Source organism: Plantactinospora sp. KLBMP9567, from assembly GCF_033446045.1.
Lineage (GTDB): Bacteria > Actinomycetota > Actinomycetes > Mycobacteriales > Micromonosporaceae > Plantactinospora.
The window spans coordinates 57,672-113,146 of sequence record NZ_JAWQRR010000053.1; the positions used below are offsets into that span (position 1 = coordinate 57,672).

Annotated in this window: 54 protein-coding genes, 1 tRNA gene and 1 pseudogene (2 of these 56 cut by a window edge); 29 read left to right on the forward strand and 27 right to left on the reverse strand. The window is 72.7% G+C overall.

What is annotated here, in order from left to right:
* Positions 1-714, forward strand: partial view of a DMT family transporter gene (locus R6Y94_RS38965; RefSeq protein WP_318401801.1) — the 3' portion only. 210 nt of this gene lie to the left of the window's left edge; only the last 714 of its 924 coding nucleotides appear in the window; its start codon lies off the left edge, out of view; it ends in the stop codon at positions 712-714.
* Positions 715-898: 184 nt separating this feature from the next.
* On the opposite strand, the gene R6Y94_RS38970 is transcribed toward R6Y94_RS38965, so the two are convergent.
* Together R6Y94_RS38970 and R6Y94_RS38975 are read right to left on the reverse strand one after the other, a co-directional pair.
* Entirely contained in the window at positions 899-1,855 is a 957-nt protein-coding gene (locus tag R6Y94_RS38970) for an NAD-dependent protein deacetylase (protein WP_318401803.1), read from the reverse strand.
* A 126-nt stretch (positions 1,856-1,981) separates the two neighbouring features.
* Positions 1,982-2,443 (reverse strand): fibronectin type III domain-containing protein, encoded by a 462-nt coding sequence (locus tag R6Y94_RS38975; protein WP_318401804.1) that lies wholly within the window; start codon positions 2,441-2,443, stop codon positions 1,982-1,984.
* A gap of 276 nt (positions 2,444-2,719) precedes the next feature.
* Between R6Y94_RS38975 and R6Y94_RS38980 the strand changes: the two genes are divergently transcribed.
* Together R6Y94_RS38980 and R6Y94_RS38985 are read left to right on the forward strand one after the other, a co-directional pair.
* A complete protein-coding gene (locus R6Y94_RS38980; protein WP_318401806.1) occupies positions 2,720-3,157 on the forward strand; it encodes a hypothetical protein in 438 nt (145 codons plus the stop codon).
* 531 nt (positions 3,158-3,688) lie between these two features.
* Entirely contained in the window at positions 3,689-4,081 is a 393-nt protein-coding gene (locus R6Y94_RS38985; protein WP_318401809.1) for a cupin domain-containing protein, read from the forward strand.
* A 16-nt stretch (positions 4,082-4,097) separates the two neighbouring features.
* Here the strand turns inward: R6Y94_RS38985 and R6Y94_RS38990 are convergent, their stop codons facing one another.
* The 3 genes from R6Y94_RS38990 to R6Y94_RS39000 form a co-directional block, all read right to left on the reverse strand.
* Positions 4,098-5,594: an MGH1-like glycoside hydrolase domain-containing protein gene (locus R6Y94_RS38990; RefSeq protein ID WP_318401810.1), complete on the reverse strand. Its 1,497-nt coding sequence runs from the start codon at positions 5,592-5,594 to the stop codon at positions 4,098-4,100.
* Positions 5,595-5,742: 148 nt separating this feature from the next.
* Entirely contained in the window at positions 5,743-6,945 is a 1,203-nt protein-coding gene (locus R6Y94_RS38995) for a threonine synthase (protein WP_318401812.1), read from the reverse strand.
* Positions 6,946-7,096: 151 nt separating this feature from the next.
* The gene (locus R6Y94_RS39000; RefSeq protein ID WP_318401814.1) at positions 7,097-8,179 is read right to left on the reverse strand and encodes a DNA polymerase ligase N-terminal domain-containing protein; all 1,083 of its coding nucleotides are present in this window, start codon (positions 8,177-8,179) and stop codon (positions 7,097-7,099) included.
* A 74-nt stretch (positions 8,180-8,253) separates the two neighbouring features.
* Between R6Y94_RS39000 and R6Y94_RS39005 the strand changes: the two genes are divergently transcribed.
* Together R6Y94_RS39005 and R6Y94_RS39010 are read left to right on the forward strand one after the other, a co-directional pair.
* On the forward strand, positions 8,254-9,042 hold the full coding sequence (locus R6Y94_RS39005) for an aldo/keto reductase (protein ID WP_318401815.1): 789 nt from the start codon (positions 8,254-8,256) through the stop codon (positions 9,040-9,042).
* Between the two features lie 187 nt (positions 9,043-9,229).
* Positions 9,230-10,240, forward strand: coding sequence for a hypothetical protein (locus R6Y94_RS39010; protein WP_318401817.1), 1,011 nt, complete (start codon positions 9,230-9,232; stop codon positions 10,238-10,240).
* Between the two features lie 107 nt (positions 10,241-10,347).
* Here the strand turns inward: R6Y94_RS39010 and R6Y94_RS39015 are convergent, their stop codons facing one another.
* Positions 10,348-11,496, reverse strand: coding sequence for a GH12 family glycosyl hydrolase domain-containing protein (locus R6Y94_RS39015; protein WP_318401819.1), 1,149 nt, complete (start codon positions 11,494-11,496; stop codon positions 10,348-10,350).
* 245 nt (positions 11,497-11,741) lie between these two features.
* The gene (locus tag R6Y94_RS39020; protein ID WP_318401821.1) at positions 11,742-12,662 is read right to left on the reverse strand and encodes an IclR family transcriptional regulator; all 921 of its coding nucleotides are present in this window, start codon (positions 12,660-12,662) and stop codon (positions 11,742-11,744) included.
* Positions 12,663-12,716: 54 nt separating this feature from the next.
* Here R6Y94_RS39020 and eda point away from each other — a divergent pair, with 54 nt between their 5' ends.
* The 4 genes from eda (at position 12,717) to ctaD (ending at position 17,927) form a co-directional block, all read left to right on the forward strand.
* Positions 12,717-13,376 (forward strand): bifunctional 4-hydroxy-2-oxoglutarate aldolase/2-dehydro-3-deoxy-phosphogluconate aldolase, encoded by a 660-nt coding sequence (gene eda / locus R6Y94_RS39025; protein WP_318401823.1) that lies wholly within the window; start codon positions 12,717-12,719, stop codon positions 13,374-13,376.
* An 89-nt stretch (positions 13,377-13,465) separates the two neighbouring features.
* Positions 13,466-14,563, forward strand: a complete 1,098-nt coding sequence (locus tag R6Y94_RS39030) for a sugar kinase (RefSeq protein WP_318401825.1) — start codon at positions 13,466-13,468, stop codon at positions 14,561-14,563.
* Positions 14,564-14,751: 188 nt separating this feature from the next.
* A complete protein-coding gene (locus tag R6Y94_RS39035; protein ID WP_318401827.1) occupies positions 14,752-15,858 on the forward strand; it encodes an FAD-dependent monooxygenase in 1,107 nt (368 codons plus the stop codon).
* Between the two features lie 308 nt (positions 15,859-16,166).
* Entirely contained in the window at positions 16,167-17,927 is a 1,761-nt protein-coding gene (ctaD, locus tag R6Y94_RS39040; protein ID WP_318401829.1) for a cytochrome c oxidase subunit I, read from the forward strand.
* Positions 17,928-18,101: 174 nt separating this feature from the next.
* Here ctaD and R6Y94_RS39045 read toward each other — a convergent pair whose 3' ends face one another.
* The 4 genes from R6Y94_RS39045 to R6Y94_RS39060 form a co-directional block, all read right to left on the reverse strand.
* On the reverse strand, positions 18,102-19,388 hold the full coding sequence (locus R6Y94_RS39045) for an MFS transporter (protein ID WP_318401831.1): 1,287 nt from the start codon (positions 19,386-19,388) through the stop codon (positions 18,102-18,104).
* A gap of 26 nt (positions 19,389-19,414) precedes the next feature.
* Entirely contained in the window at positions 19,415-19,999 is a 585-nt protein-coding gene (locus R6Y94_RS39050; RefSeq protein ID WP_318401833.1) for an isochorismatase family protein, read from the reverse strand.
* A gap of 2 nt (positions 20,000-20,001) precedes the next feature.
* A complete protein-coding gene (locus R6Y94_RS39055; RefSeq protein WP_318401835.1) occupies positions 20,002-21,300 on the reverse strand; it encodes a nicotinate phosphoribosyltransferase in 1,299 nt (432 codons plus the stop codon).
* A gap of 69 nt (positions 21,301-21,369) precedes the next feature.
* A complete protein-coding gene (locus tag R6Y94_RS39060) occupies positions 21,370-24,075 on the reverse strand; it encodes a LuxR C-terminal-related transcriptional regulator (protein WP_412102981.1) in 2,706 nt (901 codons plus the stop codon).
* A gap of 196 nt (positions 24,076-24,271) precedes the next feature.
* Between R6Y94_RS39060 and R6Y94_RS39065 the strand changes: the two genes are divergently transcribed.
* The 3 genes from R6Y94_RS39065 to R6Y94_RS39075 all read left to right on the forward strand — a co-directional run bounded on the left by R6Y94_RS39065 (position 24,272) and on the right by R6Y94_RS39075 (position 26,770).
* A complete protein-coding gene (locus tag R6Y94_RS39065; protein WP_318401839.1) occupies positions 24,272-25,897 on the forward strand; it encodes a hypothetical protein in 1,626 nt (541 codons plus the stop codon).
* A 70-nt stretch (positions 25,898-25,967) separates the two neighbouring features.
* Positions 25,968-26,258 carry an ATP-dependent Clp protease adapter ClpS gene (clpS, locus tag R6Y94_RS39070; RefSeq protein WP_318401841.1) on the forward strand — a complete coding sequence of 97 codons (291 nt, stop codon included), beginning with the start codon at positions 25,968-25,970 and terminating at the stop codon, positions 26,256-26,258.
* Entirely contained in the window at positions 26,234-26,770 is a 537-nt protein-coding gene (locus tag R6Y94_RS39075; RefSeq protein ID WP_318401843.1) for a DUF2017 domain-containing protein, read from the forward strand. The genes clpS and R6Y94_RS39075 overlap by 25 nt, the downstream gene beginning before the upstream one ends.
* Positions 26,771-26,845: 75 nt before the next feature.
* On the opposite strand, the gene R6Y94_RS39080 is transcribed toward R6Y94_RS39075, so the two are convergent.
* Positions 26,846-27,706: an aldo/keto reductase gene (locus R6Y94_RS39080; RefSeq protein WP_318401845.1), complete on the reverse strand. Its 861-nt coding sequence runs from the start codon at positions 27,704-27,706 to the stop codon at positions 26,846-26,848.
* Positions 27,707-27,886: 180 nt separating this feature from the next.
* On the opposite strand from R6Y94_RS39080, the gene R6Y94_RS39085 reads away from it, so the two are divergent.
* From R6Y94_RS39085 to rdgB, 6 genes are all read left to right on the forward strand, one after another.
* Positions 27,887-28,375 carry a M67 family metallopeptidase gene (locus R6Y94_RS39085; protein ID WP_318401847.1) on the forward strand — a complete coding sequence of 163 codons (489 nt, stop codon included), beginning with the start codon at positions 27,887-27,889 and terminating at the stop codon, positions 28,373-28,375.
* Positions 28,376-28,444: 69 nt separating this feature from the next.
* Positions 28,445-28,792, forward strand: a complete 348-nt coding sequence (locus R6Y94_RS39090) for a MoaD/ThiS family protein (RefSeq protein ID WP_318401849.1) — start codon at positions 28,445-28,447, stop codon at positions 28,790-28,792.
* Positions 28,793-28,802: 10 nt separating this feature from the next.
* The gene (locus R6Y94_RS39095) at positions 28,803-29,768 is read left to right on the forward strand and encodes a cysteine synthase (RefSeq protein WP_318401851.1); all 966 of its coding nucleotides are present in this window, start codon (positions 28,803-28,805) and stop codon (positions 29,766-29,768) included.
* Positions 29,769-30,167: 399 nt separating this feature from the next.
* Entirely contained in the window at positions 30,168-30,914 is a 747-nt protein-coding gene (locus R6Y94_RS39100) for an MBL fold metallo-hydrolase (protein ID WP_318401853.1), read from the forward strand.
* Between the two features lie 117 nt (positions 30,915-31,031).
* A complete protein-coding gene (gene rph / locus R6Y94_RS39105) occupies positions 31,032-31,760 on the forward strand; it encodes a ribonuclease PH (protein ID WP_318401855.1) in 729 nt (242 codons plus the stop codon).
* The gene (gene rdgB, locus R6Y94_RS39110; protein ID WP_318401857.1) at positions 31,757-32,380 is read left to right on the forward strand and encodes an RdgB/HAM1 family non-canonical purine NTP pyrophosphatase; all 624 of its coding nucleotides are present in this window, start codon (positions 31,757-31,759) and stop codon (positions 32,378-32,380) included. Before rph ends, rdgB begins: the two co-directional genes overlap by 4 nt.
* A 66-nt stretch (positions 32,381-32,446) precedes the next feature.
* On the opposite strand, the gene R6Y94_RS39115 is transcribed toward rdgB, so the two are convergent.
* Entirely contained in the window at positions 32,447-33,628 is a 1,182-nt protein-coding gene (locus R6Y94_RS39115) for a low temperature requirement protein A (protein WP_318401859.1), read from the reverse strand.
* A 215-nt stretch (positions 33,629-33,843) separates the two neighbouring features.
* On the opposite strand from R6Y94_RS39115, the gene R6Y94_RS39120 reads away from it, so the two are divergent.
* Positions 33,844-35,028 carry a low temperature requirement protein A gene (locus R6Y94_RS39120; protein ID WP_318401860.1) on the forward strand — a complete coding sequence of 395 codons (1,185 nt, stop codon included), beginning with the start codon at positions 33,844-33,846 and terminating at the stop codon, positions 35,026-35,028.
* A 65-nt stretch (positions 35,029-35,093) separates the two neighbouring features.
* Here the strand turns inward: R6Y94_RS39120 and R6Y94_RS39125 are convergent, their stop codons facing one another.
* A complete protein-coding gene (locus tag R6Y94_RS39125) occupies positions 35,094-35,597 on the reverse strand; it encodes a hypothetical protein (protein ID WP_318401862.1) in 504 nt (167 codons plus the stop codon).
* Positions 35,598-35,773: 176 nt separating this feature from the next.
* On the opposite strand from R6Y94_RS39125, the gene R6Y94_RS39130 reads away from it, so the two are divergent.
* Positions 35,774-36,745, forward strand: coding sequence for an NBR1-Ig-like domain-containing protein (locus R6Y94_RS39130; RefSeq protein ID WP_318401863.1), 972 nt, complete (start codon positions 35,774-35,776; stop codon positions 36,743-36,745).
* 93 nt (positions 36,746-36,838) lie between these two features.
* Here the strand turns inward: R6Y94_RS39130 and R6Y94_RS39135 are convergent, their stop codons facing one another.
* Positions 36,839-37,420, reverse strand: coding sequence for a TIGR03086 family metal-binding protein (locus tag R6Y94_RS39135; RefSeq protein ID WP_318401865.1), 582 nt, complete (start codon positions 37,418-37,420; stop codon positions 36,839-36,841).
* Positions 37,421-37,483: 63 nt separating this feature from the next.
* Here R6Y94_RS39135 and R6Y94_RS39140 point away from each other — a divergent pair, with 63 nt between their 5' ends.
* Complete coding sequence (locus tag R6Y94_RS39140) at positions 37,484-38,227, forward strand: helix-turn-helix domain-containing protein (RefSeq protein ID WP_318401866.1); 744 nt, start codon at positions 37,484-37,486, stop codon at positions 38,225-38,227.
* A 62-nt stretch (positions 38,228-38,289) separates the two neighbouring features.
* Here the strand turns inward: R6Y94_RS39140 and R6Y94_RS39145 are convergent, their stop codons facing one another.
* Positions 38,290-38,811, reverse strand: a complete 522-nt coding sequence (locus R6Y94_RS39145) for a CGNR zinc finger domain-containing protein (protein WP_318401868.1) — start codon at positions 38,809-38,811, stop codon at positions 38,290-38,292.
* A gap of 25 nt (positions 38,812-38,836) precedes the next feature.
* Between R6Y94_RS39145 and R6Y94_RS39150 the strand changes: the two genes are divergently transcribed.
* The gene (locus R6Y94_RS39150) at positions 38,837-39,052 is read left to right on the forward strand and encodes a hypothetical protein (RefSeq protein WP_318401869.1); all 216 of its coding nucleotides are present in this window, start codon (positions 38,837-38,839) and stop codon (positions 39,050-39,052) included.
* Between the two features lie 76 nt (positions 39,053-39,128).
* Here the strand turns inward: R6Y94_RS39150 and R6Y94_RS39155 are convergent, their stop codons facing one another.
* The 8 genes from R6Y94_RS39155 to R6Y94_RS39190 form a co-directional block, all read right to left on the reverse strand.
* A complete protein-coding gene (locus R6Y94_RS39155; RefSeq protein ID WP_318401871.1) occupies positions 39,129-39,404 on the reverse strand; it encodes a DUF4190 domain-containing protein in 276 nt (91 codons plus the stop codon).
* 105 nt (positions 39,405-39,509) lie between these two features.
* Positions 39,510-40,199: a hypothetical protein gene (locus R6Y94_RS39160; protein WP_318401873.1), complete on the reverse strand. Its 690-nt coding sequence runs from the start codon at positions 40,197-40,199 to the stop codon at positions 39,510-39,512.
* A gap of 10 nt (positions 40,200-40,209) precedes the next feature.
* A complete protein-coding gene (hutH, locus tag R6Y94_RS39165) occupies positions 40,210-41,763 on the reverse strand; it encodes a histidine ammonia-lyase (protein ID WP_318401874.1) in 1,554 nt (517 codons plus the stop codon).
* A complete protein-coding gene (gene hutI, locus R6Y94_RS39170; protein ID WP_318401876.1) occupies positions 41,751-42,923 on the reverse strand; it encodes an imidazolonepropionase in 1,173 nt (390 codons plus the stop codon). The genes hutH and hutI overlap by 13 nt, the downstream gene beginning before the upstream one ends.
* 55 nt (positions 42,924-42,978) lie before the next feature.
* Positions 42,979-44,322: a formimidoylglutamate deiminase gene (locus R6Y94_RS39175; RefSeq protein WP_318401878.1), complete on the reverse strand. Its 1,344-nt coding sequence runs from the start codon at positions 44,320-44,322 to the stop codon at positions 42,979-42,981.
* Positions 44,319-45,542 carry an allantoate amidohydrolase gene (locus R6Y94_RS39180; RefSeq protein ID WP_318401880.1) on the reverse strand — a complete coding sequence of 408 codons (1,224 nt, stop codon included), beginning with the start codon at positions 45,540-45,542 and terminating at the stop codon, positions 44,319-44,321. Before R6Y94_RS39180 ends, R6Y94_RS39175 begins: the two co-directional genes overlap by 4 nt.
* Before the next feature lie 7 nt (positions 45,543-45,549).
* Entirely contained in the window at positions 45,550-47,229 is a 1,680-nt protein-coding gene (hutU, locus tag R6Y94_RS39185; protein WP_318401882.1) for a urocanate hydratase, read from the reverse strand.
* An 81-nt stretch (positions 47,230-47,310) separates the two neighbouring features.
* Positions 47,311-48,177 (reverse strand): MurR/RpiR family transcriptional regulator, encoded by an 867-nt coding sequence (locus R6Y94_RS39190; protein WP_318401884.1) that lies wholly within the window; start codon positions 48,175-48,177, stop codon positions 47,311-47,313.
* Positions 48,178-48,245: 68 nt separating this feature from the next.
* Here R6Y94_RS39190 and R6Y94_RS39195 point away from each other — a divergent pair, with 68 nt between their 5' ends.
* From R6Y94_RS39195 to R6Y94_RS39205, 3 genes are all read left to right on the forward strand, one after another.
* Positions 48,246-49,079, forward strand: a complete 834-nt coding sequence (locus R6Y94_RS39195) for a class I SAM-dependent methyltransferase (RefSeq protein WP_318401885.1) — start codon at positions 48,246-48,248, stop codon at positions 49,077-49,079.
* A gap of 80 nt (positions 49,080-49,159) precedes the next feature.
* Positions 49,160-49,996 (forward strand): MOSC domain-containing protein, encoded by an 837-nt coding sequence (locus R6Y94_RS39200; protein ID WP_318401887.1) that lies wholly within the window; start codon positions 49,160-49,162, stop codon positions 49,994-49,996.
* A 164-nt stretch (positions 49,997-50,160) separates the two neighbouring features.
* A complete protein-coding gene (locus R6Y94_RS39205) occupies positions 50,161-51,201 on the forward strand; it encodes an expansin EXLX1 family cellulose-binding protein (protein ID WP_318401888.1) in 1,041 nt (346 codons plus the stop codon).
* 34 nt (positions 51,202-51,235) lie between these two features.
* On the opposite strand, the gene R6Y94_RS39210 is transcribed toward R6Y94_RS39205, so the two are convergent.
* The 3 genes from R6Y94_RS39210 to bcp all read right to left on the reverse strand — a co-directional run bounded on the left by R6Y94_RS39210 (position 51,236) and on the right by bcp (position 52,451).
* On the reverse strand, positions 51,236-51,754 hold the full coding sequence (locus R6Y94_RS39210; RefSeq protein WP_318401890.1) for a GNAT family N-acetyltransferase: 519 nt from the start codon (positions 51,752-51,754) through the stop codon (positions 51,236-51,238).
* Between the two features lie 109 nt (positions 51,755-51,863).
* Positions 51,864-51,944 (reverse strand) — tRNA-Leu (locus R6Y94_RS39215).
* 30 nt (positions 51,945-51,974) lie between these two features.
* Positions 51,975-52,451 carry a thioredoxin-dependent thiol peroxidase gene (bcp, locus tag R6Y94_RS39220; protein WP_318401891.1) on the reverse strand — a complete coding sequence of 159 codons (477 nt, stop codon included), beginning with the start codon at positions 52,449-52,451 and terminating at the stop codon, positions 51,975-51,977.
* Positions 52,452-52,589: 138 nt separating this feature from the next.
* On the opposite strand from bcp, the gene R6Y94_RS39225 reads away from it, so the two are divergent.
* From R6Y94_RS39225 to R6Y94_RS39240, 4 genes and pseudogenes are all read left to right on the forward strand, one after another.
* Entirely contained in the window at positions 52,590-53,309 is a 720-nt protein-coding gene (locus R6Y94_RS39225; RefSeq protein ID WP_318401893.1) for an energy-coupling factor ABC transporter permease, read from the forward strand.
* A gap of 17 nt (positions 53,310-53,326) precedes the next feature.
* Positions 53,327-53,719, forward strand: a pseudogene (locus R6Y94_RS39230) (PDGLE domain-containing protein); the annotation flags it as partial.
* A 191-nt stretch (positions 53,720-53,910) separates the two neighbouring features.
* Complete coding sequence (cbiQ, locus tag R6Y94_RS39235; protein ID WP_318401895.1) at positions 53,911-54,681, forward strand: cobalt ECF transporter T component CbiQ; 771 nt, start codon at positions 53,911-53,913, stop codon at positions 54,679-54,681.
* A protein-coding gene (locus tag R6Y94_RS39240; RefSeq protein ID WP_318401897.1) for an energy-coupling factor ABC transporter ATP-binding protein crosses the window boundary here: on the forward strand, positions 54,678-55,475 show its 5' portion. Its footprint extends 3 nt past the window's final position; the window shows 798 of its 801 coding nt (coding positions 1-798); its start codon is at positions 54,678-54,680; its stop codon lies beyond the right edge, outside the window. Before cbiQ ends, R6Y94_RS39240 begins: the two co-directional genes overlap by 4 nt.

Here is a 55,475-nt window from a genome sequence, read left to right on the forward strand (position 1 = left end):
CGCCGCCCGCCGTGCGGCCGGGCGGCCTGGACCCGGATCGCCGTCTTCGGCGCGCTGGCCGCGCTCTACCAGGTCTGTTACTTCGGCGCGGTGTCGCTGACCTCGGTCAGCCTCGCCACCCTGGTCACCATCGGTGCCGCGCCACTGCTGGTGCTCTCCGCCGAGGCCGTCACCGGCCGGCGCCGGGTGGACCGGCGTACCACCGGGACCTGCACGCTGGCGGTGGCCGGGCTGGTGCTGCTGGTCGGGCTGCCGGCCGGCGGCTTCGGGGCACTCGCGGTGCTCTCCAGCGCGCTGCTCGCGCTGGTCTCCGCCACCGGGTTCGCCGCGATCACCCTGGTCGGGGCCCGGCCGGTGCCGGGACTCGACGAACTCGCCGGCACCGGGTACGGCTTCACCCTCGGCGGGCTGCTGGTGGCACCACTGGCCGCCGGCACGGTGGGGCTCGGCTTCCCGCCCGGTCCCGCCGCCCTCGGGCTGCTGGTCGCGCTGGGCACCGGGCCGACCGCGGTGGCGTACCTGCTCTACTTCCGCGGGCTGCGTACCGTCCGGCCCGGCACCGCGGCGCTGTTGGCACTGCTGGAGCCGCTGGTCGGCGCGGTGCTCGCCGCGCTGCTGCTCGGTGACCGGCTCGGCCCGGTCGGCCTGCTCGGCGCGGCGCTGCTCGGTACCGCCGTGGTGCTCGCCGCCCGCTCACCGGCCGCGCCCGCATAGAGTCGCGGGCCGGATGTCCACCGCCCCCGTCTCCGGCCGGGACCGTGCCGGGCCGGGACGGGGGGGGAGGGAGACGACAGGACTCCGACGAGCGGGCCCGTCGCTTCCACACCCGCAACGGTTGGGTGGACGACGACTACCACCGGCCGGACGATCCGCGCATCGGGTCGTACCGGATGCGGGGTTACCGGCTCGCGGCGCCGGCGGCGCCCACCGGGGCCAGCCCGGTGCCACCCGGCTCGCTTCCGTCCGACGCCGCAGGACCGGCCGGGCGCGGCTGACCGGTGCGGTGAACGGCGCCCGCCGGGCCGGCGAGCCGGACCAGCTCGGGCAGCACCTGGCCGAGCGGCGCGTCGATGGTCAGCTCGGCGTAGTCGTCGCCCCGGGTCGGGCCCTGGTTGACGATCACCACCGGGATGTCGAGCTTCGCTGCCCGGATCACGAACCGGCGGCCGGACATCACCGTCAGGGACGAGCCGAGCACCAGTAGCAGCCGGGCCCGCTCGACCAGGTCGAAGCAGGTCCGGACCCGGTCCGGCGGTACGGACTCGCCGAAGAAGACCACGTCCGGCTTGAGCATGCCGCCTGGGCACGCCTGGCAGTCCACGGTCTGGAAGCCCTCGACCAACTCGTCCGGCAGCTCGACGTCGCCGTCCGGGTTGACCGTGTCGGAGTTGGCGGCGAACCGGGGATTGGCGTCCCGGAGCCGCCGATCCAGCGTCTCCCGGTCGGTGGTCTCGGCACAGCCCAGGCAGATCACCCGGGCCAGGCTGCCGTGCAGTTCGACCACGGACCGGGCGCCGCCCGCCTGGTGCAGGCCGTCCACGTTCTGGGTGAGGATGCCGGCCAGCAGCCCGCGCCGGTCGAGTTCGGCGACCGCCCGGTGCCCGGCGTTCGGAGCAGCCCGGGCGATGGTACGCCAGCCGAGGTGGCTGCGCGCCCAGTAGCGGCGCCGGGCCAGCGGGTCGCCGACGAACGCCTGGTACGTCATCGGGGTGTGCCGGCGCAGCGCCCCACTCGGTCCCCGGTAGTCGGGGATCCCGGAGTCGGTCGACAGGCCGGCACCGCTGAGCACCACCACGTCGCCACCGGTCAGCAGGTGCGCCAGCGAGGCGTAGCGTTCGGCGCTCGGGTTGTCCACCCGTCCATGCTGCCTCGCCGGACACCCCCGTGGCGAGTCGGCGATGCGCGGCGAGCACGGCGCCGGCCAGGGGTAACGCGGATCACCGATTCCTTTCTGCCCCAACCGTGCGGCCCGTTCCCCCGGTCAGAGTGCCGGGCACCCCACAACCACCGTAGCGGCCGACGGAGGCGGCGCCGGTGTGGTTCCGCCCGGTGCCGCCTCGGCCGGCGGGGTGCTGAAGGTGAGTGGTTCGGAGAGCGGGCTCAGGGTGTAGCCCGAGCCGGCCAGCGCGGCGGCGCGCACCGCCACGGTGTACTCGGTGCCCGGGATCAGCGCGACGAAGGTGACCGTGGTGGACGGCATTGAGGAGAAGCCCTGCCACTCGCCGTCCACCAACCGCAGCGTGGAATACCGGAAGACCGGGCCGGCGGACGGCGCCCAGCGCAGTGTGGCGCCGGTCGGGGTGATGCCGCTGGCCACCGGTTGACCGGGCGGCGGGAGCGGGATCAGCGGATCGGCCTGGGCGGAGGCCGCCGGCAGGGCCAGCAGGGCGACCACGGTGAGGACGGCGGTGGGCAGGACGGTGGGCAGCTTGCGTCCGAGCATGACGAGAGCCCTTCTGAGTACGACTGCTTCAGCCCCCGGCTCCTATTGACAGTTATCAAACTATGCCGGCTCCGACCTGTCCACATCCCGCCCCCGGTCGGACGGTGATCCCTGTCCTCGATCGGACAGGCGTACTAAGTGTGGTCATGTGTTGACGGAGAGTAATGTCGGTTGCGGGCAGGTACCGCCCGTCGGGCTCGCGCCACCCTCACCGTGGCCCGCCCGCAATCCCTCGTCAACGGGCCGGGAACGGCCCGACCAGCAAGGAGCACCGCCATGTCCGAGACCAGCGAGGCCAGGCACGCGGCAGCCGACGAACAGCCCACCGTCGCCACCGACGACCAACCGCCCGCCGAGGGCACCGAGGCGGACGGGGTCGGCGTCGCCGCCGTACCCGCCACCGCCGCCGGACTGCCAGCCACCGCCCAGGGCCATTTCGCCGTGGTGAACGCGAACGGAACCCTTGCCAGGGGCTTCGGAGCCGTCTCGTCGAGCCGGCTCACCACCGGGCAGTATCAGGTGATCTTCATCCAGAACGTGGCCGCCTCGGCCTTCACCGCGACCATCGGCCTGACCGGCAGCGTCGGCACCTCACCGCCCGGCGAGATCGCCGTGGTCGGCCGGGCCGGCGTTCCGGCCGGGGTCTTCGTGCAGACCTGGAACAGCTCCGGCGTCCCCGCCGACCGCGCGTTCCACCTGCACGTCTCCTCCTGAACCACACACAGCGACGCCAAGCCGGCGCGCCACCGGCCGGGCGTCCGCTGGGCCAGGCGGGAACCGCCTGGCCCCCGGTCCCCGCGGTGCGGCCCGGCACCGCGGGGACCGGCCCGCTGAGGGCTGGTGGTGGTGGCTGTCGGCTGGGCGGCAACTGGCCAGCGCGCCCCCGGTGCGGCCCGGCACCGCGGGGACCGGCCCGCTCGGGGCTGGTGGGTGATGGCCGTCGGGCGGGGGAGGAAGCTGCCACGAGCGCGCGGCGCCGCCGGTGGAACGTTGGCGTCGCCGCGCTCTGGCCGTCTCCCGCCCGCGCAGCCCATCGGCGGTACGCCAGCGAGGACCTGGCTCGACCGGTCCGTCTCGTCGGTCGTTCCGGCTAGGTGTGGGGTTTCCCACCGTGCCCCGAAGCAAACCCGATGCCCGGCCGGACCTGGTAGGGGCCGACCCGGCTGGGTTTCGGGGCGTCCCAGCGGTCACATCCGTCCCAGGAAGCGCGGAATCAACGCCCCGCTTCCTGGGTAAGGAGGGGGCATGGAGCACTTCACGATCGCTACCGTCGCCGAGGAGAGCCCGGACTTCCGCCGGGTGTTGTGGACCGGCAAGAACACCCAGTTGGTCATCATGACGATCCCGCCGGGCGGCGAGATCGGCGAGGAGGTGCACGAGGAGATCGACCAGATCCTCACCTTCGTCAGCGGTACCGGCGAGGCCCGGGTCAGCGGCCAGACCCGCAAGGTGACCCAGGGCGACCTGGTGGTCGTACCGGCCGGGCGGAAGCACAACTTCGTCAACACCGGCCCCAACCCGCTGGTGCTCTACACCATCTACGGCCCTCCGGAGCACGCCGACCAGGCGGTGCACCACACCAAGGAGCAGGCCGACGCGATGGAGGAGGCCGGCAAGGACGAGCCGCCGACGAGCTGACCGGGGTACGGCCGCGTCAGCCCATCGGTTCCGCGAGGAGGTCGAGGGTGAGCGCGGCCGTCCAACTGAAGGCCGGAGAGCCGATCCCGGTACCGCTGTCGGGGTGGAAGTACTCGTAGTAGCCGGAGTTTCGGGCCAGGTCCAGCAGCGCCGAGCGAAGCGTGTCGGCCAACCCGTCCCGGCCATGCGTACGCAGTCCGGACCGGAGCAGCCAGTTGATGTTGAACCAGACCGGTCCGCGCCAGTACCGGAACGGGTCGAAGTCGACGGCGGAGCGGTCGTAGCTGGGTACCGGCATGGGGCCGGCCCCGAACCGAGCCGACTCCAGCACGGTCACCAGGCTCGCCACCTGCGCGGCCGGCAGCCCCGGCAGGACCAGTGGCAGCAGCCCGTTGACGCATCGGGCCGGGCTGTGCCGGCCGGTCCGGACGTCCAGCGCGTGGAACATGCCGGTGGCCGGGACGAAGAGCCGGTCCACCAGTTGCCGGGTGATCGCGGCGGCCCGGTCCCGGTGCGGTGCCGGGTCGGCGCCGACCACCTCGGCGATCCGGGCCAGCGCCAGCTCGGCCGCGCCACGCAGCGCGTTGAACCCGGGGCACTCGACCAGGAACGGATGCCGTACCGCCAGATCCGCGTCCCGGTAACCCCCGTCCCGGTACGACAGCGCGATGGTCAGGTAGCGGGCGTAGTCGTCGTCGGTGGGGCGGTGGTCGGAGGAGACGATCTGGTTGTCCCGCCGGGCATACCGGCGCAGCACCTCCGCCGCCACCGGTACGGCGCCGAGCGCCTCGTCCCAGCACGGGCTGTTGTCGAGCCCGGACTCCCACGGATGCACGATCGCGGCGAGCCCGGTGCCGCCGACGTCCCGGGCGGTGGCCAGGTATTCCTGCTGGGCGACGAGTCGCGGATAGAGCCAGCGAAGTTCCGCTGTGGCCGCCTCGTCCGGCGCGCGCCGATAGACCTCCCAGGCGCCGACCGCGTGCACCGGTGGCTGGACTATCCCGCTGCTCAGCCTGGCCGGCCCGGCACCGCTGCCCGAGGTGCCGATGCCACCGGACGCCGCCCTGCCGTTGGGGATCGGGAGCCCGCCGGATGCCGGAACGCCGCTGGCGGCCGGCCGGTCGCCAGCGTGCGTCACCCCACCGGGGCCGGGTGGACCGCCGCCGGTCCAGAAGGTCGGGCCCGGGAAGTAGTCGCGTTCGGTGACCCCAGGGTCGAAGACGATGTGCGGCACCCGCCCGTCCGGCCACTGCGCCACGAACAGGCTGCGCAGGTCGCGCCAGGCGCGGTCCGGTGCGACGTGGGCCAGCCCGATGCTGATGAAGCCGGCGTCCCAGCTCCACTGGTGCGGGTAGAGGGTACGGGACGGCACCGTGTGGGTGCCGGTCCAGTTCGCGCTCAGGATCGCGGCCGCGCCGCGCCAGGTCTCCGCGTCGGCCTCGCCGAGGTGCTCCGGTACGTCAACTGGTTCGCTCGATCCGGTCGCCCGGACGCGCTTCGCGGCGTGAGACATAACCACTCAACGCCTAGTGCCGGTACGCCGTCGTTGTCAAATTTCGGTCCGCCTCGCCGCCCCCCGGTCCGACCACCGGCGTCGACCCACCGGGGCGCGGCCACCGGGAGGTCGCCGGGGTCGCCCCGCGACCGGGAGATCGCCGACGTCATCCCGCCACCGGCAGGCCGTCCACGTCGACGGTCTCCGGGTACTTCAGCCCGGCGCCGGTGTTCAGCACCACCACCCGCTCGTCGGCGCGGATCCAGCCGCCGGACCGTAGCTGCCGGACGGCGGTGAGGCAGGCGGCTCCCTCGGGGCAGAGCAGCAGACCCTCCCGGGCGCCGAAGTCGTGCAGGTCGGCGAGGATCGCCTCGTCGTCGACCGCGACCGCCGTACCGGCGGTGTCCCGGAGCGCGTCGAGGATGAGTTCGTCGCCGAGTGGCGCCGGCACGTTGATGCCGAAGGCGACGGTCCAGGCGTCGGCCCACGGCTCGGCCCGGGTCGCACCGGCGCCGAAGGCGCGCACGATCGGGGCGCAGCCGGTGGACTGCACGGCGACCAGCCGGGGCAGGGTGTCGCCGATCCAGCCGAGGTCCCGCATCTCGTGCAGCGCCTTGTGGATGCCGATCAGCCCCACCCCGCCGCCGGTCGGATAGACGATGACGTCCGGCACCCGCCAGCCGAGCTGCTCGACGATCTCGTACCCCATGGTCTTCTTACCCTCCAGCCGGTACGGCTCCTTGAGGGTGCTGACGTCGAAGATCTCCCCGTCCGGGGAACCGGCCGAGTCGGCGATCAGGTTTCCGACGTACCGGCCGGCGTCGCTGATCAGGCCGTCGATCAGGTGCAGTTCGGCGCCGGCCGCCACGCACTCCCGGCGGGTGATGGTGGGTGCGCCGAGCGGCATGGCGATGGTGGCCCGCAGTCCGGCCCGGGCGGCGTAGGTGGCCCAGGCGGCACCGGCGTTTCCGTTGGTCGGCATCGCCACGCGCCGGATGCCCAGTTCGCGGGCCCGGGACACCCCGACGGCGGCGCCCCTGGCCTTGAACGAACCGGTCGGCACCAGCCCCTCGTCCTTGATCAGCAGACCCGGTACGCCGACCGACTCGCCGTACCGGGCCGCCGGCAGCAGCGGGGTCCAGCCCTCGCCGAACGTGGTGACGTGCCGGTCCTCGGCGACCGGCAACAGCTCGCGGTAGCGCCAGAGATCGGCCGACCGCCCGGCCAGCGCGGCCGGGTCCACCGCCTTGCGCACCTCGGCAAGGTCGTACCGGGCCAGTAGCGGCGAGCCGCACGAGCAGAGGTTCTGCGGGCGGTCCGCCGGGTAGCTGGTGTCGCAGCGCGGGCAGTGCAGGTGCGTCAGATACACCAGGCGGCCTCCGATACCTCGGTTTCTCCCATGATCCCTGCCGGGCGGCCGGTCCGCGCGGTAACGGCCGCGTGTTCGATCACTCTTTCGCGCCCCGGGCACCGGGAGGTCGGGCACCGCCGGTGACGAAAGTGACGCCGCTGGTGTCGGATCAGTTGTCGACGACGAGCCAGTGCCGACTGCGCCGGCCCGGCAGGTATCCGGCGTCCAGCCGCTTGGCCAGCACGCCGGCCAGCCCCTGCTCGCGGCTCGCGTCGAGCGCGTACCGGCCGCCGCCGGGGAAGTACGGGGGCGTCTGCCAGTGCGGCCCGGACAGGGCCAGGCCGTCGAGGAGTTCCCGGCGCTGGGCGTACGGCAGGTCCAGGCTGCTCGTCCCCTCCAGCCAGAGCAGATCGAAGATGAGGTACTGGCTGCCGTCCCGGGCCGGAGGGCGCTGACCGGCCGAACGGGGCGCCGCCGGGCGTACCCGACCGGCCCGGTCGAAGCTGACCAGCTCGCCGTCCAGCACCGCCTCGGTGGGAGCCAGCGCCTCGGCCAGCTCCCGCAGTTGCGGGTACGCCGGGGTGAGGTCGTCGTCGCCGGAGCGGAGCCGGAGCCGGCCGCCGGAGACGTACCCGATGGCCCGCAGGCCGTCCCAGCGCATCTCGTAACCCCAGGCCGCGTCGTCGGCCGGCAGCTTCGCCGCCGTGGTGGCGCGCATCGGCCGGACCCGTTCCGGCATCGACTGCCAGCCCGGCGGTGCCGGATCCAGCCGGCGGACCATCCAGTCCCGCTCGCTGCGCCCGGTGCCGGCCCGGCCCGACTCGCCGCCCCGGGCCGTCCGGAACAGCACGTAACGCCCGGAGACCTTCCCACCGCGCAGCGCCACCAGCACCTCGTCGTCGCGCCACTTCTCGCAGGTGTAGTCGCCGCGGTCGAACACGGTCATCCGGCCGCCGCCGTACTCGCCGGCCGGGATCTCGCCCGAGAACTCCAGGTATTCCAGTGGATGATCTTCGGTGTGTACCGCGAGGTGGCTGCGCCCGGGTTCGCGCGGCAGCCCGCGCGGCACCGCCCAGGAGGCGAGCACCCCGTCCCGCTCCAGCCGCAGGTCCCAGTGCAGCGCCCGGGCGTGGTGCTGCTGGATGACGAACCGGTTCGCGGGCCGCGCCGCAGCCGGCTCCGGCTCCGGCACCGGTTCGGGCGTGCGCGTCCGGTCGCGCTTGCGCCGGTACTCGTCCAGCCGGTCACCCATGCCGGCCATTCTGCGCCGATCCGGCGCCGGATGCCGGAATGCATGGTCAGGGCATATCCGGGTAGAAAATCCCCATGACCTCTGCGATCGACCAGCCCACCGTCACGTTGCCGAGCGAGGTCCGGATGCCGATGCTCGGCTTCGGCACCTGGCAGCTACGCGGTCGCCGTGCCTACGACGCGGTGCGTGAGGCGCTCGACGTCGGCTACCGGCACCTCGACACCGCCACCATGTACGGCAACGAGGACGAGGTGGGCCGGGCGATCCGGGACAGCGGAGTGCCCCGGGAGGACATCTTCGTCACCACCAAGCTTCCGCCGGAGCAGGCCGGTCGGGAGCGGGAGACCATCGCGGCCAGCCTCGCCGCGCTCGACACCGGGTACGTCGACCTGTGGCTGATCCACTGGCCGCCCTCGCAGGACCGGGCCAGCATCGCGAGCTGGCGGGAGCTGCTGGCCGTCCGGGACGAGGGCCTGGCCCGGACGGTCGGGGTGAGCAACTACGGCACCGGCCAGCTCGACATGCTGATCGAGGCGACCGAGGAGGCTCCGGCGGTGAACCAGGTCCGCTGGGGGCCGGCGCTGCACGACCCGCGCCGGCTCGACGAGCACCGGGAGCGGGGCGTGGTGCTGGAGGGGTACAGCCCGTTGAAGACCACCGACCTGGACGACCCGGTGCTCGGGGAGATCGCCCGCGGGCACGGGGTCACCCCGGGCCAGGTGGTGCTCCGCTGGCACATCGACCACGGCATCGTGGTGATCCCGAAGTCGGGTACGCCGTCCCGGATCCGGGAGAACGTCGACCTCTTCGGCTTCTCGCTGAGTGACAGCGAGCTGCGCCAGCTCGACGCGATGGGCCGCTGACCCGCCGCGCCCCCGACCCGTGGCATCCCGGGGCTGACCCGCCGCATTCCCCGGCTGAGCCGCTGAGCCGTCGCGTCGCCGAGCGACTACCCTGACCGGCAACCGCCGCCCGGGGCACCGCGCGTACGCGCCGTCCGGCCCACGGGGCCGTCGACCCGGCCGTGGCGGCGCGAGGGGAAGGTGCGGGATGTACGACCAACTGCTCGGTGGCGGCCTCGGCCAGCCCGGGCCGGAGGAGAACGGGCCGGAGCCGGACTTCGTCACCTGGCTGCTCTATCTGGACCGGGCCGAGGATCCGGGCTGGCTGGGAACGTTCGCCCGCTGGTGGCACGACGAGGTGTGTCGGGCGCTGCTGCCGTTCGTCTATCCGGCCGGCGCCGCCGCCCCGGCCACCTCGTTGACCGCGTTCGAGCAGGACGCCGGCGGGCGCGGACGGCGGCGCCGGCCGGGACGCTGGGTGGACGGGATCACCGACAACTTCGCCCAGCTCTCGGCCAGGTGGTTCGACGTCGCGCCGACCGCGATCGCCTCCGAACTGGACATCTTCCTGGCCCGGTTCGCCGGTCGGCAGCACGTTCGGCTGCAGATCTCGATCGGCTTCGAGGGGCGGTCCGGAGGGCTTCCGCTGGTGCTGCCGGCCCTGGTCGAGCTGGCCCGGCTGGTCGGCGACGCGACCGACCCGGCGTACGGCGAGATCGTGGTCAACGCCGGCCTGCTCTCCCCGGCGACGATGCTGGACGCGGCGCTCGGCCGGTCCGCGGAGTCCTCCGCCGAGCTGAGCCGTACGCACCTGCGCGGCTACGAGTGGGTGACGGTCTGCCCCCGGGAACTGGCCGCCGAGCTGGGTGGGCCGGAGCGGCTCCGGGCGAGCGGCGCCTTCGCCGAGGTACGCCCACTGCGGTACGGCGGTGTGCTGCTCCGGACTACCGACGATCCGGCCGACTACCGCGCCGACCGGGTACGCGCGGCCTTCTGCGCCCTGGCACCGGTGCTGCCGCCCGGGCAACCCGGTGTGCTGCCCACGGTGCCGCCGGCCGGCTCGGCGATGCTGTCGGCGGTGCCCGGTGTGCTGGCCGGCGACCCTGGCGGGCACGACCTGAGCCGGGTGGTCTTCGCCGACCCCCGCACGCTGCACCCCCACCCCTACCTCCCCACCCCCCACCTCCACCTGGGCCCCGGCCCCACCACCCCCCGCTGACCGGCGTCCGGCGTGTGCTCCTACCACCCCCCGGCGGGGTGGTAGGAGCACACGATCGGAGCTGTGCCCGGGACGGGGCGGCTGGATGGGAGTGGGTCAGGCAGGGGTCAGGCGCGGGTGCAGGAGGAGCCGTTCAGGCTGAACGACGTCGGCGAGGAGTACGTGCCGCTGTAGGTGCCCTGGTAGCCGAACGAGGCCGTACCGCCCGGTGCGATGTTGCCGTTCCAGCTGATGTTGCGGGCGGTCACCGCCGATCCGCTCTGCGTGACGGTGGCGTTCCAGGCGTTGCCGACCTGCTGCCCGGACGGCAGGTCGTAGGTCAGCGACCAGTTGTTGATCGCGCTGGAGCCGGTGTTGGTGACGGTGACCGACGCGGTGTACCCGTTGTTCCAGGTGTTCGCCGTGTAGGCGACCCGGCAGGAGCTGCCGCCCGGCGGATTGGTCGGCGGGTTGCTCGGCTGGCCGGTGGGCGGGTTGCTCGGCTGCGGGTTGCCGCCGCCGTTCACCGACGCGGAGAACGAGTTCACGCCCAGGCCGGTGCCGCCGATCCACGGCTCGAAGCCGGCCTGGATGCTGGTCAGGTACCACGAGTTGGTGATGGCACCCCGGTTGCGGACGTCGTTGATGAAGTCCAGCACGCTGAAGTTCCAACTGTTGATCGGGGACGGCGCGAGGTACGAGACGACGTTGTTCGAGCCGTTGCTGCCGCGCCACACGTCCCAGGTACGCCCGGCGACGGTGGCGCTGCCCACCGAGGAGCCGATCGGCTGGATCGAGCCCTGTCGGTTGAACCAGATCATGATCTCCATCTGGTTGACGCCGTCCCGCTTGGGTGTCGGGTCCAGCCAGATGTCGTACGAGGCGTTGTAGGTGGCGCCGCTGACGAAGTTGTAGTTGATGCTGCTGCTGGCGCTGCTGATCTGGCTCACCTGCATCGGCAGGTTGGTCCCGGGCGAGCAGTTGGTGTAGTGGCAGCCGAGGAAGACCGACGGGTACGACACCGGGGCGCCGCTGGTGTTGCCCTGGCCGTCCTGCCGGGTGATGGAGAACCCGGTGTCGGTGACGTTGATGCACTGCTGGGCGGTGGTGCCCCAGCGGTTGTTCTGGACCACGTACCTGCCCTGGATGGTGGTCGAGCCGTACTGCTCGCAGATCTGTACGTCGGCCTGGGCGGGGCCGGCGGCGCCGAGTACGGCGATGGCGGCGCTGGCCAGCAGGCCGGCGACCGCCGCGAAGACGGGGACGGAACGTCTCATGATGCTCCTTGGCGTGGTGGGTGTCCGTGGAGTGGTGCGGGTGCCGCGAGGTACCGGGCGTGCGGCGGGGTGGTGCGAGGGAGCGCTCCCATAGCAGCCAGAGACACATTTACATGCTTGAAAACGGAAAGCAACTGGGCGAGGCTCGCCCCGAGGTTGTTCATGTCGATGGGCCGGTTATGGCGGTAACGCGGCCGGGCTGAACGGCGTACCGGAAAGCGGGGCGACCGGCGGCGGTGGCCGGGTCAGGCGCCGGCCAGCAGGGTGCGGGCGGCCCGTACCTGCCGGACCGCGCCGTGCAGCGCGGCGACGATCCGCTCCTCGCTGCCCGCGTCCAGCCTGGTCGCGGGTACGGAGAGGCTGATCGCGTCCACGGCCGGGGAGTGCAGCGGCACCGCCATCGCGAAGCAGACGATGCCCTCGGTGTTCTCCTCGCGGTCCACCGCGTAGCCCCGGTCCCGCACCGAGGCCAACTCCGCATGCAGCAGTTCCGGGTCGGTGACGGTGTGCCGGGTGAGCGCCGGCAGCGGCCAGTTCAGCAGTCGGTCCACCGCCTCGTCGGTGCGCTGCGCCAGCAGCACCTTGCCGAGCGCGGTCGCGTGCGCCGGGAGGTGCCGGCCGATCGCGCTGTACAGCCGCAGCCGGTGTACCGACTCTCGCTTGGCCAGGTAGACGACATGCGGCCCGTCCAGCCGGCCCAGGTGCACGGTCTCGCCGAACTGGCCGGCCAGGTCGTCGAGTACCCCGGCCAGCAGGCCGGTGGCGTCGTCCGCCTCCAGATAGGCGGCACCGACCTGGAGGGCGCGTACGCCCAGCCCGAACCGGGTGCCGGTGGGGTCCGCCTCCACCCAGCCGCGCTGGATCATCGTGCGCAGCAGCCCGTGCAGGCTGCTCTTCGGGATCTCCAGCGCGCGGGCCAGCTCGACCAGGGAGCGGCGCTGCGGCGAGTCGGCCAGCGCCTCCAGTACGTCGAGGGTCCGGCCGGCCGACTTCACCGGCTGGAACGCCTCGACCGCGCCGAGCGGAGCGGCGCCGGACGGCATCGTCCGGGCGGCCTGGTCCGACCGGCCGGACGGTGCCGGGCCGGCCTGGTCCGACCGGCCGGGTACGGGCTGGCCGGCCGGGCCCGGCCGGAGCTCCGCGCCGCTGGTCGTACCCGTCGTCATGCCGGCCACTCTAGTCGGCTTGACAGCGTCGAGGAGCGCAGTAGGGTCGCGTATGTGACCAGCGTTCAACATGATGAACAGACTGCCGGTGTAACAGAGACCATCTCGACGACCCGGATCCTGCCGGTCGTGGTCCTCGAGGACGCGGGCTCGGCGCCGGCGCTGGCCGCCGCGCTCACCGAGGGTGGCCTGCGGGCCATCGAGGTGACCTTCCGGACGGCCGCCGCCGCCGACGCCATCCGGTTGATGGCCGAGCGTCCCGACCTGCTGGTGGGCGCCGGCACCGTGCTGACGCCGGCCCAGGTCGACCAGGCAGCCGAGGCGGGCGCCCGGTTCGTGGTCAGCCCCGGCTTCTCACCCGCGGTGGTACGGCACTGCCAGCGGCGCGGGCTGCCGGTCTTTCCCGGCGCCGCCACCGCCACCGAGATCCAGATGGCGCTGGACGCCGGGCTGGACACGGTCAAGTTCTTCCCCGCCGAGCAACTGGGCGGGGTCGGCATGGTCAAGGCGCTGGCCGCTCCGTTCCGGTCGGTCCGGTTCATCCCGACCGGCGGGGTCAACACCGGCAACCTCGCCGACTACCTGGCACTGCCCGCCGTGCTCGCCGTCGGCGGCACCTGGATGGTCGCCCCCGCGCTGCTCGCCGAGGGGCGCTGGGACGAGGTCACCCGGCTGACCGCCGCCGCCGTCGAGGCCAGCCGCTCCGCCGGCTGAGCCCGACTGGGCCCGGGTCCGCCCCACCTGGCACCCGTGCCGCACCCTCCACCGCTGACCGCCGTCCGGCCCGCCCGAAAGGTCCGCACATGCTGACGCTCCGCTCCGCCGACGACTGCCGATTCGACCTGGTCTCGCTTGGCGAGGTGATGCTCCGGCTCGACCCGGGCGAGGGCCGGGTACGCAGCGCACGGACGTTCCGGGCCTGGGAGGGCGGTGGCGAGTACAACGTCGCCCGGGGGTTGCGCCGCTGCTTCGGGCTGCGTACCGCGCTGGTCACCGCGTTCGCCGACAACGAGGTGGGACGGCTGCTGGAGGACCTGATCCTGACCGGCGGGGTGGACACCTCGTTCGTCAGGTGGGTGCCGTACGACGGCATCGGCCGGAGCGTCCGCAACGGGCTCAACTTCACCGAGCGGGGCTTCGGGGTACGCGGCGCCGTCGGCACCTCGGACCGGGGGCACACCGCGGCCAGTCAGCTCCGCCCGGACGACGTCGACTGGGACCACCTCTTCGGCACCCTGGGCGTGCGCTGGCTGCACACCGGCGGCATCTACGCGGCGCTCTCCGAGGTCACTCCGGAGACCATCGAGGCCGCGATGACCGCCGCCCGCCGACACGGCACCCTGATCTCGTACGACCTGAACTACCGGCCCAGCCTCTGGAAGGCGGTCGGCGGCCAGGCCCGGGCGCAGGAGGTCAACCGGCGGCTCGCCCGGTACGTCGACGTGATGATCGGCAACGAGGAGGACTTCACCGCCTCGCTCGGCTTCGCGGTGCCGGACACCGACGAGTCCCTCGCCGAGCTGGAGGTGGCGAACTTCCGGCGGATGATCGAGGCGGTCACCAAGGAGTACGACAACTTCCAGGTGGTGGCGACCACGCTGCGCACCGTACGCAGCGCGACCGTCAACGACTGGGGAGCGATCGCCTGGTCCGCCGGCAGCGGATTCGTGCAGGCGACCCACCGGCCCGACCTGGAGATCCTCGACCGGGTCGGCGGCGGCGACAGTTTCGCCTCCGGGCTGATCTACCGGTTGCTGGCCGGCGGTGACCTGGCCAGCGCGGTGGAGTACGGCGCGGCGCACGGTGCGCTGGCGATGACCACCCCCGGCGACACCTCGATGGCCAGTCTCAGGGAGGTCGAGGCACTCGTCCGGGGGGCGGGTGCCCGGGTCCAGAGGTGAGTCGGTGACCCGGCATCGTCTGACGACGCGACCACCTGGTCCTTGGGGTCGATCCCGCTAGATCTTGTGGCCGATGCCGGCGACCCGGCCGTGAGCTGGGCACATCCGTTCGGATCTTCCGTTGAGGCGATAGCGCGGAGTAGTGTCTTGCCTTCAACGCGTGCCGATCCCTCCGGAGGCGTCACCAGATGGCCGCATCCCACCTGCGCGTTCTCGTCGTCGGCGCGGGGATCGCCGGCCTGGCGGTCGCGCGTACCCTCCGGCTCGCCGGGTTCCGGCCGGAGGTCACCGAGCGGTCGTCCGGGACCGATGCCCCCGAGATCGGCCTCTACCTGCCCGGCAACGCCGAGCGGGCGCTGCGGGAGATCGGGCTGGACGATCCGGTGCGACCGCTCGGTCAGGTCATCCGCTGCCAGCGGTTCCTCGACGCGCAGGGCCGGGAACTCTGCGAGGTCGACCTCGACAAACTCTGGTCGGGGGTCGGCGAGTGCCGGGCGCTGCCCCGATCCGACCTGCACCGGGTGCTGCTGAGCGGGGCCGGCGGCGAGGTGCGGTACGACACCGAGGTCCGCGCCCTCGACCTGCACCGGGACGGCGTCACGGTCACCTTCGGCGACGGCAGTCGGGCCGGGTACGACCTGGTGGTCGGTGCGGACGGGCGCCGCTCGGCGGTCCGCGCGCTGGCCGCGCTCGGCGGCCCGGCCCGGCCGGCGGGGCATGTCGGCTACCGAGGCGTGGTCAGCGGCGGGCCGCCGCTCGACGACTGGACCGGGCTGCTCGGCGAGCGGGCCGCGTTCGTCGCGGTGCCGATGGGCGCCGGCCGGCTGCACTGCTACGCGGACGAGGTCGGCAGCGCGCCACCGGCCGACCCGCTGGGCCGGCTACGGGAACTGTTCGGCGGGTACGGCGGCCCCGTGCCGGCCATCCTGGCCGCGATGGACCAGGTGCAGGTGACCCGTACCGACGAGGTGGAACTGGGCGCCTGGTCCCGGGGCCGGGTGGTGCTGGTCGGTGACGCCGCACACGCCACGGCGCCGACGCTGGCCCAGGGCGCCGCGATGGCCCTGGAGGACGCGCTGGTGCTGGCCCGTTCGCTGTCCCGGTCGGCGAGTGTGCCCGAGGCGCTGGACCGCTACGAGAGCCGGCGCCGGCCCCGGATCAAGTGGGTGCTGGACCGGACCCGCGACCGCGACCGGACCCGGGACGTACCCCCGCCGCTGCGCGACCCGCTGTTGCGGATCCGGGGCAACCGGATCTTCCAGGAGCACTACCGGCTCCTCGTGGACCCGGCGTGACGGTGCGCGGACCGGATGGTCCAAAGCGGGGCGGCGCGGGCACGGATCCGGAGCGGGCGGTGCGCGGAGCAGCGCGCTGCGCCCGCGGCGACCCGCCCAGGGCGCTGCGGCCCGCGCGCCGAGCCGGCTGACGGCGGGTTCCGCCGCCCCGCGCGGCGGTGCCGGGCGGGGCTGGTGGGGCGGTCCCCGCGGGTCGGGGCGTACCCGAGGACGGACCCGCCGCTGCCGGGGACTATTCTGCCTGCGAGGTACGGCTCGCAGATCAACAGCGCGTGCCGAGTGGGACTAACGAGAACCGGAGGCCACTCGTGACCACCGTCGCACCCAAGCCGATCGTGACCCGGCCCTGGCCGGTCCGCCAGCCGGTCAAGGGCTCGGCACTCACGCGGCTGCTGCGTACGACGGACGCGAAGCAGATCGGGATCATGTATATGGTCACGGCGTTCGCGTTCTTCATGATCGGTGGCCTGATGGCGCTGCTGATGCGCGCCGAGCTGGCCCGGCCAGGACTCCAGTTCCTGTCGCCGGAGCAGTACAACCAGCTCTTCACCATGCACGGCACGATCATGCTGCTGTTCTTCGCGACGCCGATCGTCTTCGCGTTCGCGAACTTCGTGGTGCCGATCCAGATCGGCGCCCCGGACGTGTCGTTCCCCCGGCTGAACAGCTTCGCGTACTGGCTCTATCTGTTCGGCGGGACGCTGGCGCTGGGCGGCTTCCTCACCCCCGGCGGCGCGGCCGATTTCGGCTGGTTCGCGTACACCCCGCTGAGCAACGTGGAGCACTCGCCCGGGGTCGGCGCGAACATGTGGATCGTCGGCCTGGCCATCTCCGGTCTGGGCACGATCCTCGGTGGCGTCAACATGATCACCACGATCCTGACGCTCCGGGCGCCCGGCATGACGATGTTCCGGATGCCGATCTTCACCTGGAACATCCTGGTCACCAGCCTCCTGGTGATCATGGTCTTCCCGCTGCTGGCGGCGGCCCTCTTCGCGCTCGCCGCGGACCGGATCCTCGGCGCGCACGTCTTCGACGCCGCCACCGGCGGCCCGATGCTCTGGCAGCACCTCTTCTGGTTCTTCGGGCACCCCGAGGTCTACATCGTCGCGCTGCCGTTCTTCGGCATCATCAGCGAGATCATCCCGGTCTTCTCCCGCAAGCCGGTCTTCGGCTACAAGGGGCTGGTCGGCGCGACCATCGCGATCGCGGCGCTGTCGATGAGCGTGTGGGCGCACCACATGTTCGCCACCGGCCAGGTACTGCTGCCGTTCTTCTCGTTCCTGAGCTTCCTGATCGCGGTGCCGACCGGCATGAAGTTCTTCAACTGGATCGGCACGATGTGGCGGGGCCAGATCAGCTTCGAGACCCCGATGCTCTGGTCGGTCGGCTTCCTGGTCACCTTCCTCTTCGGCGGCCTCACCGGCGTACTGCTGGCCAGCCCGCCGGTCGACTTCCACGTCTCCGACTCGTACTTCGTGGTGGCGCACTTCCACTACGTGCTCTTCGGCACCATCGTCTTCGCCGTGTACGCCGGCATCTACTTCTGGTTCCCCAAAATGTTCGGCCGGATGCTGGACGAGCGCCTCGGCAAGGTGCACTTCTGGCTGACCTTCATCGGTTTCCACACCACGTTCCTGGTGCAGCACTGGCTCGGCAACGAGGGCATGCCCCGGCGGTACGCCGACTACCAGCCGCTGGACGGGTTCACCACGCTGAACATGATCTCCACGATCGGTTCGTTCATCACCGGCATCTCGACCCTGCCGTTCCTCTACAACGTGTGGAAGTCCTACAAGGCCGGTCCGGTTGTGGAGGTCAACGACCCGTGGGGTCACGGCAACTCGCTGGAGTGGGCGACCAGTTCGCCGCCGCCGCTTCGCAACTTCGACCGGATGCCCCGGATCCGTTCGGAGCGGCCGGCCTTCGACGCGAAGTTCCCGGAGCTGGCTGCCGGCGGGCAGTCGCTGGCCGGCCCGCCCGAGGGTGGCGCCAAGCCGCTGACCAGCGAGTCCGACCACGGCGCCAGTTACACCGAGGACACCGCCAGCAACATCGACCAGCGGTAGCGCACCCCTTCGATCTCGCGGCCGGCACCCGGAGCAACCCTCCGGTGCCGGCCGCGAGCGCGTCTGCCCGCCGGACTCCGCGCCGAGCGGCGCTCAGCGTCCGACGCCGACGCCGTGCAGCAAGGTCGCGCGTCCAGTCGGCGGTCGTCACGCCCTCGCCGGGCCGAGCGGCGCTCAGGGTCCCGCTGGGGTCCGCAGCGCGGGTGGCGGTGCCGGATCGGCGTGCGGTGCCCGATCGGCGTGCGGTGCCGTCGGGCCGGCTCCGACAGCCGCGCGCCGACGGCGCAACTCGACGGGCAGGACGGCCAGCCCGAGCAGCGTGCCGACCAGGCCGGTGGCGGCGAACCCCCAGGCCGGCTCGGAGGCGTCGATGACCGCGCCGGCCAGTGGTGCGCCGAGGGCCAGTCCGACCGTGAGGGCCGAGTTTTGCAACCCCATCGCCTCACCACGGGCACCGGACGGGGCGAGCTGGCTCACCGCGTTGGAGGTGGCGGCGAGCGCCGGCGCGCAGAGCACCCCGGCCGGCAGCAGGGCGAGGCCCAGCGTCCACCACTGGGCACCGCCGAGCCCGACCGGAATGGTGCAGATCCCGAGCAGCAGGACGATCACCAGCGGCGGGAGCGGCCGGGTCACCATGCCGTACATGAAGCCGCCGACCAGGGAGTAGACGGCCCAGACGCCGAGTACCACGCCGGTCCAGTGCACCTGGTCGGCGGCGCGCAGCACCGCCACCACGGCGACGTCGGTGCCGCCGAGCACCAGGGTGGCGGCGGTGGTGATGGCCAGCATCCCGACCAGTCGGGGCGTCAACCACTCCCGCCGGGACGGCGGCTCGCCCGGCGCAACCGGCTCGCGGTCGTCCCGGGTCGGCGGGTCGAGCCAGACCAGCGCCAGGCCGGAGAAGACGATGCCGGCGCCGACCACCAGCAGGGTGGCCCGGGGCGACACGCTCGTCGCCAGCAACACCGCCACGGCCGGCCCGACCATGAACGACAGTTCCACCGACATCGAGTCCAGCGCGTACGCCGGCCGGCGCCGCTCCGCCGGCACCAGCGCGGCGATCGACTGCCGGATCACCGAGAAGACCGGCAGGGTCAGCAGGCCGCCCAGCAGCGCCCCGCCCAGCAGCACCGGGTACGACATGAGTGGCGAGCTGAACCAGAACGCGGCCTCGGCGACGGTGGTCAGCACGAGTACCGGCCGGAGTCCCCGGCGGTCGACCAGCCGGCCCAGCACCGGCGCGCCGAGCGCGGAGCCGACCGTCATGGCGGCCCCCGCCAGCCCGGCCGCGGCGTACCCGTGCCCGAGGTGCTCCACCACATAGAGGGTGAGCGCCAGCAGGGTCATGGTCTTGGGGACCCGGACCAGCAGGGCGAGCAGCATCAGGGGCCGGATCCCGGGCAGCGCCAGGGCATCCCGGTAGGGCGTGAGCTTCATCGGGTACGTCACCTCCCCGGCCATCCTGCCCGGCCGGTACGACGTACCCGCTACGGGTTGCCGCCGGCCCGGGGCGTGCCGTGCAGGGTGACGCCGGCCTCGCGGAGCATGGCCAGCGCGGCATCGGTCGTTCCCGGGTCGACCCCGGCGGTCAGGTCGAGCAGTACGGTGGTGGCGAAGCCCTCCCGGGCCGCGTCCAGCGCGGTCGCCCGGACACAGTGGTCGGTGGCGATCCCGACCAACTCGACGGTGTCGACCGAGCGCTGTCGCAGCCAGTCGGCCAGCCCTTCGTCGTCTGCGGTGCTGCCCTCGAAGCCGGAGTACGCCGCCGCCCACGCGCCCTTGCGGAACACCGCCTCGACCCGCTCGGTGGCCAGGTCCGGATGGAACTGCGCGCCCTCGGTGCCGACGACGCAGTGCCGGGGCCAGGAGGAGGCGTAGTCGGGTGGGTCACCGAAGTGCGCGCCCGGATCCACGTGGTGGTCCTTGGTCGCCACCACGTGCTCCCAGCGGTCCGGGACGGCGGCGAGCAGCCGGGAGATCCCGGCCGCCACCGCGCCGCCGCCGGCCACGGCGAGGGATCCGCCCTCGCAGAAGTCGTTCTGCACGTCGACGATGATCAACGCTCGGCTCATCGCTACCCTTCCGGCTGGTCGGCGGAGACGACGCTGACCGGGATGGTCGGGTCACCCGCCGAGAGCTTGAGTCCCTCCCAGGGGATGGAGATCAGGCACTGCCGCAGGTGCTCCCGTGACTCGGTCAGGCTCGGCAGTGGCTCCGGCTCGCCGTTCGTGACGTACCGCCGCTGCAACGCCCGGTCACCGGGCTGCGGTGCGGGTGCGCCCTGCGAGACGACGACCTCCTCGGTCGCCGTACCGCTCGGCTTGTGCCGCCGGACGGCGACCTTGCGCCCGCCGACGGTCGCCTTGTGCTCGGAGCGCTTGACCACCGAGCGGCCCTCCACCTCGACCAGCTTGTAGACCAGCCCGGCGGTCGGGGCGCCGGAGCCGGTCACCACGGCGGTGCCGGCGCCGTACATGTCGACCGGCTCGGCGGCGAGCGCGGCGATGGCGTACTCGTCGAGGTCGCCGGAGACGATGATCTTGGTCTCGGTGGCGCCGAGCGAGTCCAGGAGTTCCCGCGAGTGCTGAGCCAGCACCGCGAGGTCGCCGGAGTCGATCCGCACCGCCCGCAGATCGGGCCCGGCGATCGCGATCGCGTTCCGGATGCCCTGGGCGATGTCGTAGGTGTCGACCAGCAGCGTGGTGCTCTTGCCCTGCGCCGCGACCTGCGAGGCGAACGCGGTCGGCTCGTCGTCGTGCAGCAGTGTGAAGGCGTGCGCGGCGGTGCCGGCGGTCGGTATCCGGTAGCGCTGCCCAGCGGCCAGGTTGGAGGTGTAGCCGAATCCGGCCAGGTAACTTGCCCGGGCCGCGGCCACCGCCGCCTCCTCGTTGGCCCGCCGGGCACCCATCTCGATCAGCGTACGGCCGCGGGCCGCGGTGACCATCCGGGCCGCCGCCGCCGCGATCGCCGAGTCGTGGTTGAGCACCGACAGCGTCAGCGTCTCCAGCAGTACGCACTCGGCGAAGGTGCCGGAGACGGTCAGGATCGGCGAGCCGGGGAAGTAGAGTTCGCCCTCGGCGTAGCCGTCGATGTCGCCGCTGAACCGGTATCTCGACAGCCACTCGGCGGTCGGCTCGTCGACCACTCCGCTGTCCCGGAGGAAGGCGACGTCCGCCTCGTCGAACCGGAAGTCCGCCAGCAGGTCGACCAGCCGGGCGGTGCCGGCGACCACGCCGTAGCGGCGGCCGGTCGGCAGCCGGCGGGTGAAGACCTCGAAGACGCAGTGCCGGTCGGCGGTGCCGTCCCGGAGGGCGGCGCTGACCATGGTCAGCTCGTAGTGGTCGGTGAGCAGCGCGGGGCGGGAACTGTGCACCACGCCAGCCTAAGCGTGCCGCGCCGCCGCCGGTCGCCGGTCACCTCGTCACCCGGTGGCGGGTCCGGGTCAGCGGTCGGGATCGCTCTCCTGCTCGGGTATCGCCTTCAGCGCCGGCCACAGTTCCCCGCGACCGGCCACGCCGAGTTTGTTGTAGACCCGCTGGAGGTGGTTCTCCACGGTGCGGGTGGAGATGTAGAGCTGCTCGGCGATGTTCCGGCTGGCCAGCCCCCGGGCGGCCAGCCTGGCGATCTGCCGCTCCCGCTCGGTCAGCGCCGGCTGGCGTACCGACAGTGCGGGCGTACGCAGCACGTCGCAGCGCCGGAGCAGCCCGGCAAGTCGCAGGTTCGCCTCGTGCGACCGGTTCGACCGGGCCGCCCGGAGCCGGGTCACCGCCCGGCTGGTCGCCTCGGCCGCGAAGACGTTGAGGTCGAGTTTGGCGAAGCCCTCCGCGACGGCGAGCAGTTGGTCGCCGGAGTGGCCGTACTCGGCCCGGGCGTGCCGGGCCATCAGCGCCGGCAGCGGGCCGTCGACCGTCTCGCTCAGCTCGGTCAGCCGCTGGGCCGCGGTCCGCCGCCGGCCGGTGACGGTCGGCTCGCCGACCTCGATGTCGGCCCGGCCGAACCGCACCAGGTCGTGCAGGGCCAGCACCTCGTGCCCGGCGAAACCGTCCGCCTGGAGCCGGTGTACCAGCTCGCGGAGCGTGCCCACGCCGCTGCCGAGGTCGCCGGTGGCGGCCTGCACGGTGGCCCGGGCCTGTTCGAGCCAGGGGTAGAGCACGGCCATCCCGGAGGTCTGCGACCGGTCCGACTCGGCCATCGCCTCGACCGCGGAGTCGACGTCGCCGCGCATCGCCGCCGCCTGGGCCCGCTCGGCGTGAGCCAGCCCGGCGAAGACCCGGCTGGTGGCGAGGACGGCACAGGCACCGAGGCTGGTCCGCAGCGCCTCACCGGTCTGGCCGCGCAGCCGGGCCGCCTGGGCGCGCAGGATCGAGAGATAGCCGGAGCCGAGCCGGAAGTCGCCAGCGTCGGCCAGGTCGGCGAACTCGGCGGCGACGATCGCGTCGATCCCGGCCAGGTCGCCGGCGAGCGCCAGCCGGGTGCCCCGGGCCAGTTCCAGCGCCAGTTGCAGGTAGGGCATCTCGGCCCGCCACTGCGCGGCCTCGGCGGCCACCCCGTCGACGGCCCGGCCGCTGAGCGTCAGCTCGCCCCGGGCGGCCTGGAGGTGCGCGATGGTGCACCGGGCCAGGCCCCGGGCGGCCACCGTGGCGGCCGGCCGGTCCAGTACGGAGCGGCTCAGCCGCAGCGCCGCGGCGCACTCCAGCCGGTGCAGTCGCATGATCGCCTCGAAGGCGACCACCCGGGCCCGGTCGGCGGGATCGGTCAACCGTGCCGCGTCCGCCGCGATCTCGGCCACCGTCGACTCCCGGTCGAGTCCCCAGTACGAGACCATGCCGCGTACGGTCAGCCAGCGGCTGCGCCGCTCGTCCGAGGAGATCTGGTCGGCGACCGAGTCGAGCACCCGGATCGCCTCCTCGGCCTGGTCGCCGAACATCAGGATGGTGGCCAGCAGTTCGGCGGCCTGGTAGCCGCCGCCGGCCTGCAGGGCGGCCCGGGCCAGCCTGGCGGCGAGCGGCACGTCGAACTGGCTGAACGCCTGCCCGCCGGCGCGCAGCAGCAGGGCCGGATCCTGCGCGGTGCCGGAGTCGAGCCGCCAGACCGCCACCCGGAGCAGGTCGTCGCGGCGCCGGGTGCCGGCCCGCTCGACCAGCTCGGCGAGGTGCGCGTTGAGCCGGCGGGCCCGGGTGACCGGGCAGCGCCGCCGGACCACCTCGCCGTAGAGCGGGTGGGCGAGCCGGACGTCCGAGCGGCGGTCGTGCACGTCGACCCGGATCAGGCCGCGCTCCTCGGCGGTCTCCACGCTGGAGCCGTCGGTCGCCCGGTGCAGCAGGGTCAGCCCGATCGGCTCGCCCATCGCGACCAGTTCGACCACCGCGCGTACGCCCGGGTCGAGCTGGCCGATCCGGGCGTCGATCAGCTCGTCGAGGCTGGCGGGGAGCTGGCTGCGGCCGGTCCACCGCCAGACGCCGTACGTCCGGGTCAGTTCGTCGCTGGCGGCCGCCGCGATGACCAGCTCCCGGAGCATCAGGGCGTTGCCGGCGGAGAGCCGGTAGAGCCGGTCCGCCGAGGGCGCGTCCACCGGATCACCGAGCATCGCGGTGAGCAGGTCGTTACTGTCGCCCGGGGGCAGCGGGGCCAGCTCGGCGTGGTCGACCAGGTCGTCCGTCCACAGCGCGCGGATCGGTAGCGGCACCGCCTCGCCGCTGCGCAGCGTGCCGAGCACCGTCGCGTTGTCGGAGCGGGCGATCAGATAGACCAGAGCGGCCGAGGAGGGGTCGAGCAGGTGCGCGTCGTCGATGCCGATCACGATCCGCCGGCCGGCCGCCTGCTGGTGCAGCGCGTCGACGGCCCAGCGCATGATGCCGGCCGGGGAGAGGCCGGCGGGCTGGTCGGTCGGGAGCACCTGGGCGAGCCCGCCGAACGGGATGCCGGTGGTGGCGATGTTGGCGGAGGCGGACCAGACGGCGCAGCCGTGCGCGGGCAGCGTCGCCAGCCCCTCGCTGAGCAGGCGGCTCTTGCCGACGCCGGCGGTGCCGCTGAAGAAGATGCCTCGGCTTCCCGGGCTGGTGGCGGCACTCACCAACCGGTTGAGTTCATCCGTTCGACCAACGAAGCTCCACCGCCCCATCCGGGCAGCATATAGACCGGGTGCCATCCGCGCGCGCTTGGTGACTCAACGAATTTGAGTAGCCGCGTGGCCATCCATGAGTATCGTTGGTGCTCGTAGCGTACGGGCATCGACACGTAGCGTTCCGATATTCGGCGGGACCTCGGCCAGTACACCGGTCGAGCTTCGCCGACGGCAGCGGTCCGGCCGGAGTGTTCCGGTCGGCTGGGAGGTGCAGACGGCGATGGAGTTCCGGTCGCTCCCCGTCTCCGGGCCGCCGGGAGCACCCGGCACCCGGACGCCCCGCCGTCCGCCGGGCGACGAACCGGCGCTGGTCGAGTCCCCACCCGACGAACCGCTCGCCGTGATCACGGTCGGGCCGTCCGGCGAGGACCGCCGGGCCGTACTCGCCGGACTGCTCGGCGCCGCCGCGCCACCGCTGCGGGTCCCGGCGGGCAGCTTCCTGGTGGTCGACTACGCGCCGTCCGTCGGCGGCGCCGCCTACGTGCCCGGGCTGCGCTCCTTCCGGGAGTACCGGCCGGAGCCGGTCGGTGCCGGCCCGGCCCTGGCCCGCCCGCCGCGCCGGGTCGAGCTGACCGTGCCCGACCCGCTGCTGCGGCACTTCACCCTGGTCGACGCGCCGGACACCGGCACGCTCGGTGTGGCCGGCATCCGGGTGGTCCGCGACGCCGTGCGCCGGGGCGGCGCGCTGCTCTACGTACTCCCCGACGACCAGCCGGTCGCCGCCGCCGAGCTGGACCTGCTCGCCGAGGTGGCGGAGGAGGCCGCGGTCTTCCTGGTCGGCACCCCGGGCGCCGCCGACTGCTGTGCCGCCGCCGGGTGCGGTCCGGCGGACGCCATCGGGCGCACACCGGCGTACTCCACCGGTTCCCCGGCGGCCACCGTCAGCGGGATCGCGGTGCCCGGTCAGGACGACGGCCTCCGGGATCATGCCGCACACGTAGCAGAGGTACCGGCAGCCGACGGGTCGTCGGCAGGCTGGCTGGAGGCGCGCCGGGCCACCCTGGTCGCCGCGGTGCCCGCGCTCGCCGGAGTGGACTGGATCGACCTCGATCCGGCCGCCGCCGACACTGCCTACCTGCGCCGGGCCCTGATCGACTGGGCCAGCACCGAGGGGCTGCGCCGGGCCAGCCTCACCCCGCCGGTCGCGCCCGGGGCCACTCGGACGGTTCCGGTCGCGCCGGCCGCCCGGACCTCCGACTGGGCCGACCGGTTGGAGCGGCGGTCCCGGGGCCTCGCCCACCAGCTCCGCCGGGACATCGCACTGGAGATTGCCGCCATCCATCTGCGCTGCGTGCGCGAGGTGGTCGGCGGTGCCGGCGTACCGGGACTGCCCGGGCTGCTCGACCGGGAGGTCGAGGCGCTGTCGCTGGAGGTGGTGGCGGCCTGCGACGCGGGTGTGGACAAGATGCTCGGCGAGTCGCTCGCCCTGGTCTTCGGCGGGGTGCCGGACGAGGGCGTACGGCTGCGTGCCGCCGCCGCGGTCGGCTGGGGACTCGCCGCCGACCGGGCCGCCCGGGACTTCGACCGGGTACTGCTGATCCGGGAGACCGGCGAGGTCGAGACGGTACTCGGGCTGGGTGCGGTCGGCGCGCTGGCGGCCTATCCCGGCGGTACCGCCGGTGCCATCCTGCCGCCGCTCGGGGTCGGCCTCTCCGGCGGCTGTTACCAGTACTGGCGCAATCCGTTCCGGGCCGATCCGATCCAGGCGCGGTCCTGGCTCGGCCGGGCGCTGCGGGAGACCGAGCTGGAGCTGTGCCGCGAGGTGTCCCGGCGGTTCGAGGCGGTCGCCGACTCGCTCACCGACGTGCTGGCCGAGGCGGTCCGGCACGGTCGTCTGCTCGCCTGAACGAGCCCGGTTCGCGCCCGGGCGGCGTTCCGGTTCCTCGCTACGCCTTCGACGGTGGCACGATGGGGGCATGGCGGCTCCACAGGTTGCACCGGTCGACGCGCCGGACACCGAAGACGTGCCGGTCGCCGACCGGGCATGGGTGACGATCGTCTGGGACGACCCGGTCAACCTGATGTCGTACGTGACCTGGGTGTTCCAGAAACTCTTCGGCTACAGCCACGAGAAGGCCGAGAAGCTGATGCTCGACGTGCACAACAAGGGCAAGGCGGTGGTGTCCAGCGGCGCCCGCGAGCGGATGGAGCACGACGCGTCCCAACTGCACGCGTACGGGCTGTGGGCGACGGTGGACCGGGCGTGAGTACGTTTCGCCGACAGGGCGAGCACTGCGTCGCCACGTTCGCCGCCGACGAGGTGCGGGTACTCCGCAAGGTCGCCTCCGAGGTGGTCGGCCTGCTCACCGACGGCTTCGACCACTCCGACCCGGTCGTCGGGCGGCTGTTCCCGGACACCTACCCGGAGAGCCCGGGTGACTCGGCCGAGTTCCGGCAGTACACCGAGGGTGACCTGAAGACCGGCAAGATCGACCAGGCGGGCGCGGTACTCGCGGCGCTGCCCCCGGTGACCGGCGGGGAGGTACGCCTCGACGCGGAGGCCGCCGAGGCGTGGCTGCGGGCCCTCAACGACGCCCGGCTGGCGATGGGCGTACGCCTGGACATCTCCGCCGACACCGACCTTGGCGACGAGCTGGACGACGCGGTGCTGCACGACCCCACCTCGACCCGGGTCTTCCAGCTCTCCATCTACGCCTACCTGGGCTATCTCCAGGAGTCGCTGCTCACCGCGCTGATCGACGGCAAGCTCGCCGACTGACCGCCCACGCCGGCGCCGCGCTTCGTGCGCGTGCGCCGGCGCCGGTTCGGTGCGGTTCGGGTCCGTCCGGGCGGTTCAGGCCCGGTCGAGGGCGGCCAGCTCGTCCGGGTCGAGCTGGAGTTCGGTGGCGGCCACCGAGTCCCGGATCGTCTCCGGCCGGCTCGACCCGGGGATCGGGATCACCTGCGGCGACCTGGCCAGCAGCCAGGCCAGGCAGACCTGCTGCGGGCTGACGCCCCGGGCGGCGGCGACCTCGGCGAACGGCGCGAACCGGCTGCCCAGCTCGCCGGCCCGGGAGATCCCGCCCAGCGGGGACCAGGGCAGGAAGGCCAGTCCCAACTCGTCGCAGAGCGCCAGCTCCGGCTCCGAGCTGCGGAACGCCGGGGAGTACTGGTTCTGCACCGAGACCAGTCGGTCGCCGAGGATCTCCCGGGCCTGCCTGATCTGCTCCGGGTTGGCGTTGGAGATGCCGGCCATCCGGACCTTGCCGGCGTCGACCAGGTCCCGGATCGCGCCGATCGCGTCGGCGTACGGGACCTTGGGGTCGGGGCGGTGGTGCTGGTAGAGCCCGATCGCCTCCACCCCGAGCCGCTTGAGGGACGCCTCGCAGGCGCTCCTGAGGTAGTCCGGTGAGCTGTTCACCGACCAGCTCCCGTCGCCGGGGCGCAGGTGCCCGCCCTTGGTGGCGACCAGTACCCCGGAGGTGTCCCCGCCGTAGCTGGCGAGCGCCCTCGCGATCAGCGACTCGTTGTGCCCCACCTCGTCGGCGTGCAGGTGGTAGGCGTCGGCGGTGTCGATCAGGGTGACGCCGGCATCCAGCGCGGCGTGGACGGTACGGATCGCGCGCTCCTCATCCGGCCGTCCCTCGATCGACATCGGCATGCCACCGAGACCGATGGCGCTCACCTCGGTGCTCCCGATGCGGCGTGGGTTCATCGCACTGCCTCCTCCACTCGGACACCCGGCCGGCGGCCCGGCGCGACCGGGCCGTTCCCGTCGCACTCTTTCTGTCACAGGCTGGCACCACCCGCCACGTGGGATCACGTGAGGTCGGCCACTCCGGTCGGCCGAGGTCGACCGCTCCCGGCCGGGCCGACAGGCGGTAGGCTGGGGCCTGTGCTGAGCATCGACCGGTCGATAGTCGAGGCGATCGTCGCGCACGCCCGCCGGGACCACCCCGACGAGGCGTGCGGCGTGGTCGCCGGCCCGACCGGCGCCGACACCCCGACCCGGCACATCCCGATGGTGAACGCCGCCCGGTCCATGACGTTCTACGAGTTCGACTCGATGGAGCAGTTGCGGGTCTGGCGGGAGATGGACGATCGCGACGAGGAGCCGGTGGTCATCTACCACTCGCACACCGCGACCGAGGCCTATCCGTCCCGCACCGACATCTCCTTCGCCGGAGAGCCGGGCGCGCACTATCTGCTGGTCTCCACGCGTGATCCGGAGACCGAGGAGATCCGTTCGTTCCGGATCGTGGACGGGGTGGTGACCGAGGAGCCGGTCAGGGTCGTCGACGCCACGGTGGACCCGAACGCCGTGCAGTCGTACATGTTCGGGCAGAGCCCGGCGACGGTCGACTACGAGTGTTCCGGCCGCTGACTTCCGCAGCTCAGCAGCCGTTTTCGTAGTCCGTTCCCCAACTCCGTCGTTCCAAGGAGCACATCAGTCATGGCCATCGAGGTTCGCATCCCCACCATCCTGCGCAGCTACACCGGCGGCGCCAAGGTCGTCGAGGGGTCCGGCGACTCCATCAACGAACTCCTGTCCGACCTGGACGGCAAATACGCCGGCCTGCGTGGCCGGCTGGTCACCGAGCAGGGTGCACTGCACCGCTTCGTCAACGTCTACGTCAACGACGAGGACGTCCGGTTCCTCGGCGCACTGGACGCCAAGCTCTCCGACGGGGACACCGTCACCATCCTGCCGGCCGTGGCCGGCGGCGCGTTCGGCTTCGCCGCGGCAGCCGCGATCTTCGGGCACGGCACGTCGGTGCCCGCCTCGCCCGCCGCCCGCTGAGGAGGCCGCCATGACGCGGTACGAGAGCCTGCTCGACGCGTGCGGCGGTACTCCGCTGGTGGGGTTGCCCCGCCTGTCGCCGACGGTGCCCGACGGGGCACCGCCGGTGCGGCTCTGGGCGAAGCTGGAGGACCGGAACCCGACCGGCAGCATCAAGGACCGGCCGGCGATGTTCATGGTCCGCGAGGCCGAGCGGGCCGGCCGGCTCCGGCCCGGCGACACGATCCTTGAGCCGACCAGCGGAAACACCGGGATCTCGTTGGCCATGGTGGCGAAGCTCCGGGGCTACCGGCTGGTCTGTGTGATGCCGGAGAACGTCTCGGCGGAGCGGGTCCAACTGCTCCGGATGTACGGCGCCGAGATCATCTTTTCGCCGGCCGCCGGCGGCTCCAACCAGGCGGTGGCGACCGCCAAGCAGATCGCCGCCGAGCACCCCGACTGGGTGATGCTCTACCAGTACGGCAATCAGGGCAACGCGCAGGCGCACTACGAGACCACCGGTCCGGAGCTGCTGCACGACCTGCCAACGATCACGCACTTCGTCGCCGGGCTGGGCACCACCGGCACCCTGATGGGGACCGGGCGATATCTGCGGGAGAAGGTCGACGAGATCGAGATCGTCGCCGCCGAGCCCCGGTACGGCGAACTGGTCTACGGGCTGCGCAACATCGACGAGGGCTACGTCCCGGAGCTGTACGACGCCCGAGTGCTGACCCGGCGCTTCTCGGTCGGTACCCGGGACGCGGTGCTGCGTACCCGGCAGCTCGTCGAGGTGGAGGGGATCTTCGCCGGGTTCTCCACCGGGGCGATCCTGCACGCCGCGCTCGCCGTGGCGCACGAGGCGGTCAAGGCCGGCCGGCGGGCCGACGTCGCGTTCGTGGTCGCCGACGGCGGCTGGAAATACCTGTCGACCGGCGCCTACGGCGGCACCCTCGCCGACGCCGAGGACGCGCTGGACGGCCAGCTCTGGGCCTGACCGGCGAACCCGTTCGAGCCCGACCCGGAACTGCTGGCGGCGGCCATCGTCGACCTGTCCGCATTGGCCCGGGCGGCGCGGGCCGGCGGCGGCAGTCTCTACTGCTGGTGCTGCCTGTAGGCGGCGGTGACCGAGGGTGCCTTCGGCGGGGCCGAAAGCGGATACCGACATGCCCGCCGAAGGTGACGGAACGTAACGGTCGGGCCGTTTGCGGCGTCTAACCCGTACCGGGCGGGGTCGCCCAGACCGGATGTCACGTTGACGACAACTGTACCCAGATCTTTCTTGTGCCCAGGTGTCGCGGCGTAGGCTGCGCACCGTGACAGACCTTCCGGCATTGATCGTTTACGCGTTGGGCGCCGGGCTGTCCGTGACCATCTGTAATGGCGGGGCGACTTGATGCGACTGACCATCCTCGGCTGTGCGGGCAGTTTCCCGGGCCCCGAAGCGGCCTGTTCGGCCTACCTGGTCGAGGCCGACGGCTTCCGGCTGCTGCTCGACTTCGGCTCGGGCTCGCTCTCCGCGTTACAACGTTATGTCGGGCTGAAGGCGGTCGACGCGATCCTGCTGACCCACCTGCACGGCGACCACATCCTCGACGCGGTCCCGTACATAGTGGTGCGGCGGTACGCCCCGGACGGCCCCTACCCGCCGCTGCCGGTGTACGCCCCGAGTGGCGCGCCGGACCGGCTCGCCAACGCGTACAGCCTGGACGAGGGCCTGCTGGACGACGTCTACACCTTCTACGGCCTGCAACCCGGGACGTTCCCCATCGGGCCGTTCGCGGTGACCGTCGACCGGGTCAACCATCCGGTGGAAACCTATGGGGTGCGGCTGGAGCACGGCGGCCGGTCGCTCTGCTACTCCTCGGACACCGCCCCCTGCGAGTCGCTGCTCCGGCTGGCCCACCGCGCCGACCTGTTCCTCTGCGAGGCGAGTTATCTGGACGGGGTGGAGAACCCACCCGACCTGCATCTGACCGGGCGCGAGGCGGGCGAGGCCGCCGCCAAGGCGGAGGTGGGCAAGCTGCTGCTGACCCATCTGGTCGCCGCCTGGGGCAGTGAAGCGGTGACCCACGAGGCGGCGCTCTCCGCCTTTGCCGGCCCGGTCGAGGTGGTCCGGCCCGGCGCCCGGTACGAGGTCTAGTCCCGAGATCTGCACCCCGGCGGACCGATCCGCCGGACCCGCCCGGTGCGGACCCGGAACGCGGACGCCCGGGGCACCCTCGGACGGCGCGATCGGGCGAGCACATAGGCTGCGGGGATGGCGCGACCTGACGGGCGACGGCCCGACCAACTCCGACCGGTGACCCTGACCCGACGCTGGAGCATCCATCCGGAGGGATCCGTACTCGTCGAGTTCGGTGATACCCGGGTGCTCTGCACGGCGAGTGTCACCGAAGGGGTGCCGCGCTGGCGCAAGGGTTCCGGCCTGGGCTGGGTCACCGCCGAGTACTCGATGCTGCCCCGCTCCACCACCACCCGCTCGGACCGGGAGAGCGTCCGGGGCAAGATCGGTGGCCGTACCCACGAGATCTCTCGGCTCGTCGGCCGGAGCCTGCGGGCCTGCATCGACCTGAAGGCGCTCGGCGAGAACTCGATCGTGCTGGACTGCGACGTGTTGCAGGCCGACGGCGGCACCCGGACCGCCGCGATCACCGGGGCGTACGTCGCGCTGCACGACGCGGTGAGCTGGCTGGCCGAGCGGAAGGCGTTGGCCGGCAAGCCGGCGAAAGTGATGCACCGGTCGGTGGCGGCGGTCAGCGTCGGCGTGGTGGAGGGTGAGCCGCGACTCGACCTGAACTACCTTGAGGACGTGGCGGCCGAGGTGGACATGAACGTGGTATGCACCGGCACCGGGGATTTCGTCGAGGTGCAGGGGACCGGCGAGGCCGGCGTCTTCGCCCGCGAGCAGCTCGACGCGCTGCTCGACCTCGGTGTGCTCGGCTGCGCCGAGTTGACCGACGTCCAGCGGAAGGCGCTGGCCGAATGACCAAGGTGCTGCTGGCGACCCGGAACGCCAAGAAGCTGACCGAACTCCAGCGGATCCTCGACCACGCCCTCGGCCCGCAGCGCATCCAGCTCGTCGGGCTGGCCGACGTTGCGCAGTACCAGGAGGTTCCGGAGACCGGACTGACCTTCGGGGAGAATGCCCTGCTCAAGGCGCGCGAAGGCGTCAAGTGGAGCAACCTGCCGACGATCGCCGACGACTCCGGGCTGGCGGTGGACGCCCTGAATGGCATGCCCGGGGTGTTCAGCGCCCGCTGGTCCGGCAGGCACGGCGACGACCGGGCCAACCTGGAGCTGGTACTCGCGCAGATCGCGGACGTACCCGACGAGCACCGGGGCGCCGCCTTCGTCTGCGCGGCGGCCCTGGTGTTGCCGGGCGGCAAGGAGCACCTGGTCGACGGCCGGCAGACCGGACGGCTGCTGCGGGCGCCCCGTGGCGAGGGCGGCTTCGGCTACGACCCGATCTTCCTCGCCGACGGGCAGGACCGGACGAACGCCGAACTCTCCCCGGAGGAGAAGGACGCGATCAGCCACCGGGGCAAGGCGCTGCGGGCGTTGGCGAAGGTGATCGCCAAGGTACTGCCGGAGTCGGGCCGCCCGTAGCGGGCGGCCCCGCATCCGAACCGGGCAGCGGGCGATCGCCATCCCGTGCCGGTCGGGACGGGTCGGTCAGGCCGGTCGGGGGCTTCCGGGCAGCCGGTGCCCCAGCACGGTCAACTCGGCCAGCAGGGTGACCAGCAGGACCAGGTTCGCCACGACCATTATCCCGAGCGGTGGGAGCAGCGGCATCGCGGGGCCGATCGCGACGAGCGTGAGGATCGCGACCAGGCGGGGCCGGAAGATCCGGCCGGTCACCACGTAGTCGAACAGGCAGGTGCCGAGCAGGAAGAGCGCCGGGCCGCCGAGCAGGGTGACTATCCAGGCCACCGGCGCCGGACCGAGCGGACTGCCGAGCACCAGGTTGGTGCCGGCGGACACCACCACGGTGCCGGCCACCATCACCAGGTGGGTGTACGAGGTCGAGGTGCCCGGCCGGACCCGCTCCACCGACGACACGTTCCCGGGGGACAGCAGTTGCTCAATGCGGTGGAAGTAGAGCAGGAACAGCAGTACGGCGTTGCCGAAGGCCACCGCGCAGACCGCGAGCCGAATCTCCCCGGTGCGGGGTAGGGCGAGACCGGTGCCGGCGGTCAGGATCAGTTCGCCGAGCGCGATGAGGAAGATCTCCCGATGCCGCTCGGCCAGGTGGTTACCGGTGAAGATCTGACTGGCCAGCTCGGTGCGACCGAGTCGCGGGGTGGGCCAGCCGAACCGGGCCGATCCGAGGTCCACCGCGACCGCCGCTGCCCAGAGCACCAATCGGGCCGTACCCTCGGCGAACACGCCGCCGACCCACAGCCCGGCGGTGACGACGAACCAGAAGAAGACCCGGACGCTGCGGGCCTGGATCGCCCGATGCACCCGGGTACCCGGGATCAGTACCGCGCCCCGGGCCAGGTGGATGCCGAAGTACGCCGCGACGAAGACGAAGCCCAACTCGCCGAAGGCCCTCGGTACGGTGACCGCCATCACCAGGGTGCCGAACATGACGACGAGGACCAGGGCCTGGATCACCGGTAGCCGGGGATTGAACAGGTCGGTGAGCCACGCGGTCAAGACCCAGACCCACCACGCCGCGAGCAGCAGCACGGCCATCTGCGCCGCGTTGCGGAGGCTGGGATCCGCGGCCAGCCCCTGCGAGAGCCGGGAGAGCATGAACACGTAGACCAGGTCGAAGAAGAGTTCCAGGAAGGTCGGGTACTCGGGTTCGCCGCGCCGGCGGAGGATCCTCGGCAACTCGCTGGTCGTCACGGGTTTTCTGGCCTCCTGCCAACCTCCCTGAGGCATCGGCTCGCACGCGGCGCGGCCGGACTCCCGACTGCCTCTAAACCTACAAAACCCGGCGTTATCAGAGCGCGAAACCTCTAGTCTCGGGGCGGTGACGTGCCGGGCCGGCTCGGACAGGTTGAAGAGAATCAGCGGTGCCGTCGGACGGGCGCGTGCCGGGAGTCAAACGGAGCGGATCGATGGCGATGCGCGGCGAGGCAGGTGAACCCGCCCCCGCCTCGGCCCGGCCCGATCCGACCCGTCCGACGTACCTGGAGCTCTTCTTCGACCTGGCGTACATCTTCGCGCTGATCGTCGTCGCCGAGGAGTTGCTCAAGGACCTGAGTTGGGGCGGTACCGGTCGGGCCCTGGTGCTGTTCCTGGCGTTCACGCTGATCTGGGCGCTCGCCACCTGGGCCGGTGACCTGCTGGACCTGACCCGGCCGACGGTGGTGCCGCAGATCGTCGGCGTGATGGCGGGCAGCCTGCTGCTGGCCGGTACGGTGCCGGAGGCGTACCACAAGGGTGGGCTGCTGTTCGCCGTCACCTACCTGACGATCCACTTCGGCAGCGGGCTCTACTACACCCTGGTCCCGTCGGGCGCGGCGCGCACCCGCACCCACCGGACGATGCTCTGGGAGGCGGTCGCCGCCGTACCGTGGATCGTCGGCGGACTCCAGACGAACGCCGGGACCCGGGCGATGCTCTGGGCGGTCGCGCTCGCGGTCGAATACCTCGGCGTCGTACTCGGCTGGCCCACCCCCTGGGCGTGGCACCGGCCGCCCCGGGAACCGCGGCGCGTCGGGGAGCGGGTCGCCGAGCGCTACCGGCAGTTCGTGATCGTCGCGCTCGGGGCGTCGCTCTTCCTCGTCGGCAGCGAGTTCAGCGAGGGTCGCTACACCCGGGACCGGGCGGTGGCCCTGGTGGTGGTCTTCACGACCACGGTGCTGATCTGGCGGATCTACATCTACCGGGCCGGGCAGTTGATGACCGGCACCATCGCCGGCGCCGCCAACCCGGCCCGGCTCAGCGAGGTCACCGCCTTCGTCCACCTGGTCATGGTGGCCGGCATCGTCGGCACCTCGGTCGCCAGTCAACTCGTCATCCGTCGCCCGTTCGGTGACACACCGCCGGCCCTGGCGGCGGTCATTCTCGGCGGCCCGGCACTCTTCCTGGTCGGGCGGGCGCTGCTCGACTACACCGTCTTCGCCCACGTGAACCGGGCCCGGTTGGTCGGGCTGCTCCTGCTGGCCGGTCTGGCGGCGGCGACACCCCTGCTGCCGCCGGTCATGGTCGGGCTCGCCGTCGTGGGTGTGCTGACCGGCATCGCGACATCGAACCTGATCCAGACCCTGACCAATCCGCCGAGGCCGGCGACGCGGTAACGGCCGCCGGGCCGGGGTGCCCGCGACGGCGGGACACCCCGGACGGTACGCGCCGGCGCTCGGTTTCAGCTTATGTACCAGGACGAGGCGTGGTCGTTCCAGCCGAAGTTGCCGAGATTTCGCGTGTAGTGGTAGACGGTGAACGACGGACCGGTGAAGCGACCGTGCTGGTAGATCCGTACCGAGCACCTGGTGCTGGCGGTGCTGCGATCGGTCTTCACCGAGGTGAGCTTGTCGTTCCAGCCCGCCGGCACGACCGGGACCGCGATCTCCCGGTCGTCCATCGTCGTGGTGCAGGCCCGGGACTTGTAGTAGCGCAGCGTCCCGCCCTGATACTCGTCGTCCTTCCAGAGTTGCGCCACGAGATAGCTGGCCCGGCCCCCCACGTCCCTCCTGGCCCGCTCCGGCGTGGCGGCACAGGCCAGTTTCGCGGTGTCCGCGTTGTACGCGCAGTGCGGCGCGGCCGCGCCGTCCGGCCCGGCGGCGTACGCGGTGGAGGTGCCGAGGACGGTTGACGCGACGGCGAGGGTGAGCATCGTGCCGACGGTGGCGGCGAAACGAATTCTCATTTCTCTTTCACGCTTTCTTCCGAGGCGATTTCCGATTTCATTGGTCGTCGAATCCGGCAGTGCCAGTCTTCCGCTGTCGGATCGACGTCCCTTGCACTTCGAGGCTCGGCCGCCGTCTCGTTGTACGGTAGGGTCTGACGCGGGCTGACAACGCTTCTGACAAGGTGGGGGTCTGGATGCGTGCCGGCGACGACCCGGGTCGGGATCGCATTTCCGCCGAACCGCCGGACCCGGTCGCCGAATTCGCCGACGCATTACGCCGACTGCGCGCCGAGGCGGGAAATCCGTCGTTTCGGCGAATGGCCGCGGTGTCCCGGTCGATCTCGCACACCACGCTGCACGAGGCGGCCTCCGGAACGCGCTTCCCGTCCTGGGAGACCACCCGAGAATTCGTCCGGGTCTGCCACGGCGACGAGACGGCGTGGCGGGCCAGATGGGAGTCGGCCCGCCCCGCCGCCTCCGGCCCGTCAGCCGCCGCCGGCTCCGCCCCGTCAACCGCCGGGGAAGCCGGATCGGTTCCGCTGACCCGCGAATCCCCGGCGGTGGCGGCGTGGGGTCGTCGTCTCGGCCCGGGGTGGGGTCGGCCCGGTTCGGCCCGGCTCGGCGGGGCGGTCACGCTGGGAGCGCTGGCCCTGGTCGGCACGCTGCTGGCGGTGGCCCTGCTCGTCGCCGCCCGGGCCGACCGCGAGCGGTCCGGCGCCCCGACCGGCGCCGCGTCGGCGGGCACCGCCACCACCGCCCCGGCAGGGGTGCCCACCGGACCGCTGGTCGACGGCGACCGGAGCCGGTTCATCACCGACGTCACCATCCCGGACGGCACCCGGGTACGGGTCGGCGAGACCTTCGTGAAGGTCTGGGAGATCCAGAACGCTGGTACGGTGCCCTGGCGCAACCGCCATCTCCAGCGGGAGGACGTGCCGGCCCAGCCGGGGAGCTGCCGGAGTCCGGAGCGGATCCCGATCCGTGACACGCTGCCGAACGAGCGGGTGGAGGTCTCCGTCACCGTGATCGCGCCGTCCGCGCCGACCATCTGCATGGTGCGGTGGAAGATGGTCGACGAACACGGCCGACAGCTCTTTCCCACCGCCCGACCGGTGTTCTTCCTGGTCCATGTCGATGCCACGACCGGCACTCCGGGCTCGCTCTGAGCCGGAAAGCCGGTCGACCGGCCAACGGGTCACCGGATCCCGCCGGAGCCGGTCGGCGGGCCAGCGGCTCCCGCCCGGGGCAAGCCGGCGGGGTCAGCGGCTCCAGGTGGGGTCGCGGCCGACGACTCCGAGGATCCGGTCCAGGGTCGGCGCCGCGGCCGGGACCGCGACCTCGGGCCCGTAGACACCCATCTGCCGGCCCTGCTCGGCGGTCTTCGCCACCTCGTCGTGCACGTAGCCGAGCAGGTCGTCGTCCCAATTCGGGCGCTGCCCGGTCGCCTTCGCCAGGTCCCAGGCGTGCACCACCAGCTCGGTCACGATCATCCCGCCGACCAGCGCGGCCGGCAGCTCCGTCGGGCCGCCCATGCGGGTGGTGCCGTCCCAGGCGGCCGGCTCGGCCCAGGTGCCGGCGATCCGCTCCACCAGCGCCGTCAGGTCGGCGGCCCAGTCGCCCCCGGTCAGGTCCAGCTCCGTCTCGCTGCCGGCCGGCGGCGGTACGGTCTCCTTCCGCCCGGCACCCTCCAGCGACGGGCCCCAGAACAACAGGTGGTTGACCAGCTTCCGGACGTCGTACTCGGCACACGGGGTGGGATTGTCGAGCTGGTCGGGCTTGATGTCGCGGATGATCTCGATCAGCGGGGCGGCCGCCCTGGCCACGTACGGTGCGTCAGGCATGTCGGCAAGCACACCACGAGGTGTGGCGGTCGTCTTGAACGAACGCGACATAACCTGGCGGGCGTGCGGAGGGACGTACGCGAACTCGGCGGGGCGTGGACCAGATACCAGCGGCACGCCTTTCCGGCCCCGTCGCCGGACCTCACCCCGTACGTCGAGCGCTACTGGATCGTCTCCTGGGAGTACGCCGAGCCGTACCGGCAGTTGATCGTGCCGTACCCGAACGTGCACCTGACGTTCCACGGCGGTCGCGGGATCGTGAACGGCGTCAGCAGCGGACACCAGGTGAGGGTGCTGACCGGCGTCGACGGGGTCTTCGGGGTGGCGTTCCGGCCGGGCTGCTTCCGGCCGTTCCTGGGCGCACCGGTCTCGACGATCACGGACCGGTCGATCGACGCGGCGGAGGTCTTTCCGGGTGACCTGCCCGATCCGCTCGACGTGCCGAGCGTGGAGGAATATCTGCGGCGCCGCCGGCCCGAACCCGATCCCCGGGCGGAGGAGGTCGCGGAGGTCGTCGCCACGATCGCCGCCAGTCCCCGGATCAACCGGGTGGACGCGGTCGCCGAGCACCTCGGGATGGGCGTCCGGGCGGTGCAGCGGCTCTTCGCCGAGTACGTCGGGATCGGGCCGAAGTGGGTGATCCGGCGCTACCGGCTGCGCGAGGTGACCGAGCGGCTGGCCCGGGGCGAACCGGTCGACTGGGCCGCGCTCGCCGCCGAACTCGGCTACGCCGACCAGGCGCACTTCACCCGCGACTTCCGGAAGATGTTCGGCGAGTCCCCGACGCACTACGCCGCCCGCTACTGACATCCACCCCGCCAAGATCTTGACGCCTTGTTGCGGTTGGAGCGACAAAAAGTCGTCAACATCTAACGGATTCGGCCGCTTCGGTGGCGGCGGACGGCGTCGCGGTTGGCGCAGCGGGGCGAGCAGTACCGCTGCTGACCGCCCCGTGAGGTGTCGACGTAGATGGTCCGGCAGCCGTCGGCAGCGCAGCGGCCGAGTCGGGACATTCCCCGCCCGGCGAGGTGTAGCGCGGTACCGACGCTGACCAGGGCCCGCAGCACCGCACCGAGCGGTACGCCCTCGTCCCGGTAGTGCAGGTGCCACCCGGTACCGCCGTGATCGGTGAGCCGGGGGTACGCCGACGCCGACGCCAGCAGCCGGTTGACCAGGGCGGCCCGCTGGGCCGGATCGGTGGCGTCGACGATCTCGGACCACTGGTCGACCAGCTCCAGCGCCACGGTCAGGTCCTGCTCGCCGACCGGCATGTCCAGCACCAGCCCGGCGGCGGCGCACCGGCCTACCAGGTCGGGCAGGGAGCGGGGCGGGTCGTTGGCCAGCTCGGCGATCAGTCGTACGGCGTCCTGCCCGTAAGGGTTGAGATGCACAATGCCATTACAGCAGGCTCGGACCATGAGCGACGAGAACGGGCACCTCTGGCGGACCCGGTCACGCCACCGGACCAGTGACGGGATCGTGAGCTACCAGTCGTGCCACTGCGGGATGTGGCGGCTGCTGTCCGGGCCGGCACGACCGTCGGTGCCGCCGACCGAGGCCGTCCGAGCGCCGCTCGGCAGGTTGGCGGAGGATGGCCCGGGCCGGGTCGGCCGGCGGCGTCGGCGCAGGTGACGTACCAGCGCAAACGCCGCGGGGTGGTTCGTCCGGCCCGCGACCTGACGAACCGCCCCGGGTGTTCGCGCTGCGCTCAGCTTCCGTTCGAGGCCGCCGCGACGACGGCGATGAGGACGAACCAGAGCACGGTGAGTGCGGTGAAGACGATGCCCAGCCAGAAGCCGGCCTTGGCGAGTCCGCTGCCCTGCTCGCCGGTCTGCTGGATCTGCCGCTTCGCGACGACGCCGAAGACGATGCCCAGTGGCGCGAAGACGAAGGCGAAGACCAGGGAGAGGATCGCCATCACGTTGGTGCCGCGAACCGACCCATCTGCCTGCCCGGCCGCCCCGCCGGTGCTCTGCGATGCCATTTGTCCTCCTCGGTGTGGGTGTCCACAGGGGAATTACCCAGACCGGTCCGCCCGATAACGCTCCGGCGACACAGAGTGCCCCGGAGATCTGCTGGCTCCCGCCGGTCAGCCTTCGCCAGGTCCGTCGACCGGGGCGAAGCTGAGCCCGTCCGCCGGGTCGACCTCGACCACCTCGCCGCCTCGCACCAGGTACGCGACGTCGTGCCGGGTCCTGGCGAGGTATTCCGCCCACTGGGCGTCACCCCACTCGCCGGGATCCGCCGCATCGATCTCGTCGTAGTCGGGCGGTGCCGCGTAGTGGACCGCGTAGACGACGTTGTCCCGTACCTCCAACCGCCACCGGTCGTCCGGCTCGTCGCCCTGGGCCTCGATCACACCGGTGAGCACATGGTCGAAGGTGAACTCCGCGAACTCGTCGGCGTAGACCCGCTCCGGAAGCGGCGCGGCGAGTTCCCCGGCGAGCGTGGCGCCGGGCTTGAGGAAGGTGTCGACCAGATATGCCATCCAGCGCTCGGCGTCGTAGAACTTCTCCGCCTCGTCCCCGCCGAGGGTGGAGCCGTCCTCGGACGGTAACCACTGGCACCAGAGGCCGGGCTGCCCGGGCGGCGGCTCGCTGCCGTCGAGTACGTCCGGCTCGATGTCCTGCCCCGCGTGGCCGCCGCCTCCGACGAAGTACGGTCCCTTGGTCCGGTGCATGTGCCGGACCTCGGCGAACCGGGTCAGGTAACGGACCTCGGCCGGGTTGAGCGGTGGGGAGATGCTGACCCGGCCGGTGAACCATGTCTCGTAACCCATGCCGGATGTTCTACCCCAGGGGGCCGACCTCCGCCTCGATCGTGGCCCGCAACTTCGGCCCGGCGATCACCGCCCGGGCCGCCTCCATCACCGGGGCGAGGAAGATGTCCGGCCCCGGCTCGCCGACGGCCTCCCGCAGCGCCGCCAGCGCCGCCCGGCCGGCCGGGGACGGGGTCAGCGGTGCCCGCAACTGCAGGCCGCGTACCCCGGCGATCAGCTCCACCGCGAGCAGGCTGGTCAGGTTCTCCAGCACCGTACCCAGCTTCTTGGCCGCCGCCCAGCCCATCGAGACGTGGTCCTCCTGCATCCCGCTGGTCGGCAGCGAGTCGACCGAGGCGGGTGCGGCGAGTCGCCGGTTCTCCGCGACGATCCCGGCGGCGGTGTACTGGGCGATCATCAGCCCGGAGTTGACCCCGGCGTCGGGGGAGAGGAACGCCGGCAGTTCCCGGGACCGGGTGACGTCGAGCAGCCGGTCGACCCGGCGTTCGGCGATCGCCCCGACCTCGGCGGCGGCGATGGCCAGGAAGTCGGCGGCGAAGCCGAGCGGGGCGCCGTGGAAGTTTCCGGTCGACTCGACCCGACCGTCCGGGAGTACGACCGGGTTGTCCACCACCGAGCGCAGTTCCCGGCCGGCGACCTGGTCGACGAAGGCGAGGGTGTCCCGGGCCGCCCCGGCGACCTGTGGCGCGCAGCGCATCGAGTACGCGTCCTGCACGGCGTGCGACAGGTCGTCCCGGTGCGAGTCCATGATGGACGATCCTTGGAGCAGTCGGTGGATGTTGGCCGCCGACAGCGCCTGCCCGGGATGCGGGCGGATCGCGTGCAGTTCCGGCAGGAACGGCCGGTCCGAGCCGAGCATCGCCTCGATGGCCAGTGCCGCCGTCACGTCCGCCATCGTGAAGAGGTGGTGTGCGTCGGCGACCGCCAGCAGCAGCATCCCGAGCATCCCGTCGGTGCCGTTGACCAGCGCCAGCCCTTCCTTGGCAGCCAGCGTCACCGGGCGCAGCCCGGCCGCATGCAGGGCCGCCGGGGCGTCCTGCCGGCTGCCGTCCGGGCCGAGCACCCAGCCCTCGCCGAGCAGCACCAGCGCGCAGTGCGCCAGCGGGGCCAGGTCGCCGGAGGCGCCGAGCGAGCCGTGTTCCGGCACCCACGGGGTGATGTCGGCGTTGAGCAGGTCGGCCAGCGCCCGGGCCAGCTCGGGGCGTACCCCGGAGTGGCCGAGGGCGAGGGAGCGGATCCGGAGCAGAATCATCGCCCGGACCACCTCGCGGGGCATCGGGGCGCCCACCCCGGCCGCGTGCGAGCGGATCAGCGCGTGCTGCAACTCGGCCCGCCGCTCCGGCGCGACGAAGGTGGTGGCGAGCGCGCCGAACCCGGTCGAGACGCCGTACACCGGGCGGCCGGTCTGCTCGATCCGGTCCACGATCGCCCGGCTGGCCGCCATGGCGTCCAGGGTGGAGGGATCGAGTACGACGGTGGCGGTGCCCCGGGCCACCGCCAGCACGTCGGCCGGGGAGATCCCGGTGGGCTGGACGGTGACGACGGGTCGGGTCACGGTTGACATTGCGGTACTCCGTTGTGCAGGACCTGGCTGATCAGTGGAACACCGGGCCGGTAGGCCAGGTGCAGATAGGAGGGCGCGTCGAGGATGCTCAGGTCGGCCGGTACCCCCGGCCGGAGCACTCCGGCGTCCGCGCGGCGCAGCGCCCGCGCGCCACCGGCGGTGGCCGCCCAGACCGCCTCCGCCGGGGTCATGCCCATCTCCCGGACCGCGAGCGCGATGCAGAACGGCATCGACGAGGTGTACGACGACCCGGGGTTGCAGTCCGTGGCCAGCGCCACGGTCACCCCCGCGTCGAGCAGCCGCCGGGCGTCCGGGTACGGCGACCGGGTGGAGAACTCCGCTCCGGGCAGCAGCGTCGCCACCGTCTCCGCCATCGCCAACACGTCGACGTCTACATCGGACAGGTGGGTGCAGTGGTCGACGCTTGCCGCGCCCAGCTCCACCCCGAGCTGCACCCCCGGCCCGGGACCGAGCTGGTTGGCGTGCACCCGTACCCCCAGCCCGGCGGCCTGCCCGACGGTGAGGATCGCCCGGGCGTGGTCGGCGTCGAAGGCGCCCCGCTCGCAGAAGACGTCGATCCACTTCGCGTACGGCAGCGCGGCCCGGAGCATCGGCCCGCAGACCAGTCCGACGTAGTCGTCCGGCCGGTCGGCGTACTCCGGGGGCACGACGTGGGCGCCGAGGAACGTCGTCTCGGCGGTGAACTCGGCGGCGATCCGCAGCGAGCGTGCCTCGTCGGCGACGCTGAGCCCGTACCCACTCTTGATCTCGATCGTGGTGGTGCCCTGCCGGACCGCCTCGGCGCGCAGCCGCCCGACGGTGTCGCGGAGCCGGTCGTCGTCGGCGGCCCGGGTGGCGGCGACGGTGGTCCGGATGCCGCCCCCGGTGTACGGCTCGCCGGCCATCCGGGCGGCGAACTCGGCGGCCCGGTCACCGGCGAAGACCAGATGGGCGTGGCTGTCCACGAATCCGGGCAGCACCGCGGCGCCGTCGGCGTCGATCCGGTGGTCGGCGGCCGGGGCGTACCGGGCCGGGCCGATCCAGGCGACCTCGCCCTCCTCGACCAGCAGCGCCGCCTTGCGGCGGATGCCGAGCGGCCCGCCCTCGCCGATCCCGGTGTTGGTGACCAGCTCGCCGATGTTGTCGATCAGCAGGTTCACGGCGTCACCGTCCCGATGCGTGGGTGCACGGCGCCACCGTCGCGATCACACAGGTTCACGACGTCACCGCCGCGATCGCCGCCGACAACTCGGTCGGCACGTCGAGCCGGACGTGCCGGCCCTCCCGCACCACCGGCCGGCCGTCGGCCAGCACGTCGGTCACGTCGGCCGCCCCGGCCGCGAAGAAGACCCCGACCGGCGGCACCCCGGCGGTCCGGGCGCTGTCCAGCCGGACGGTGACCAGGTCGGCCCGGTCGCCGCGCTCCAGCCGGCCGGCGTCCGTCCAGCCCAGCGTGGCGTGCCCGCCCTCGGTCGCGGCGCGCAGCAACTCGACCGGGCTGAACTGGCCCCGGGTCAGGGTGGCCAGCCGCAGGTTCAGCTCCACCGCCCGGGCCTCCTCGAAGAGGTCGACCACCGCGTGGCTGTCGGTGCCGAGGCTGATCGGGCTGCCCCCGTCGGCCAGCTTCCGGATCGGCCCCACCCCGTCGGCCAGGTCCCGTTCGGTGGTCGGGCAGGCGCAGATCCCGGTACCGCTGGACCCGAGCACGTCGAGGTCCAGACCGGACAGCTGGGTGGCGTGCACCGCCGTGGTGGCCGGGCCGAGCACGCCGGCCTCGGCCAGCAGCGCGGTCGGGCTCTTCCCGTGGTACGCCAGGCACGCCTCGTTCTCGGCCGGTTGCTCGGAGAGGTGCAGATGCAGCGGGGCGGCGTGCTCGCGGGCCCAGCCGGCCACCTCGGCGAGTTGGTCGGCGGGGACCGCCCGGACCGAGTGGATCGCCGCACCGACCCGGGCGTGCGCACCGGCCGGGGTGAACGCGCCGGCCCGCCGCGCCCAGCCCGCCGCGTCGCCGTCGCCGAACCGCAGTTGCGGCCCGGCCAGCGGCTTACCGTCCACCGTGGCGGTCAGATAGCAGGTGTCCAGCAGGGTGAGCCGGATCCCGGCCTGGGCGGCGGCCTCGACCAGCGCCGCACCCATCACGTTCGGGTCGGCGTACGGGGCGCCGTCCGGGGCGTGGTGCAGGTAGTGGAACTCGCCGACGCAGGTGATGCCGGCGAGCGCCATCTCGGCGTACGTCGCCCGGGCCAGCGCGAGGTAGCGCTCCGGGTCGAGGCGGTCGGCGACCGCGTACATCTGGGTGCGCCAGGCCCAGAAGTCGCCCCGGCCGCCGTGGGTGCGCCCGCGCAGCGCCCGGTGGAAGGCGTGCGAGTGCGCGTTGGCCAGCCCCGGCAGGGTCAACCCGGGGAGCCGCCGGGCGTCCGGCGGCGGCACCGGCACCCCGGCTGTGACCGGGCCGAACCGGCCGTCGACCACCTCGATCAGCACGTCGGCGTCGGGCGCGGGGCGGTCCGGCAGCCAGGCGTACTCGGCGTGGTAGCGGGCCGGTTCGGGGGCGGTCATCCGGCGGCCAGGTGGGCGAGCAGGTCGGCCAGCCGGCGTACGCCCTCGGCACAGTCGTCGTCGGCGGCCGCCTCGGCCGGGGAGTGCGACACCCCGGTCGGGTTCCGCACGAAGAGCATCGCGGTCGGCACGTGCCCGGCCAGGATCCCGGCGTCGTGCCCGGCGGCGGTCGGCAGCACCGGTACGCCGTCGGCGAGTACCTCGCGGAACGCCTTGACCAGTCCGCCGTCGAACTCGACAGGTGGGCTGAGCGACTCGCGGGTGACGGTCAGCGTCGTACCGTCCCGGCTGGCCCGCTCGGCGGCCTTGCCGCGTACCCCCTCGACCAGCGCCTCCAGGGTGCCGGCGTCGGCGGCCCGGGCGTCCAGCCAACCGCGGACCCGGGCCGGGATCGCGTTGGTGGCGTTCGGCTCCACCTCGACCCGGCCGATCGTGGCCTGCGCACCGCACAGCCGGGCCTCCTTGCTGGCGGCCAGCACGGTGAAGGCGTAGGTCAGCATCGGGTCGCGCCGGTCGGCCATCCGGGTGGTGCCGGCGTGGTTGGCCTCGCCGGTGAAGTCCAGCCGCCAGCGGCCGTGCGGCCAGATTCCGCTGGCCACCCCGACCGGTGCGCCGAGGTCGACCAGCGCCCGGCCCTGCTCGACGTGCAGCTCGATGAAGGCGCCGATCCCGTCCAGCAGATCTGGTCGGACCCCCACCGGCCGACCGCCCATCGCCTCGGCCAGGGTGACGCCGTCCCGGTCGGTCAGCGCCGCCGCCCGGTCCGGATCGAGCGCCCCGGTCAGCAGCCGGGAGCCGAGGCAGGGTACGCCGAACCGCGAGCCCTCCTCCTCGGCGAACGCCACCACGCCGACCGGGCGGCGGAACTCCCGACCCTCCGCCCGGAGCGCCCGTACCGCCAGCAGGGCGCTGACGATGCCGAGCGGTCCGTCGTAGCCGCCGCCGTGCGGGACCGAGTCGAAGTGGCTGCCGAGCAGCACGGCGTCGCCCCGCTCCGGCGGCGGGCCGTACCAGGCGATCAGGTTGCCGTTGCCGTCCGGCTCGACCGCGTGCGCCCCGTCGGCTTCGGCGACGCCGCGGAACCAGCGCTCCAGCTCGCGTACCGGCTCGGTGAAGCCGTACCGGAGGTAGCCGCCGGTGCCCGGGTCACGGCCGATCGGGGCGATCTCCGCCCAGAGCCGGGGAAACCAGGTGTGCACCGGGATCGGGTTCGACGTCAACGCCCGCCTACCCTTCGGCCATCGGGATGCGCAGGTCGCCCCGGGCTGCGGCCGCGACGGCCTCCGGATAGCCGGCGTCGACGTGCCGGAGTACGCCGGTCGCCGGGTCGTTGCTCAGCACCCGCTCGATCTTCTGTCCGGCCAGCGCGCTGCCGTCGGCGACGCAGACCTGGCCGGCGTGGATGGAGCGGCCGATGCCGACCCCGCCGCCGTGGTGGATGCTCACCCAGGAGGCGCCGCTGGCGGTGTTGACCAGCGCGTTCAGCAGCGGCCAGTCGGCGATCGCGTCGGAGCCGTCGGCCATCGCCTCGGTCTCCCGGTAGGGCGAGGCGACCGATCCGGCGTCCAGGTGGTCCCGGCCGATCACCACCGGGGCGGTCAGCTCGCCGCTGGCCACCATCTCGTTGAACCGCACCCCCGCCTTGTCCCGCTCGCCGTGGCCGAGCCAGCAGATCCGGGCCGGCAGGCCCTGGAAGGCGACCCGCTCGCCGGCCAGCCGGATCCACCGGGCCAGCGACTCGTTCTCCGGAAAGAGGTCCAGCACCGCCCGGTCGGTGGCGGCGATGTCGGCCGGGTCACCGCTGAGCGCCGCCCAGCGGAACGGTCCCTTGCCCTCGCTGAACAGCGGCCGGATGTACGCCGGCACGAAGCCGGGGAACGCGAACGCCCGGTCGTACCCGCCGAGCTGCGCCTCGGCCCGGATCGAGTTGCCGTAGTCGAAGACCTCCGCACCGCCGTCGAGGAAGCCGACCATCGCGGCGACGTGCCTGACCATGGCGGCCCGGGCCCGCTCGGTGTACTCGGCCGGCTTCACCCGGGCCAGCTCGGCGGCGTCGGCCAGCTCCAGCCCCTCCGGGACGTACGACAGCGGGTCGTGCGCGCTGGTCTGGTCGGTGACCACGTCGATCTCGACGCCCCGGCGGAGCAGTTCGGGAAAGACGGTCGCGGCGTTGCCGACCACCCCGACGGAGAGCGCCCGGCGCTCCCGCTTGGCGGCGAGGACCTGCTCGACCGCCTCGTCGAGTGAGCCGGCCACGGTGTCGAGATAGCGGGTGGCGACCCGGCGGGCCAGCCGCTCCGGGTCGACGTCGACGATCAGGCAGGCGCCGCCGTTCATGGTCACCGCGAGCGGCTGCGCCCCGCCCATCCCCCCGCAGCCGGCGGTCAGGGTCAGGGTGCCGGCCAACGAGCCGGCACTCGGCTGCTGCCCGTCGGCGCGGCTGGCGGCGAGCTTCGCGGCGACGGCGGCGAAGGTCTCGTAGGTGCCCTGGAGGATGCCCTGGGTGCCGATGTAGATCCACGAGCCGGCGGTCATCTGGCCGTACATGGTCAGGCCGAGCTGTTCGAGGCGGCGGAACTCCGGCCAGCTGGCCCAGTCGCCGACCAGGTTCGAGTTGGCGATCAGCACCCTCGGCGCCCACTCGTGGGTCCGCAACACCCCGACCGGCCGCCCCGACTGCACCAACATCGTCTCGTCGTCGGCGAGCGAGCCGAGAGTGCGGACCAGTGCGTGGTACGACGGCCAGTCCCGGGCCGCCCGGCCGGTCCCGCCGTACACGACCAGGTCGTCGGGGCGTTCGGCCACCTCCGGGTCGAGGTTGTTCATCAGCATCCGCAGCGCCGCCTCCTGCGGCCACCCGGCGGCGGTCCGGGTGGTGCCGCGGGCGGCGCGGATCGGCTCGGGCATGTCAACTCCTCCTGCGGTGGAACGGTTCGACGGTGGCGTGCGGTGCGGGGTGGTGGCGCGAGATTGGCGAACAGCCGGTGGCTATCCGACGAACAACTGGCGGCGGGCGGCCGACTGCTCGAACTCCTCCAGCCGGCGCTGGGCGTCGGCCGGTGCGGCGTCGCAGATCGCCTGGAGTAGCACCATCGACAGCGCCATCGGCGCGGTGTGCAGGTCGAAGACGAGCTGGGCGCCGACCGCGGCCGGCAGCACGATGTCGGCGTACTCGGCGGCCGGGCTGACCGCCGAGTCGGTGATCACCACCACCGACATCCCGGCCGCGCGGGCTTCCCGGAGCGCGTCCAGCGACTCCCGGGGATAGCGGGGCAGCACGATGCCGAGCAGCGCGCTCGCCCCGGCCGCCCGGGCCTGCTCCAGCCGGTCGGTCAGCAGCGTCCCGCCGGAGTCGAGGACCCGTACGTCCGGATGCACCTTCGCCGCGAAGTACGCGAAGTAGCCGGCCAGCGGGGCCGCGGCGCGCAGCCCGAGTACGACCAGCGGGCGGCTGCCGGCCAGCAGCGTGCCGGCGGCGGTCACCCCGTCCCGGTCGGCGAGCTGCTCGGCGAGCCGGTCCAGGTTGTCGGCCTCGGCGCGGATCGCCCGCTGCATCTCGTTGCCGGCCGGTATCCCGAGATCGGGTCGGCCGTAGCCGGCGGCCGCGATCTCCCGGAGCCGGCGGCGTAGCGCCGGATAGCCGTCGTAGCCCAGCGCCATGGCGAACCGGGTCACCGAGGGCTGGCTGACCTTGGCCAGTTCGGCGACCTCGGCTGCGGAGAGGTAGGCGGCGGAGGCGGCGTGCTGGACCAGGCTGTGCGCGATCCGCCTTTGGGTCGGCGTCAGCCGGATGCCCTGGAACAGGTCGAGCACGCGGTCCATCGGCGGGGCCGCGATGACAGCGCTGTCATTCACAAGAAGACTGTATGCATGAAATAATTCAGAGGGCAATGGGACACCGCGAACGTGGTAGAACCTTCCGGGTGGACGGTACGAATTTCCGGCGTGCGATCGCCCGCACGCGCCTCGCCCCCGTTGCCGCGTTCCCCAAGCGGTTCATGCGGGTGGCCCGGCATGACGCCCGGGTGATCAGTGTCTCGGCCAAGTGGCTGCTCACCTCCCGCGAGCACCACAACTACACCTACGACCTGACCAAGCTCAGCCGGGAGCACCTTGCCTGGTTCGTCAGCGTGACCTGCGACGTACCGGTCAAGCAGGTGCGGACGTACCTCACCGAGATCGAGCAGGACGAGCCGCTGCGGCGGCACATCGAGCAGGCCACCGCTGCCTCGGACCGGCGAGGGCTGGCCGACCGGCGCGTCCGGTACGCCCGCCGGATCGGCTGGTACGCGATCGTCCGGGCCATCCGGCCGAAGCACGTCGTGGAGACCGGGGTCGACAAGGGGCTCGGCACCTGCGTACTCGCCTCGGCCCTGTTGCGCAACGCCGCCGACGGCGAGCCGGGCCGGGTCACCTCGCTGGACATCAACCCGGAGGCCGGTTACCTGGCCAAGGCCGAGCCCTGGGCCAGCGTGGTCGACCTGGTGATCGGGGACTCGCTCGCCTCGATCAAGGCGCTGGACCGCCCGGTCGACCTCTTCCTGCACGACAGCAACCACAGCACCGGGCACGAACGCCGGGAGTTCCAAGCCGTGTCCCCGAAGCTGGCTCCCGGGGCCCGGCTGCTCACCGACAACGTCACGGTGACCAACGTGCTCGCCGAACACGCCGAGAAGACCGGCCGCCGCTTCCTCGCCTACCGGGAGACCCCGGCCCAGCACTGGTACCCCGGCGACGGGATCGGCATCGCCTGGTAGGCGTCCGGTTCCGCGCTCCGCGCCCGGTGGCCGGAAACCACCTACCCGGCCACCGGAACCGCTGTGGCAGGGTGGACGCCATGCGGCTGGTCTCCCTGCACATGTACCCGGTCAAGGGCTGTTACCGGCTCGACCTCGGCGCCGCCCGGGTCGAGCCGTGGGGCCTGGCCGGCGACCGGCGCTGGATGATCGTGGACGACGACGGGGTCGGCGTCACCCAGCGCCAGGTGGCCGGTCTGGTGGCGATCCGACCCGCACTCCGCCCCGGCGGGTTGGTGCTGCGCGCCGCCGGCCGGCCCGCGCTGGAGGTCACCGAGCCGACCGACGGCGAGCCGGTCGCGGTACGCGTCTTCTCGAACATGCCGGCCGCCCCGGCCCGGCGGGCGGAGCCGGCGGCCGACGACTGGCTCTCCCGGCTGCTCGACCGGAAGGTCCGGCTGGTCTGGCTCGGCGACCCGACGGTGCGCCCGATCCCGGACACCGGTCTGGTCGACCCCGCCGACCGGGTCAGCTTCGCCGACGGCTACCCGCTGCTGCTGGCCAACCGCGCCTCGCTGGACGCGCTGAACGAGTCCCTGGTCGAATCCGGCAACGTCGAGGCGCCGCTGCCGATGACCCGGTTCCGCCCAAACGTCGTGGTCGGCGGCGCCGACCCGTGGGCCGAGGACGACTGGACCGGCCGCCGGCTCCGGATCGGCCCGGTGACGTTCCGGGTGGCCAAGCCCTGCGGCCGCTGCCTGGTGACCACCACCGACCAGGAGACCGGGGTACGCGGCCGCGAGCCGCTGCGCACCCTGGCGACGTACCGCCGGATCAACCGGCAGTTGGTCTTCGGCCAGAACCTGGTGCCGGTGCCCGGCCCGGCCGGTTCGGCCGGCACGCTCACCGTCGGCGACCCGGTGGACCCGCTCGACTGAGCTGGCCCTCTTCCGCGCTGGCCCTCTTCCGCGCTGGCCCTCTTCCGCCTGGCGACAACGGGGCGGGCGGCCGGTGCCAGCCCATCGGCGCCCGTCGACCGGCCCGGCTAGGCGGCCGGTGGAGATCTTGCGGAAGCCGCGACGGCTACGGCAACATGCCCCGGATGACCGAGGCGGAACTTCCCGACAGTACGGACGGCGGCGCTCCGGCGGCTGCCTCGGAGTCCGGCGACGGCCCGGGCACGGGTGGTGAGGCGCCGCGGCGGCGTCCGTCGCCACGCTGGCTGGCCGGCGGGTTCGCGGCGCTACTCGCCGCCGTCCTCGGCTTGGTGCTCTTCTGGCAGTTCTCCGAGCCGGCCGCCTGCGCCGCCGCACTGGCCGCACCACCGCTGGAACGGCTCGGGCCGATGGTGGAGCGGGCCGGGCCGCCGGTCGGTGCGACCGTCTACAAGGGAAAGGCGTCGCACTACGACGGGGGTGGCTCGGGCGGCAACTGCTCGCTGCCGGGCCCACCGGCCAACCGGCTCTACGTCGCGCTCGGCTCCAGCCAGTACGCCGGCTCGGCCGCCTGCGGCAGTTTCCTCGACGTGACCGGCCCGAAGGGCACCGTCCGGGTGATGGTGCTGGACCGCTGCGCGGGCTGCACCAACAACAAGATCGACCTGTCCAGGCAGGCGTTCGCGAAGATCGCCGACCTGTCCCAGGGCATCGTCCCGGTGCGCTACCGGGCGGCGGTCGACCCGCCGCTGTCCGGCCCGCTCACCTTCCGGCTCAAGAGCGGCGTGTCGCAGTACTGGTTCGCGGTGCAGGTGGGCAACCACGGCAACCCGGTGAAGTCGGTGGCGGCGAAGCGGGGCGGTTCGAGCTGGCGGGCGGCCAAGCGCGGCTCGGACAACTACTGGGTGATCGACGGCGGGATCGGCCCGGGGCCGTACTCGATCCGGGTGACCGACGTCTACGGGCACCAGGCGGTCGCCACCGGAATCCGGCTGGCACCCCGACAGGTGCAGCGTGGCACGGTACGGATGTACGACCCCACCCCGGCGGCTGCCGGCTCGCCGAGCCCGTCCGCCTCGTCCGTCCTCCGCAACACCCCCGCCCCGTCCGCGTCGCCCACGTCCGACCCGGCTACGCCGACCGGAGCGGATCCGTCCGGACAGCCGGTGGCCGCGGCCGGCCGCCCCGGCCCGGTCGGCTGCGGCTGACCGCTGTCTGCTGACGGCTGTCCGGTGCCGGTGGTCAGGTCAGCGGCAGCCACATCTGGATCTCGTCGCGGTCGTCGCCCGGCCCGACCCGGAGTGCCCCGGGCAGCCGGCCGACCTCCCGATAGCCGAGCCGCCGGTAGAACTCCTCCACACCCCGGCCGTCCCGGACGGTCAGGTGCAGGGCCTCCCAGCCCGCCTTCCGGGCCACCTGCTCGGCCTCGCGCAGCAGGGCCTGGCCGTAGCCGTACCCCTGGCGGTCGGGGTGCACCATCACCCGCTTCAACACGCACCAGTGCGCCTTGAGGTGAAACCGGTTGTCGGTGAGGAAGAGCAGGGCGATCAACTCGTCGCCCTGGTAACCGGCCAGGAGTTGGTCCGGCCCCCGGTCTGCCGCCCGGAGGGTGGCCAGCGCGAACGGCCGGACGTCGTCCTCGGTGACCGGGCCGACGAACCCGACCGCGCCACCGGCGTTGGTCACCGCCGTCCACAGTCGGACGATCTCGTCGCGCAACTCGGGGGTCGACGGCGGGTCGAGTACGAAGCGGATGCCCACCCGAGCCATCCTCGTCCGTCCGCCGGCAGCCCCAGTCGGCCCGCGCGCCGGGCGTGACGGTGCTAACAGCAGGGCCGGTGCCCGCGCGGGCACCGACCGGACCGAGCTGTGCGGGAGAGGGGAGTCGAACCCCTACGCCCGAAGGCACAGGAACCTAAATCCTGCGTGGCTGCCATTACACCACTCCCGCTTGCGCTCAAAGTCTAGACCGCTGGCGGGCTCAGTCCAGGCCGAGGTCCCGGCGGAGTTTGGCGACGTGCCCGGTGGCCTTGACGTTGTAGAGCGCCCGCTCGATCCGGCCTTCCTCGTCGATGACGAATGTCGACCGGATCACTCCGGTGATCGTCCGACCGTACGACTGCTTCTCGCCGTACGCGCCGTAGGCGACGAGTACCGCCTTGTCGGGGTCGGAAACCAACGGGAAGGTGATGGCGTCCCGGTCCCGGAACTTCGCCAGCGCGGCGGGGGAGTCCGGTGAGATGCCGACCACCTCGTAGCCGGCGGCCTGGAGCGAGGCGAGCGAGTCCCGGAAGTCACAGGCCTGCGTGGTGCAGCCCGGCGTCATCGCCTTCGGGTAGGCGTAGAGCACCACCTTGCGGCCACGCAGTTCCTTGAGTGAGAGCGTCTCTCCGGAGTCGGTGGTCAGCGCGAAGTCGGGCGCGGCGTCCCCGGGGGCGAGGCGGATCGGCGAGGTCATGGCCACGACCCTATCGCCAGGTGGACCGGAGATTGCGGTTGCCGTACAGCTCTTGCAAAATCTTGGCAATAGCGATGGTCGGCTCCTAGGCTGGGCCGGCCGGCGGGGCGGATCCCGCGCCGGCACCTGGGAGGTGGCGTGGAATACCTGGCAATGCACATCTCGAACGGAATCATCAACGGTCCCGTGGCGGCGGCGTTCGGGGCGTTGGTCCTGGTCGCGCTCGCGCTGTGCGTGTTCCGCGGTCGGCAGGACCTGGACGACCGGCTCGCTCCGATGGCCGGGCTGGTCGCCGCGTTCATCTTCGCCGTGCAGATGCTCAACTTCCCGATCTTCACCGGTGCGGTCAGCGGCCACCTGCTCGGCGGGGCACTCGCCGCGGTTCTGGTCGGGCCCTGGGTCGGGGCGCTCTGCGTGGCGGTGGTGCTGATCGTGCAGTCGCTGATCTTCGGCGACGGCGGGGTGGCGATGCTCGGCCTGAACATCACCAACATGGCGCTGATCGGCGTCGCGGTCGCGTACCTGCTGATCGCGCTCCTGCTCCGGATCCTGCCCCGTACGGTGACCGGGCTGGCCGTCACCGCGTTCGTCGCCTCGGTGCTCAGCGTGCTGGTCGCCTCGCAGGGCTTCGTGCTGCAGTACTGGCTCGGCGGCACCACCGACGTCGGCAGCAGCCTCGGCGGGCTGGCCGGCACGATGGCCGGGGTGCACCTGCTGATCGGCGTCGGCGAGGGCCTGATCACCGCGACCACCGTGGTCACCGTGGCGAAGGTCCGGCCCGACCTGGTCTACGCGCTGCGCTCGCTGCGTCCGCTCCAGACCGCCAACCAACTGCCGCTGGCAGGAGGTGCCCGATGACGATCGGAGGAACCCGGATCTCGAAGCGCTCCGGCGCGTTCATCCTGGGCGGCCTGCTGGTCGCGCTGCTCCTGGCCGGAGTGGCCAGCAACTTCGCCTCGGCCCACCCGGACGGCCTGGACTCGTCGCTGCGCGAGGGCTGCACCTTCGACGCGGACGACAACATCACCGGTGGTAGCTGCCCGGCGCAGCAGGCCAAGGACCACGAGTTGGCCGACTCGCCGCTGGCCGACTACGGGGTGCGGGGCGTCGACAACGCGTTCCTCTCCACCGGGCTCTCCGGGGTACTCGGCGTGCTGATCACCTTTGGCGTCGGCGGCGGCCTGTTCTGGCTGACCCGCCGCCGCCCGACCACCGCTTCGGCGCAGGCCACCGGTTCGGCGCAGGCCACCGGTTCGGCGCAGGCCACCGGTTCGGCGCAGGCCACCGGTTCGGTGCGGGCCACCGGTTCGGCGCAGGGCGCTGGCTCCGGATCCGGATCCGGCCCGGCGCGGACCGCCGGCAGCGGCACGGGTACGCCCGCGCGGCGCGGCGGCGACGGGTCGACCGTGACGCCCGCCGGCCGGACCGGTACCGACGGCACCGAGTAGGGGCGCCGGAGATGGGAGCCGGGCACGCCCACGTGCTCTACCAGGACGGGACGTCGGCGGTGCACCGGCTGCCGCCCGAGGTCAAGATCGCGGCGATGGTGGTCTTCACCCTCGCCGTGGTCGCCACCCCCCGGGAGGCGTTCTGGGCCTTCGGCGGCTACCTCCTGCTCGTGCTGCTGGTGGCGGTGGTGTCCCGGGTCGGGCTGCGCTGGCTGGCCAGCCGGTCGCTGATCGAGCTGCCGTTCGTGGTGTTCGCGTTCGCGCTGCCGTTCCTCGGCACCGGCGAGCGGGTGAGCTGGCTGGGGCTCGAACTCTCCGTCGACGGGCTCTACGGCGGCTGGAACATCCTGGCCAAGGGCACCCTCGGGGTGCTGGCCTCGCTGCTGCTCGCCGGTACCACCACGATGCGGGACCTGATCCTCGGGCTGGACCGGCTGCACTGCCCGCAGATCCTCACCCAGATCGCCACCTTCATGCTGCGCTACCTGGACGTACTGGTCGGCGAGGCACGGCGGATGCGGGTCGCCCGGATCTCCCGGGGTGACGATCCCCGGTTCCTGTGGCAGTTGCGCGGCTTCGCCACCGGAGTGGGCGCGCTCTTCCTGCGCGCCTTCGAGCGGGGCGAGCGGGTCTATCTGGCGATGGTCTCCCGGGGATACCAGGGCCGGATGCCGGGAGTGTGGCTGGCCACGGGTGCGGCCACCACCCGGCACTGGCTGGTGGCGGCGACGGTGCCGCTCGCCGCCACAGGCATCGCCGCCGCCGCGGTCGTGCTGGGATGATCGGGTACGTGGACACCGCTCCGGCCACCGACCCGCCGTCTCTGGACGTCCGTGGCGTGCAGTTCAGCTATCCCGACGGTCAGGTCGCGCTGCGCGGCGTCGACCTGACCGTGCCGCGCGGCGAGCGGATCGCCCTGCTCGGCCCGAACGGCGCCGGCAAGACCACCCTGGTGCTGCACCTGAACGGGATCCTCGCCGGTGGCGCCGGCACGGTCACCGTCGGCGGGCTGACCGTGGACCGGGACCGAGCCACCCTGGCCGAGATCCGCCGCCGGGTCGGGATCGTCTTCCAGGACCCCGACGACCAGCTCTTCCTGCCCACCGTCGCCGAGGACGTGGCGTTCGGCCCGGCGAACCTCGGCCTGCGCGGCGCCGAACTGGCCCAGCGGGTGACCGAGGCGCTGGACGCGGTCGGGATGGCCGAGCACCGGGACCGGGCGCCCCAGCACCTCTCCTTCGGCCAGCGCCGCCGGGTGGCGGTCGCGACCGTACTGGCCATGCGCCCGGAGATCCTCGTCCTGGACGAGCCCTCCTCCAACCTCGACCCGGCCGCCCGCCGCGAGCTGGCCGGGATCCTGCGCCGGCTGCCGGTGACCCTGCTGATGGTCACCCACGACCTCCCGTACGCGCTGGAGCTCTGTGACCGGTCGGTGATCCTGGACACCGGTCGGATCGTCGCCGACGGGGCGACCGCCGAGATCCTCGCCGACGCCGACCTGCTCGCCCGGCACCGCCTGGAGCTGCCGTACGGGTTCGACCCGGCGGTGGCCGCCCGGCAACTCGCCGCCAACGGC

Coding starts and splice junctions, on each gene's coding strand:
- R6Y94_RS39020 (WP_318401821.1), bottom strand. CDS start 12,662: ATGACGACGGGTACGACCAGCGGCGCGGAGCTCCGGCCGGGCCCGGCC.
- R6Y94_RS39015 (WP_318401819.1), bottom strand. CDS start 11,496: ATGAGACGTTCCGTCCCCGTCTTCGCGGCGGTCGCCGGCCTGCTGGCC.
- R6Y94_RS38985 (WP_318401809.1), top strand. CDS start 3,689: ATGGAGCACTTCACGATCGCTACCGTCGCCGAGGAGAGCCCGGACTTC.
- hutU (WP_318401882.1), bottom strand. CDS start 47,229: ATGCCCGAGCCGATCCGCGCCGCCCGCGGCACCACCCGGACCGCCGCC.
- R6Y94_RS39035 (WP_318401827.1), top strand. CDS start 14,752: ATGGCCGCATCCCACCTGCGCGTTCTCGTCGTCGGCGCGGGGATCGCC.
- R6Y94_RS39120 (WP_318401860.1), top strand. CDS start 33,844: ATGGCGATGCGCGGCGAGGCAGGTGAACCCGCCCCCGCCTCGGCCCGG.
- R6Y94_RS39090 (WP_318401849.1), top strand. CDS start 28,445: ATGGCCATCGAGGTTCGCATCCCCACCATCCTGCGCAGCTACACCGGC.
- R6Y94_RS39135 (WP_318401865.1), bottom strand. CDS start 37,420: ATGCCTGACGCACCGTACGTGGCCAGGGCGGCCGCCCCGCTGATCGAG.
- rph (WP_318401855.1), top strand. CDS start 31,032: ATGGCGCGACCTGACGGGCGACGGCCCGACCAACTCCGACCGGTGACC.
- R6Y94_RS39100 (WP_318401853.1), top strand. CDS start 30,168: ATGCGACTGACCATCCTCGGCTGTGCGGGCAGTTTCCCGGGCCCCGAA.
- cbiQ (WP_318401895.1), top strand. CDS start 53,911: ATGGGAGCCGGGCACGCCCACGTGCTCTACCAGGACGGGACGTCGGCG.
- R6Y94_RS39095 (WP_318401851.1), top strand. CDS start 28,803: ATGACGCGGTACGAGAGCCTGCTCGACGCGTGCGGCGGTACTCCGCTG.
- hutH (WP_318401874.1), bottom strand. CDS start 41,763: ATGTCAACCGTGACCCGACCCGTCGTCACCGTCCAGCCCACCGGGATC.
- clpS (WP_318401841.1), top strand. CDS start 25,968: ATGGCGGCTCCACAGGTTGCACCGGTCGACGCGCCGGACACCGAAGAC.
- R6Y94_RS39130 (WP_318401863.1), top strand. CDS start 35,774: ATGCGTGCCGGCGACGACCCGGGTCGGGATCGCATTTCCGCCGAACCG.
- rdgB (WP_318401857.1), top strand. CDS start 31,757: ATGACCAAGGTGCTGCTGGCGACCCGGAACGCCAAGAAGCTGACCGAA.
- R6Y94_RS39030 (WP_318401825.1), top strand. CDS start 13,466: ATGCTGACGCTCCGCTCCGCCGACGACTGCCGATTCGACCTGGTCTCG.
- R6Y94_RS39160 (WP_318401873.1), bottom strand. CDS start 40,199: ATGGGTTACGAGACATGGTTCACCGGCCGGGTCAGCATCTCCCCACCG.
- R6Y94_RS39010 (WP_318401817.1), top strand. CDS start 9,230: ATGTACGACCAACTGCTCGGTGGCGGCCTCGGCCAGCCCGGGCCGGAG.
- R6Y94_RS39065 (WP_318401839.1), top strand. CDS start 24,272: ATGGAGTTCCGGTCGCTCCCCGTCTCCGGGCCGCCGGGAGCACCCGGC.
- R6Y94_RS39155 (WP_318401871.1), bottom strand. CDS start 39,404: ATGGCATCGCAGAGCACCGGCGGGGCGGCCGGGCAGGCAGATGGGTCG.
- R6Y94_RS38975 (WP_318401804.1), bottom strand. CDS start 2,443: ATGCTCGGACGCAAGCTGCCCACCGTCCTGCCCACCGCCGTCCTCACC.
- R6Y94_RS38990 (WP_318401810.1), bottom strand. CDS start 5,594: ATGTCTCACGCCGCGAAGCGCGTCCGGGCGACCGGATCGAGCGAACCA.
- R6Y94_RS39125 (WP_318401862.1), bottom strand. CDS start 35,597: ATGAGAATTCGTTTCGCCGCCACCGTCGGCACGATGCTCACCCTCGCC.
- R6Y94_RS38980 (WP_318401806.1), top strand. CDS start 2,720: ATGTCCGAGACCAGCGAGGCCAGGCACGCGGCAGCCGACGAACAGCCC.
- R6Y94_RS39045 (WP_318401831.1), bottom strand. CDS start 19,388: ATGGCCGGGGAGGTGACGTACCCGATGAAGCTCACGCCCTACCGGGAT.
- R6Y94_RS39205 (WP_318401888.1), top strand. CDS start 50,161: ATGACCGAGGCGGAACTTCCCGACAGTACGGACGGCGGCGCTCCGGCG.
- R6Y94_RS39150 (WP_318401869.1), top strand. CDS start 38,837: ATGAGCGACGAGAACGGGCACCTCTGGCGGACCCGGTCACGCCACCGG.
- R6Y94_RS39060 (WP_412102981.1), bottom strand. CDS start 24,075: ATGGCACCCGGTCTATATGCTGCCCGGATGGGGCGGTGGAGCTTCGTT.
- R6Y94_RS39200 (WP_318401887.1), top strand. CDS start 49,160: ATGCGGCTGGTCTCCCTGCACATGTACCCGGTCAAGGGCTGTTACCGG.
- R6Y94_RS39175 (WP_318401878.1), bottom strand. CDS start 44,322: ATGACCGCCCCCGAACCGGCCCGCTACCACGCCGAGTACGCCTGGCTG.
- bcp (WP_318401891.1), bottom strand. CDS start 52,451: ATGACCTCGCCGATCCGCCTCGCCCCCGGGGACGCCGCGCCCGACTTC.
- R6Y94_RS39005 (WP_318401815.1), top strand. CDS start 8,254: ATGACCTCTGCGATCGACCAGCCCACCGTCACGTTGCCGAGCGAGGTC.
- R6Y94_RS39000 (WP_318401814.1), bottom strand. CDS start 8,179: ATGGGTGACCGGCTGGACGAGTACCGGCGCAAGCGCGACCGGACGCGC.
- R6Y94_RS39050 (WP_318401833.1), bottom strand. CDS start 19,999: ATGAGCCGAGCGTTGATCATCGTCGACGTGCAGAACGACTTCTGCGAG.
- R6Y94_RS39080 (WP_318401845.1), bottom strand. CDS start 27,706: ATGAACCCACGCCGCATCGGGAGCACCGAGGTGAGCGCCATCGGTCTC.